This is a genomic window from Streptomyces sp. NPDC048424, from assembly GCF_040651555.1.
Lineage (GTDB): Bacteria > Actinomycetota > Actinomycetes > Streptomycetales > Streptomycetaceae > Streptomyces.
Genome location: NZ_JBEZKE010000038.1, coordinates 1 through 54,565, shown reverse-complemented (window position 1 = coordinate 54,565; position 54,565 = coordinate 1). Strand labels below are relative to the sequence as shown.

Here is a 54,565-nt window from a genome sequence, read left to right as displayed (position 1 = left end):
GCCTAGGCTGCGTTCATGATCCGTCACGCTGAAGTCACCGATGTGCCCGTCATCCACGCGATGATCCGCGAGCTCGCGCAGTACGAGAAGGTGCCGCACGAGGCACGGGCGAGCGAGGAGCAGCTGCGTGAGGCGCTGTTCGGGGACCGCCCGGCGGTGTTCGCGCACATCGCGGAGACGGACGACGGCGAGGCGGTCGGCTTCGCGGTGTGGTTCCTGTCCTTCTCCACCTGGCGCGGGGTGCACGGGATCTACCTGGAGGACCTGTACGTACGGCCGGGCGCACGCGGCGGCGGCCACGGCAAGGCGCTGCTGGCGGAGCTGGCCCGCACGTGCGTGGAGCGAGGCTACGAGCGCCTGGAGTGGTCGGTCCTCGACTGGAACGCGCCTGCCATCGACTTCTACCGATCGGTCGGAGCGGTGTCCATGGACGAGTGGACGGTGAACCGCCTGACGGACGAGGCGCTCCGCAAGCTGGCCGGGGCTGAGTGAGCGCACCGGAGCCCTTGCCGCCGATCGCTACCGCGCTCAAGACGGCTCTCCGCCACCTGCGGAGTGTGCGTGGCCAGCGTCCCGGAGCGCCTTGCACCGACGCCGCATACGCGGCATGGCGGGATGACATTGCCGAGGCTCTGGACAACCTGGCGGTGCACCTGGAGCGGCCTGCGGACCAGGCCATGGCACGTGCCGAGGCGGTGGCCGCCCGCGCGGAGGCGGAACGCTTGCGCGCGTGACTCGGGGCCTCCGTGTTGCCGGAGGCTCGAAGCCACGCGCGGCGTCACGACACGCGTCCGTGGGGCCCTGGCCGTCCGGCTACCCGACGGCCGGGACCGGGTGCTCCGGGGAGTCGAGCCAGGACCAGGTGGTGCCGTCGGGGTGCACGGTGAGTCCGAACCGCTCGAATTCCGGTCGGTCCTGGTCGTCCCACCAGGCGTGGGCGGCGGTCACTTCGCCCCAGAGTTCCCGGGGCCCGGACTGGTAGACCTCGAACTCCTCCGCGCCGGGAACGAAGTCGATCGACGCCCAGGAAGTGACCCGGGTGTCCCGGAGCCAGAGCGTGTAGCGGCCGCCTTCGAGCTTCTCCGGGTAGGGGAACATCCCCTGGGTCTGGAGTCCGACGGCGAACATGGGGAGCCAGTCGGCCACGTCCTCCGGGGACAGGGACGTGGTCGTGCGGCGGCCATCGGCCGGCCACGGCTTCCCGCCCAGGTACGTCTTCACGTGCGTCCGGTAGGCACGTTGCTGCCGGAGACGCATGAAGGCGGAGGACCCGACGAACGGTCCGGACGCGCTCCCGTCCTCCTTGACGGTCAGGCGGACCACGGCCTCCCCGCCGTACTCCGTGGCGTACGGGGAGACGATGATCCCGCCGGGCCGGGTCTGCCGGATGATGTCCGCCGGGATCTCCCGGAGGGACGCCGTGATCACACACGATGGTCGTACGGGGCGCACCCGGGCCAGCCCTGTGAGCCGTCTCCGACGATGGCCACCGGGTTGTAGCCGGTGGCGTCCAGGCGGGCTCGGGCCGTGGATGCGTTCTCCGGGTCGAACTCGATGGTGGTGACGTTCTCCGAGCCGACCCGTTCGGACAGCAGAGCCGCGTTCCAGCCGGTGCCCGTGCCTACTTCCAGGACCTTGGAGCCCGGCTGGACGTCCAAGGCCGCCAGCATGGAGAACACCATGGTGGGCTGGGAGTTGCTGCACGTCGGGATGGCGCCCCGGTCGGGCCCGGTGTGGTTGCCGTCGTCCCACTGGGTGGTCAGGGAGGTGTCCCAGTAGACCGCGCGGAACCATCCCTCCGGGTCGGTCCGGCGGTCGATGGTCGCCACCGGTCCGCCGTCGGCCGGTCCGACGCCGGGCCAGATCACGTCCGGGACGAACGACTCCCGGAGCACGGCCTGGTAGGCGGGGAGCCAGTCGGAGGTCAGGGCCCCGGAGTCCATGAGCCGGGAGGCCAACCCCTGGGGGCCGGCCTCCGTCGTGGCGCGTTCGGTCACTTGGTCCCGCTTCCCTTCGTGTCGCTGTGGCCGGAGTCCTGGCCCTCCGAGCCGCCGCCCCCGTGCCCGGCACCCGACTGGCCGTCGTCCTGCTGGCTTCCGCCCTGGCCCGACCCGCTGCCTCCGCCGTGCTGTCCGCCCATGAACGTGCTCCTTCTCGTGAGGGATGAGTGGTGCTGTGGGCCGCCCCGGCTGAACGGTGTACCGGTCACCGGAGCGGAGTTTGTGAGGGTGAGGGCCGACCCGGCCCACGATGCGGCCTGCATCTGTTGCTCTCCGGCCTCCGCCAGGAACTCCAGGAGGGGGCTCCCAGGGGTCAGGTGGTGCTAAAGCTGGGCGGCCCATTCGCCGCGTTCCCGAAGGTCATGGAGCTGGGCCGCTATGTCGTCCCAGGACTCCGAGGGCGGTTCCGGTGGGGTGCTCACTGCGCGGTCCACCGACTCCGCCGGTTCGCTTCGATCACCCTGGCGTTCAGTCGCAGGGTGCTGCCCGTGGCCGGGCGGTACTCAGGGCAGACCGGCTGTCCGCACTCGCACGGACGCCATTTCAAGGCGTTGCCGGGGCTCAGGTCCGGGCCCTCGAACCGCACCCAGCCGGGTGCCGTACGGCTCTCTTGGCGGTCGCGAGTGGTCATGCGTGCCCCCGCTTCACGACGTGCGCCAGCTTCATGGCGACGTCGGGGCGGACTGTCTCCAATTCGTGCGAGTTGCCCATGGGAGGGACGCTAGGGCTGGTTGCCGGGCCCTGTGGGGGCTGATTCGCCGGGATTCTCGGGCTGGTCCGTGATCTTCCGGGGGATTCTCAGGCGGTGTCGAGCGCCCGTCGGGCGCGGGCGATCACGCGGTGGGCGTCCGCGCCGTAGACCGCGGAATCGGAGAGCGCCTGCCAGACCTTCCGATACACGCCCACGCTGTCCGCGTCGTCCAGCCAGAGTTCCGCGTGCCAGTCCTCCGCGATCACCAAGCGGTCGTCGTAGAGCCAGAAGCCGTTGGCCGGCGGGATCTTCAGGGAGGCGCCGAAGGGGACGATGCCCAGGGAGACGGTGTCCAGCCCGAGGACGCCCGCCAGGCGGTCGAGCTGGCCGGCCAGTACGGGAGGAGGGCACACGAGCGCCCGGAGCGCGGCCTCCCACATCACGATGTGGAACGTGCGCCCCGGCTCGTACAACATCTCCTGGCGCTTCACGCGGGCCCGTACGGCCTCCTCGGTGTCCCGGACGGACTGGTGGAGGTCGGCGTAGCGGGTGAAGACGTGGCGGGCGTACTCGGCGGTCTGGAGCATGCCCACGACCGTGGAGCCCTGCCAGACGTGGAACGTCCTCGTGCGTTCGTACTCGGCCGTGAGCGTGTCCTGGACCGGCTTGTGGCCCGCGGCGAGCTGTCTGCGCCACGCGCGGGACCGGGACTCCAGGCTCCGGAGCCGGGTGATCAGCTCCTCCGCTGCCTCCGGATGGCCGGTGGCGTCCGCCCACGCCAATAGGTCGTCCGTCGTGGCGGTCTGGCGGCCGGTCTCCAGCTTGCTGACCTTGGACTGGGTCCAGCCGAGCAGGACCGCCAACTGGCGGCCCGTGAGCCGCCGATCGGTGCGCAGCTCGCGCAGCCGCGCACCGAGGGCAACTCTTGCTTGTTGGAAGTCGGTACTCACTCGGCGGACGGCACCTGTTCCGCGAAGGTCTCGTACGGGACGGCGTGGTGCCACGCGGCGTCCCGGACCTGGCAGGCGCGGGCCACTTCCACGGGGTCCGTGACCAGCTCGACGCCGGTCATCACGTCGTCGCCATCGAAGAGGAGCCGGGCGATGACCCGGGAGTCGAAGAGCCAGAAGTCCTCGTCGGGGAGTTGCAGCGCTTCGGCCTCGGAGCGCCACAGGTTGCGGATGTCCTCGCCGACCGCGCTGTTGCGGCGGGCGTTGTCGAGCAGGTAGCGCTGACCGGGGGTGGGCGGGTTGTCGGCGATCCGTACCCGCTCGAACCGCTTGCCCAGGGCGGACTGTTCGCGCCGGGACGCGCACCAGGGGTCGTCCAGGTCCCAGCCGGCGTCCTCGCCACGTCCCTGGGAGCGAAGTCGGCCAGGAGCACGCGCGGGACGACCACGAACCCCTCCCCATCCTTGACGTTCCGAAGCTGCGCCACGTCCTGGGGGTCGGTCACCGCGTCTCCCTGGACCAGGACCTCCCCGGTGTCCAAGTCCTCGTACAGGGTCGGGCATCCGTCGTTGCCGGAGTTGGTACCGATGAACCGGAGTCGCCGTGCCATTGCCGTTCCCCTCCCGCCAGCGGACATGTCCCGACCAGGATGGGGCGGGTGCGGGCTCCCTGTCCTGCGTGATTCGCCATGATTCTCGGAACGGGACGCAGGAAGGCCTGACGTGTACCGCCTGACGGACGTGGGTGAGGGTGCGTAGTCGTCGTCGGCGGCCTCTTACGACGTCTCCGATCTTTTGCACATAGTTAGATTGGGCTATCTTCGACTAGTCATAACTGGCCCGGTGTGCAGTTGAGTTGAGGCGTTGCGCAGTAGATCGGCAAGGAACCGTCCCATTGGCTGGTTGACCTCCCCGGAGCGTGCCGTGTCCGAGACCAAGACGCAGAAACCGTTTCTGGAACTCCGTGCGGGAGGTTTTCACCTCGTGATCCAGAAGGCATTCGTGCGGCTGATGAGCACGTTGATCGCTGTCGGATGCTCGGGATTCACCGCGTGGTGGACGACCCGCTGATCGCGCCCCGGCGCAGCGCGTGCCGGTCAGGGTTCCAGGATGACCTTGCCTGTGGTGGCGCGGGTTTCCAGGGCGTGGTGGGCGGTGGCGGCTTCGGCGAGGGGGTAGCGGGTGAGGGCCGGGCGGAGGCGGCCGGTGGCGGCTTCGGTGAGGGCGCGGGTTTCCAGGACGCGCAGGGGGTCGGGGGCGCCGACCTGCTGGAGCATGGCCGGGCCGAGGACGCCGCGGGTGGTGATGGAGCGGGCGGCGAGGTCGGCGCGTTCGGCGTCGGTGAGGTCGAGGGGGCCGTCGGACCAGCCGAAGACGAGGTGGCGGGCGCCGGGGGCGAGCAGGCCGAGGGCGGTGCGGGCGGTTTCGCCGCCGACGGAGTCGAAGAGGACGGTGGCGCCGCCGGGGTGGTGGGCGCGTACGGCGTCGGCCCAGCCGGGGGCGGTGTAGTCGAGGGCGAGGTGGGCGCCGTTGGCGGAGGCCCGGGCGGTCTTGGCGGAGCCGCCCGCGAGGGCGATGACGGTGGCGCCGGCGTTCACCGCGTACTGGACGAGCAGGGTGCCGATGCCGCCCGCGGCGGCGGGTACCAGGGCGACGGAGTCCGGGCCGAGGTCGGCGAACTGCAGGATCCCGAGGGTGGTGCGGCCGGTGCCGATCATGGCGACGGCCTCGGCGGGGTCCAGGCCGGGCGGTACGGGGTGCAGGCGGTCGGCGTCGGCGACGGCGTACTCGGCGTAGCCGCCCGGGGCGAAGCCGAGGTGGACGACGACGGTGCGGCCGAGCCAGGCGGGGTCGGTGCCGGGGCCGAGGGCGTCGACGGTGCCGGCGACCTCGCGGCCGGGGATCGTGGGGAGCTCGGGGAGCGGGGCGGGCGGGCCCTGGAATGCCGCGGCGGAGGCTGGTGTCGAGGAGGTGGACACCGGCGGCGGCGACGGCGATGCGGACCTGGCCGGGAGCGGGGACGGGGATGTCCGTGCGCTCGTAGGAGAGGTTCTCGGCGGGGCCGAAGGCGTGGAGGCGGATGGCTCGCATGGTGGGCATGACGACCACGGTGCGACCTCGAGCGGGGTTGAGGTCAAGGGCGGGCGTTGTCAGTGGGGTGGGTCACGATGGGGGGATGGTGCGCAAAGGGCAGGGGCAGAGGGTGAAGGCGGCGCGGCGGCCGGAGCTGCGGTTGCCGGAGCTGGTGGCGTGGGGAGGGGCTGGGCTGGAGCCGGACGGGGACTACGACGGGCTGGAGTTCGCGGACCTGGATCTGGCGGGGCAGGAGGGGATCGGGGCCCGTTTCATGGACTGCGCGGTGCGGCGCTGCGCGCTGGACGAGGCGGGGCTGGCGAAGGCGCGGTTCCTGGACTCGGTGCTGGAGGGGGTCCGGGGGGTGGGGACGGACCTGTCCGGGGCCTCGTTGCGGGACGTGGAGCTGGTGGACGCCCGGCTGGGCGGGGTGCAGATGCACGGGGCGGTGCTGGAGCGGGTGGTGGTCCGCGGGGGCAAGATCGACTACCTGAACCTGCGGAAGGCGCGGCTCAAGGACGTGGTCTTCGAGGGGTGCGTGCTGGTGGAGCCGGACTTCGCGGGGGCGGTGCTGGAGCGGGTGGAGTTCCGGGACTGCGCGCTGCGCGGGGTGGACTTCAGCGGCGTGCGGCTGCAGGACGTGGACCTGCGGGAGGCCACGGAGCTGGGGATCGCGCGGGGTGTGGACGCCTTGGCCGGGGCCGTGATCAGCCCGGCGCAGCTGTTCGACCTGGCTCCGGCGCTCGCCTCCCAGCTGGGCCTACGGGTGGAGGCGTAGCCGCTCCCGCGCCGCCGCGGCCGCGGCTTCGCGTCGGCGGCGGAAGGGCTGCCAGCGCGGGTCCTCCACGCGGACGGGGCCGGGGAGGCCGAGGAGGTGCACCTCGTCCAGGAGTTCCTCGGAGGCGTCGTGGGCGCGCAGCCGCGCGGGGGCCTGGCGTACGAACCAGGCGGTGAGCTCTTCGTGGACGGCCACCTCCTCCTCCCAGGTGAGGCCTCCGGTGGTCCAGGGCAGGAAGCCCATCAGCAGCTCCCCCGTCCAGGCGTCGAGGGTCCGGGCCAGGTGGTGGTCGGGGACGGCGCCTTCGGTGGCCTCCCACACCGCGAGCCACGGGCCCAGCGTGCCGGAGGCCTGACTGCACAGCGGGAGGAGTGCGTGGGCGGGGACGGCGGGGTCCGGGGTGAGCAGGGTGTGGGCCCACCAGGCGTGCAGGAATTCCCGTACGGCTGCGCTCTGCGGTGCGGGCCACTGCTGCCAGTCGGCGCGGTGGAAGGAGTCACCGACGTTGTCGATGTCGTACGCGTAGGCGCCGAGGCCGCCGGTCAGTTCGCGGGCGAACTGCGGCAGGACGCGCCGCAGCACGGCAGCGTGGTCGCTCCAGTCGGGCGCCCGCCAGGCGCGGTGCAGGAGGTCGGGGTCGAGATCCGTGCCGGGCACCTTCAGCAGGGCGAGCTCTTCCGGGCTGCCCCAGTGACAATCGCACTGCGTCTCGTCGGCCCGGGCGGTCATCCCGCGGAAGGTGACGTCCAGGTGGTCCAGCGCCCGGTCGAGCCGTGTGCGGGCGGCGGCGGCCGCGTCGGCCGCCGAGTCGGCTGCGGGGCGGTGGCCGGGTTCGGTCATGGTGGGCCGTCGCCTCACGGGACTCCGGGCCGATCGGGCCCGAAGAGCGCGACCGCACCCGTACGCGGATCAGGCCGGGACGCGGGGGAACTTGGCCTGCAGGGTCCAGATGACGGGGTTGTCGGCGAGGCCGTCGTGCATGTCGATGAGGTCCGCGACCAGGTCGTGCAGGAAGTCGCGGGCCTCGCGGCGCAGCAGGCGGTGGCTGAAGGTCAGCGGGGCTTCCTCGGCCGGCATCCAGTCGGCCTCGACGTCGACCCAGCCGAAGCGGCGTTCGAAGAGCATCCGGTCCGTGGACTCGGTGAAGTCGAGCTCGGCGTGCTGGCGGTGGGCCGAGCGGTTGCCGCGGGGGTCCTGGTCGAGCTGTTCGACGATGTCGCACAGCGCCCAGGCGAAGTCCAGTACGGGCACCCATCCCCAGGCTGTGGACACTTCCCGGTCCGCGTTGGTGTCCGCGAGGTAGACGTCCCCGCAGAACAGGTCGTGGCGCAGGGAGTGGACGTCCGCCGAGCGGTAGTCGGTCTGCGGGGGGTCGGGGAAGCGCCGGGAGAGGGAGTAGCCGATGTCGAGCACGTACCCGATGGTGTCACGGGTCCCGGGGCGTCCCCACCCCGGACGGACACCGGCCCCCGGACACCGCCCGGTCCGCCGGACGGAGACGCGTCAAGAAGGGAGGAGGCGCTGTTCCTTCGCGACCGAGACCGCGCCCGCGCGGGTGTCGACGCCGAGTTTGTCGTAGATGCGGCCCAGGTGGGTCTTTACCGTGGCTTCGCTGATGAACAGGGCGCGGGCGATGTCGCGGTTGCCGAGGCCGCGGGCCAGCTGGCCGAGGATGTCCAGCTCGCGGTCGGTCAGGGTGGGGCGGGTGCCGCGCATGTGGGCCATCACACGGCTGGCGACGGGCGCGGAGAGGGTGGTGCGGCCCTGGGCGGCCGAGTGGATGGCGGCGAAGAGTTCCTCCGGGCGTTCGGCCTTGAGGAGGTAGCCGGTGGCGCCCGCGCCGATCGCCCGGGTGATGTCCGCGTCCGTGTCGTACGTGGTGAGGACGAGGACGTGCGGGGGGTTGGGGGCGGCGGTGATGCGGCGGGTGGCCTCCACCCCGTCGATGCCCTCACCGAGCTGGAGGTCCATGAGGACCACGTCGGGTCGGAGTTTGGCGGCCAGGGCGACGGCCTCCTCGCCGCTGCCCGCCTCGCCGAGGACCTCGATGTCCGGCTCGCTGCCGAGGAGGGCGAGCAGGCCGGCGCGGACCACCACGTGGTCGTCGCAGAGCAGGATCGTCGTCATGGGGCCGGCTCCAGGGGGATGGCCGCGGAGAGGACGGTGCCCTCGCCCGGCGTGGATTCGATCGTGAGGGTGCCGCCGAGCTGGCGGACGCGGGCCCGCATCGCGGGGAGGCCGTGGCCGCGCTCGGCGGCGTCGGTACGGGGCTCGGCGAATCCGTGGCCGTCGTCGGCGACGTCCAGGACCACCTGGTCCCCGAGGAAGCTGAGGGTGAGTGCGGCCGTGCGGGCGCCGGAGTGCTCGCGGACGTTGGCCAGCGCGCCCTGGGCTATGCGCAGCAGGGCGGACTGGACGCGGTCCGGGAGCGGGGCGGGCGTGCCTTCGAGGTGGAAGCGGACCTCGATGTCCGGGCCGGCGTCCAGGGCGCGCAGCGCTTCGGCGAGGCCGGCGCCGTCGGCGAGCTCGGACGGGGCCAGGTCGTGGACGAGCCGGCGGGCCTCGGCGAGGCCGTGCGCGGCGATGCCGGTGGCGGTACGGACGTGCGCGCGGGCGGTGGCCGGGTCGGTGTCCCAGGTGCGGTCGGCGGCCTGGAGCAGCATCTGCTGGCTGGACAGGTTCTGGGCGAGGGTGTCGTGGATCTCCATGGACAGCCGCTGCCGTTCGGCGAGGGTGCCTTCGCGGCGTTCGGTGGCGGCCAGTTCCCGGCGGGTGCGGATCAGGTCGTCGATCAGCGTCCGCTGGGCCTGGGCCTGGCGTTCCATGTGGACGAAGACGGCGGTGGCGAGGGCGGCGACCGCGGGCGGGGCCAGGAGCAGGTTGGGGTCGAAGGACTTGGACAGCTGGAGCTGGGCCGTCACGACGAACGCGGTGAGGAGGGCCACCAGGACGATGGCGGCGCGGGGCGGGAGGGTGCGCAGGGCGGTGAAGAAGAGCGGTACGGCGCACCAGGCGAAGCTCGGCGCGAGGACGACCAGGACCACCCAGGTGGTGACGACCAGGCCGAGCCAGAGGAGCCGGCGGGCTGTGGGGGCGGCGCCGAGGGCGGGGCCGAGTACGTAGAGCAGGGCCAGGGTGACGCTGAGGGCGATGATCCACGGGGTGCGGGGGTCGCCGGGGTGGCGCAGGAGGAAGCGGAGCAGGGAGGCGCCGAGGAGGAGGAAGAAGGCGGTGTGGGCGACGGTGGCCAGCGTGCGGGTGTCGTCGCGCGGCGGGGCGGGTGTCACTGGGTGCTCCTCGGTCGGGGCATGCGTCCATTGTCGGGTGCGGCGCCGCTGCCGGGGCGCTGCCCCGGACCCCGCTCCTCAAACGCCGGAGGGGCTGAAAGAGCGGGGCGCTGCCCCGGGCCCCGCGCCTCAAACGCCGGCGGGGCTGGAGTGGTGCCGGGTCGGCTGGAGTGGTGCGGCGAGGTGGAAGAGCGGGGCTCCGCCCCGGGCCCCGCGCCTCAAACGCCGGAGGGGCTGGAAAGCGAGGCTCTGACCAGGAAATACCCCGCCGGAGGCGGGCCGCATCGACCGATTGGATGACCCGGGGGTCAACCGGTGCGGTGGGCGGGGGGAGCCGGTACGGGGACGGGGTGGCGGGGGGTTCGGGGACAGGCTTGGAGCAGTGAAGGAGCCGGTCCGACCGGCCCGGACCGAACCCGATGCCGTCACCGTGTCACCGTTCTCAGGAGCAGAGATGAACACCCGCACCCGCGTTCTCACCGGTACCGCCCTCGCCGTCGCCCTGGGCGCCGGTGCCTTCGGTGCCGTGAGCGCCAGCGCCACCCCTGCCGCCGACGCCGCCCCGGCCGCCGCCGCCGTCGCCGGCAAGAAGGACGGCCCGAGCGACAAGAACTTCACCACGACGACGCACCTCACCGTTGACGCCGCCACCCGCGCCGCCCAGGCCGCGCTGCAAGCCGCGCAGGCCGAGAACCAGAAGGTCACGGTCGCGGTGGTGGACCGCAACGGCAACACCATCGTCACCCTGCGCGGCGACGGCGCCGGCCCGCAGTCCTACGAGTCGGCGCAGCGCAAGGCCTTCACCGCCGTGTCCTGGAACGCCCCGACCTCGGTGCTCGTGGGCCGCCTCGCCCAGACCCCGAACCTGAAGGACATCCCCGGCACCCTCTTCCTCGGCGGCGGCACCCCGGTCCAGGCGAACGGCGCGCCCGTCGCGGGCATCGGCGTGGCCGGCGCCCCGAGCGGTGACCTGGACGAGAAGTTCGCCAAGGCCGGTGTCGACGCCCTCGGCAAGTAACCCGCACGGGCAGCCCGCCTAGGATCGAGTGCGTGGAACACCGCTCACTCCTCCGTCTCGCCGTCCCTGCCGTCGCCTCCCTCCTCGCCCTCACCACGGCGTGTACGGGAGGCACGGTGCAGGGGCGGCCGGGCGCGTCGGGCCTGCGCGATCCGTACTTCCCCAAGGCCGGCAACGGCGGCTACCAGGTCGACCACTACGCGCTGGACCTGGACTACGACCCCGCCGACGGGGAGCTGCACGGTACGGCCGTCATCACCGCCCGCGCCGAGCAGGGGCTCAGCTCCTTCAACCTCGACCTCAGCGGTCTGAAGGTCGAGGGCGTGACCGTGCAGGGCGTCGGCGCCCGGTTCAACCGGACCGGCAACGAGCTGACCGTGCGCCCGGCCGAGGACCTGAAGAAGGGCGAGGTCTTCCGTACGGAGGTCGAGTACGGCGGCAAGCCGAAGACCCTCACCGACGCGGACGGCTCCAAGGAGGGGTGGATCACCACCGAGGACGGTGGGGCCGGTGCGGACGGACGGGGCAGCGCGCGGGCGCGGGCCGGTGCGGTCGGCGTCGGCGAGCCGGTCGGGTCGATGACCTGGTTCCCGGGCAACCACCACCCCAGTGACAAGGCCACCTACGACATCACGCTCACCGTCCCGCGCGGCTACGAGGCCGTGTCCAACGGGGAGCTGCGCTCCCGCACCGAAGGCGCGGACGGGCGGACCGAGTTCGCGTGGCACAGCCCGGAGCCGATGGCGAGCTATCTGGCCACCGCCGTCGTCGGCCCGTACAAGGTGACGACGGGGCGGACGCCGTCGGGGACCGGCCTCTACAACGCCGTGGCGCCCGGCGAGGCGGCCGCGAGCGCCGGTGCGCTCGCGCGGCTGCCGGAGATGGTGGAGTGGGGCAGCGGCCGGTTCGGCCCGTACCCCTTCGGCACGGCGGGCGCGGTCGTGCTCCCGGCCGGCACCCTCGGGTACGCGCTGGAGACGCAGACGAAGCCCGTCTTCCCCGGTGCCCCCGAGAGCGAGGAGCTCGTCCTGCACGAGCTCGCCCACCAGTGGTTCGGCAACTCGGTGTCGCCGAAGTCCTGGAAGGACATGTGGCTCAACGAGGGCTTCGCGACCTACGCCGAGTGGTTGTGGGCCGAGGACCACGGCGGGCCCACCGCCCAGCAGCACTTCGAGGCGTTCCTGGCCGGTGACACGGCCGTCGACGAGGCGGCCGACTCCGCCTGGGACGCCTTCCCGCCGGCCTCCCCGCCCGGGCCCGATCACATCTCGGACGAGCCGGTCTACTACCGCGGCGCGATGGTCCTGCACCGGATCCGCCAGGAGGTGGGCGACGAGAAGTTCTTCGCCCTGGTGCGCGGCTGGGCCGCGGACCACCGGCACGGGAACGCGAGCACGGCCGACTTCACCGCCTACGCGCAGGAGAAGACGGGGCGCGACCTGAAGAAGGTCTGGGACGTCTGGCTGTACGGCGAGGACCGCCCCAAGTAGCCGAAGGGGCCGTTACGGGGCTTCGAGCGGCTTGCGCAGCACCGTGCAGTCGCGGCCGAGCTCGCGGTCCTTGGCCCGGCGCAGTTCCGCGTACCCCTGGGACCGCCAGAAGGCGAGGGCCTTGGTGTTGTCGTCCAGTACGGCGATCTGCACGCCGGTGCGTCCGGCGGCGCGGAAGCGGTCCTCGACCAGGGTGGCGACGGCGCGGCCGTATCCCTCGCGGTGCGCGGTGGCATCGATGAGCAGCAGGCCGATCCACGGGTCCGTGCCGGCGGTGGCCGGGTCCGGGTGGTGGGCCAGGGTGGCGGCCAGGCCGACGAGGCGGCCGGCGGAACGGGCGAGGAGGATCTCGGCGCCGTCATGGGCGAGTTCGTCGGCGAGGGCGGCCGCGACCTGTTCGACGGTGATGCGGTCCGGGTCGGGGAAGTCGCCGCTGAGTTCGAAGAACGCGTGGTTCGTCGAGTAGAGGGCGGCGATCTCGGTGAGGACCGGGCCGGGGAGGGCGCCGTCGACGGGGACGAGCGGTTGGAGGATCACCCGTCGAACGGTAGCGAAGCCCCCTCCCCGGACGGCCGGGAGGGGGCTTCACCAGCGCTGGAGCGGCTACTCGGCCGTACTCAGACGTTGACGCCGAAGTCCTGCGCGATGCCGGTGAGGCCGGAGGCGTAGCCCTGGCCGACCGCGCGGAACTTCCACTCCGCGCCGTTGCGGTAGAGCTCGCCGAAGACCATGGCGGTCTCGGTCGCCGCGTCCTCGGAGAGGTCGTAGCGGGCGATCTCGGCGCCGCCGGCCTGGTTCACGACGCGGATGTACGCGTTGCGGACCTGGCCGAAGTTCTGGCTGCGGGCCTCGGCGTCGTAGATGGAGACCGGGAAGACGATCTTGTCCACGTCGGCCGGCAGGCCGGCGAGGTTGACGTTGATGGCCTCGTCGTCGCCCGCGCCCTCGCCGGTCCGGTTGTCACCGGTGTGGACGATGGTCTGGTCCGGGGTGGACTTGTTGTTGAAGAAGACGAAGTGGCCGTCCGAGACGACCTTGCCGGTCGGGTTGACCGCGATCGCCGAGGCGTCGAGGTCGAAGTCGACACCGGTCGTCGTACGGACGTCCCAGCCGAGGCCGACCGTGACGGCAGCGAGGCCGGGGGCCTCCTTCGTGAGCGAGACGTTGCCGCCCTTGGACAGGCTGACAGCCATGGGAATGTCCCTTTCCTCATCCAACATGCACGTACAGGCGGTCAAACTACCGCTGCCCCCTATAACGCGACGAGAGGCCTGTCGGGTTCCCGCCGTGAAATCTGAGTGACGCGGGCGGGTGCGGGCACGGATCATAGGGGGCATGCCTGGTCCTTATGTCATCCGCGGTTCGGTCGTGCTCCCCGAGGGCGAGCTCGCCTGGCGCTTCTCGCGGTCCTCCGGGCCCGGCGGGCAGCACGTGAACACCTCCGACTCGCGGGTGGAGCTGATGTTCGACCTGGCGGCGACGAACGCGCTGCCGGACGTGTGGAAGGAACGGGCGCTGGAGCGGCTGGCGTCCCGCCTGGTGGGCGGGGTGGTGACCGTACGGGCCTCCGAGCACCGCTCGCAGTTCCGCAACCGGGAGATGGCGCTGGTGCGCATGGCTTCGCTGCTGGCGGAGGCGACGGCTCCGCCGCCGAGGCAGCGGCGGGCGACGAAGATCCCGCGGGGGATCAACGAGCGGCGGCTGCGGGAGAAGAAGGCGCGGGCCGAGACCAAGCGGGGGCGGACCGGGCGGGACTGGTAGCCGGCGGCCGGCCCGCCTGCGGCTCGGCCTGAGAGGGCCTGAGAGGGCCTGAGAGGGCCTGATAGGGCCTGGGAGAACGGGGCTACTGGCCGTTCAGGTGCCGGTAGCGGCCGCGGAAGTACGTCAGGGGCTGCTGGTCCGGGGACGGGAGGGCGGCCGTCAGGACGCGGCCGATGACCAGGGTGTGGTCGCCCGCCTCGACGCGGTTCTCGGTGCGGCACTCCAGGGTGGCCAGGGCGCCGGTCAGCAGCGGGGCGCCGGAGGCCTCGCCGCGTACGTACGGCAGTTCCGCGAAGAGCAGGCGGTCGCTGATGCGGCCCTTCATCGCGAAGCGGCCCGCGACCTGGAGCTGGTGGTCGGCGAGGACCGAGACGGCCCAGAGGGGCTGTTCCGCGAGCAGGTCGTCCATCCGGGAGCCCTCGCGCACGCTCACCAGGACCAGCGGCGGCTCCAGGGACACCGACATGAAGGCGGTCGCCGTCATGCCGACGTCCTCGCCGCGCGGGCCGTCCGCCGTCAGGGGGGTCTCGTGTGCGGTGATCAGGCACACGCCCGCCGCCAGCCGGGACATCGCGGCTCGGAACTCGTCATTGCTCACTCCCTCAGCATGCGGGTTTCCGTGGGACGGGCGGGGCAGGGGGGTCGTCTTCAGCACGCTGAAACGCTAATCTCGCCCTCCCGCGCCACACATCGGGCCCTGGTCCGAGTCGCGCCCCCGCCCCTTGGCCTAGGCCCCGGCGTATCGTTTGCTCTCGGGAATGTGGGGGAGCGCTCCCAGTCGGCACGAGCCTCTCCACGCACCGTTATTCATCTCATGTGACTTGAGTCACAGAGGGCAAGATTTGTTGACCCTGTGTACCTGCCGCACAGCTCACTGTGATTCAGTGGACGGGACACCGCAACGAAACGCCGATGACAAACCTGGAGTTGCTGTCGAGGTCTCGGGGAGAGCGAGCAATGGAGACCGAGTCGGAGCCGTACGTCCGTCTTGCGACCCTGCGGCAGCTGCACCGGGTGGTGGCCGATCTCAACACGGCCAGGAGCCTGGCGGACACTCTGCAGACCGTCGTGGACGGCATCGTCGTGGGCCTCGGTTACGAACTCGCCTGTGTCAACCTCGTACGCCCTGACGGCGATCTGGTCGTCGCAGCCTTCGCCGGAGACCCCGCCGCCGAGGCGCTCATCACCGGCCGCGTCGGCTCCCGCGCCTCCTGGGAACGCCGCCTGACGATGGGTGAGAACTGGGACGGGCTCCGGTTCATCCCGCACACCGAGGGCTGGATCCTCATGGAGGACGACGTCCCCCAGTGGCACACCGACGGCCCCGATCCGCGCTTCGAGGACGAGTGGCACCCCGAAGACCGGCTCTATGCCCCCATGTACGCGTCCGGCGGGGAACTTCTGGGTGTCATTTCGGTGGACAGACCGCGCAACGGGCGCCGCCCCGGCGCGTGGGGGCGCGAAGCGCTCCAGATGTACGCCTTCCAGGCCGCGATTGCGATCAGCAATGCGAGGCTCCGGGCGAACATGCAGCGGGCCCTGGTCCGGCTGGAACGTGAACAGCAGGCGCTGCGCGCCAGCGAGGAGTCCTTCCGGCAGGCCTTCGAGTACGCGCCCAGCGGCATGGCCATCGCCGAGATGGGCGGCGACCAGCACGGCCGGCTGCTGCGGACCAACGACGCGCTGTGCCGGCTGCTCGGCCGGCCGGCCTCCGTACTGCGCCGCTACTCCTTCTCCGACCTGGTCCACCCCGAGGACATCGGCACCCTGCTGCGGACCTCCGCCGAGGGCGGGCGCGCCGAGCTGCGCCTGGGCCGGCGCGACGGCACGTATGTATGGGTCTCGCTGCGCAACTCCGTCGTCGCCGACGCCGCCGACGGGCCGCGGTTCCTGCTGACGCACGTCGAGGACATCGAGGAGCGCAAGCGGCACGAGCTCCAGCTCGCCCACCGCGCCAGCCACGACTCGCTGACCGGCCTGCCCAACAGCGCCGAGCTGCGGTCCCGGCTCGGCGCCCGGCTGTGCCGCAGGCCACAGTCCGTGCGCGCCACCGCGGTCGAGGCCCTGGACGCGGCCTTCGAGGGACGTGACGGACACGACGGGCGCCCGGTGCACGACGGCTACGAGGTGCGCACGGAGGCGGGTGGTGCCGGTGAGCACGGCTTTCAGGCCGACGGACCCGACCGGTACACCGGGTCCGACCCTTTCGACTTCCCCGGGGCGCCGGCCGCGACGCCGCCGGACGGTCCGTACGACCACCACGTGCACACGGTGGCGCCCGCGACCGACATCGACGACGGGACGAAGGGGCTCGCGGTGCTCTTCTGCGACCTCGACGGCTTCAAGTCCATCAACGACAGGTTCGGGCACCACACGGGCGACGCGGTCCTGATCGAGGTCGCCCGGCGGCTCACGACGGGCGTCAGGGACGGTGACACCGTCGCTCGGCTGGGTGGTGACGAATTCGTCGTCCTTGCCGACGGCCTGGGTGCGGCGGACGCCGCCGATCTCGCCGTCCGGCTGCGCAACGCGATCATCCCGCCGATCCGGGTCGACGGCCGTGCGGTCCGTGTGGGAGCCAGTTTCGGCATCGGCTGGGCGAGCTGCGGGATGTCCGCGGACGAGGTGCTGCGCTCCGCCGACCAGCGGATGTACATCGAGAAGCGGTCGCGTTCCAAGGCGCACCGCAGGGCCGGCTGAGGCGGTCTGTCGCCCGTGGGTGCACGTGTTCGGGGTAGGCTCCCGGGGGTCGAAAGGAGTGACCTGCGATGACGACGCCCGCGAACAACGGCCCGCACGGTGGGGCGAACAAGCCCGAGGACGACGATCCGTTCGGCTACCTCTACGAGGACGGCCAGGCGGCCGGAGCCACACCGCCAGGTCAGGGCGGCGCATACGGCTACCCGGGGCCCGCGGCAGGCGGTCATTCCGGCGCGCAGCCCGGCGTTCCCCGCACCTCCCACCACCAGGTGCGGACGGTCGGCGAGCGCCGCAACGGCGGCCAGCGCGGTCAGGTCCCCGCGCAGCAGCCGCCCTACCAGGCCCAGTACCAGGCTCCGGAGGCGCTCCAGGCGGGCGGCTACGGGGTTCCGCAGCAGCCGCAGGCCCCGCAGCACCAGACCCAGGCGATCTCGCACTCCGGCGGTCACGGCGGCGCCGGCGGCGGCTCCAGCCGTCGCGGTCTGCTGATCGCCGCCGTCGCGGTGGTCGGCGCGGTCGTGATCGGCATCGGCGCGGCCCTGGCCTTCGGTGACAAGGACAAGGACAAGAAGGACCAGGACCAGGCGAACGGCGGCCAGCAGTCGGCGGCCCCGCAGAACCCCTCGGCCGCGCCCCCGAGCGGCTCTCCCGCGCCCTCCCAGGCCCCGCTGCCCAAGGGCGAGGCGGCCGGCGCGGGCATGTCCATCACGGGCGGTGCGGCCCTGGAAACCACGATTCCGGGGGCGAAGAGCTCGGGCGGCCAGTACGTCGGCGGGTTCAACCGGCCCGGCGCGGCCGTGACGTGGACCCTGGACGTCCCCAAGGCCGGGAAGTACAGGTTCTACGTGCGCTTCGGCATCCCGGGTGAGGACGCCAACGGCACCCTCACCGTCAACGGCAAGGCGAACGAGTCGCCGATCAGCATGCGCAACTTCGCCAAGTCGCCCAAGGGCGACTGGGAGAAGGGCTGGCAGACGACCTGGGGCCAGGTGAACCTCGACAAGGGCACCAACACGATCAAGCTGTCGTGCGAGACCGGCAACAGCTGCAACGTCAACATCGACCAGCTGTGGCTGGAGAACTTCTAGGACACCCCGGGCCTCAGCCGGCCGTCGTGACCTTCACCGACCCCCGTACCTCCTCGTAGGTGCGGGGGTCGAACTCTCCCGCCACCGGGGCGAGGACGGTGGCCGCCGAGAGGGCGACCGCGCGGGTGAGCCGCTCCTGCCAGTCTGCCCCCTCCACCAGGGCCGACAGCAGGCCGGCGACCGCGGAGTCGCCCGCTCCGGTGGGGTTGCCGGCCAGGGCGCGCGGCGGGGCGGCCCGCCAGCTGCCTTCGGCGGTGGCGGCCAGCAGGCCGTCCGGGCCCAGCGAGGTGACCACGGCGTGGGCGCCCCGGCGGCGGGCGTCGCGGGTGGCGGGCAGCGGGTCGCGGGACCCGGTGAGCTCGGCCAGCTCGGCGGCGTTCGGCTTGATGATCTCGGGCCGGGCGGCGACCCCGCGGCGCAGGGCCTCGCCGCTGGTGTCGAGGAGGACGGGGACCCCGGCCGCGCGGGCCGCCCGTACGAGGACCGCGTACGCGCCGACGGGCACCCCCGGCGGGAGGCTGCCGCACAGGGCCACGGCGCTCGCTCCGCGGACCAGGTCCCCGTACTGCGCGAGGAACCGGGACCATTCGGCGGACGTGATCAGCGGCCCCGGTTCGTTGAACTGGGTGGTGTCGCCGGAGGCTTCGTCGACCACGGCCAGGGTGCGGCGGCTGCCGTCCGCGCAGGGCACGAGGGCGTCCACCACCTGCGGGGTGTGCGCGAGCAGTTCGTGGACGACGGAGCCGACGGGGCCGCCCGTAAAGCCGGTCGCCGTCACCTCGTGGCCGAGTGCGGCCAGGACGCGGGCGACGTTGATTCCCTTGCCGCCGGGGCGTTCGGTGACGGCGGCGACCCGGTGCGAGGCGTGCGGGAGCAGCCTCGGCACGCGGTACGTGACGTCGAGTGCGGTGTTGAGCGTCACGGTCAGGATCATGGGCACCCCCGGGTCTGTTGCTGCCGGGATCATGCCAAACCCGAGGCGGTCGGCCCAGTCCTCGGGCCGACCGCCTTGGTCCTTACAGCCGCTTGGCCGTCAGATCGCCGCCGCCGCGAGGGGGCTGACGACCCATTCGCCGCGCCGCATGACGCCCTTGACGTCGAAGGCGGCGTCCAGGACGACGAGGTCCGCGTACTTGCCGGGCTCCAGCGAACCGATCTCGTCGTACAGGCCGAGGAGCTTGGCCGGGTTGGCGGAGATCGCCTGGACCACGGACTCCACCGGCAGCTTGTCGAGGGTCACCGAGCGCTTGAAGGCGGTGTCCAGGGTCAGGGTGGAGCCGGCGATGGAGCCGCCCTCCACGAGCCGGGCCACGCCCTTCTTGACCTCGACCTCCAGCGGGCCGAGGTGGTAGGTCCCGTCGCCGAAGCCGGCGGCGTCCATCGCGTCGGTGATCAGCGCCACGCGGTGCGCGCCCGCGTGGTGGAAGGCCAGTTCCAGGGCCGCCGGGTGCAGGTGGGTGCCGTCGTTGATGAGCTCGACGGTGATCCGCTCGTCCTCCAGCAGCGCGGCGATCGGGCCGGGCTCGCGGTGCGCGAGGGGCGGCATCGCGTTGAAGAGGTGGGTGGCCACGGTCGCGCCCGCGTCGATGGCGGCGCGCGTCTGCTCGTACGTGGCGTCCGTGTGCCCGATCGCGGCGATCACCCCGTGCTCGGCGAGCAGCCGTACGGAGTCCAGGCCGCCCGGGAGTTCGGTGGCGAGGGTGAACATGCGGGCCGTGCCGTGCGCGGCGTCGATCAGCTTGCGGATCTCGGCCGGGTCGGGGTCGCGGAGCAGGTCCTCCTTGTGCGCGCCCTTGCGGCAGGGGTTGATGAACGGCCCCTCGAAGTGGATGCCGGCGATCTCCCCCTGCCGGGTGAGCTCGGCGAGCAGTCCGGCGCGGCGGGCCAGTTCGTCCAGGTCGCCGGTGACGGTGGAGGCGATCAGCGTGGTGGTGCCGTGCTCGCGGTGGGTGCGGACGCCCTTCAGGACGTCCTCGGCGGTGCCGGAGGTGAAGGAGGCGCCGCCGCCGCCGTGGTTGTGCATGTCGACGAAGCCGGGGACGATCCAGTGCCCGGACAGGTCGACGGTCCGCGAGCCCTCGTGGGCGCTGCCGGCGATGCGGTCGCCGTCGACGATGACCCGGCCGTTGGCCACGGTTCCGGTGGGCAGCACCACCCTGGCGCCGGAGAGAACAGTGCTGCGCGCGCTTCCGGACATCAGGCAGGTACCTCCGTGGCGAGTAGGTCCCAGGCGAGCAGCCCTGCGCCCAGGCATCCGGCGGTGTCCCCGAGGGCCGCCGGGACGATGTGGGGGAGCCGCTGGAACGTCACGCGCTCCTCCACGGCCGTCCGTAGTGGTGTGAACAAGGTTTCCCCCGCCTCGGCGAGCCCGCCACCGATGATCAGCGTGCGCGGGTCCAGCAGGGTGATCGCGGTGACCAGCCCGTCGGCGAGGGCGCCGACGGCGGCCAGCCAGACCTCCCGGGCGCGCGCGTCGCCGGCTTCGACGGCCTTGGCGCAGTCCGCGGCGTCGGCCCCGGGGTCGCCGCAGGCGGTCGCCCAGGCGCGGCTGACGGCGGCGGCCGAGGCGAGGGTCTCCAGGCAGCCGTGCTGGCCGCAGCCGCAGGCGGGGCCGCCGGGGCGCACCACGATGTGCCCGATCTCGCCCGCGTAGCCGTGGGCGCCGGCCTCGATGCGGCCGGCGATGCCGATGGCTCCGGCGATGCCGGTGCCGAGGGGGACGAAGAGGAAGCGGTCCGCGCCGCGGCCGGCGCCGATGCGGCCCTCGGCGAGTCCGCCCGTGCGCACGTCGTGGCCGAGGGCCACCGGGATGCCGCCGAGTCTGGCGCTGAGCAGGGCGCGCATCGGTACGTCGCGCCAGCCCAGGTTCGCCGCGTAGACGGCGATCCCGTGCTCGGCGTCGACGATGCCGGGGACGGCGACCCCGGCGGCGGAGGCGGTCCGTCCGAAGCGTTCGCGGCCGGTGTCGAGCAGCTCGGCGGCGAAGTCCTGGATCGTCTCGACGACGGCGTCGGGGCCCCGCTCGCGGCCGGTGGCGCGGCGCGCTTCGTGGAGCAGGGTGCCGTCGTCGGCGACGAGGGCGGCCTTCATCCCGGTGCCGCCCACATCGAGGGCGATGACGTGTTTCACGGGTTTCACAGAGACAGTCTCGCGTGCTCGGCGTGGAAAGGTCTAGTCCATTGAGGGGGATTGTTGAGTGGCCATACAAAATCCGGGGCCCGGCCGGGATCCCGATGTGGACGAGCCGCCAAAGTGGTGTAGACCTTACGTGGATCGTACGTACAACAAGGGGTGGATCGAGAACTGTGAAGGGCCGTTACCTGAGCCTGGCCGCGTCCGGCGCCGCGCTGTGCCTGACTGCCGTGACGCTGACGGGCTGCGGAGCCCTCGGCGGGCTCACCGGAGACAACGAGGTGACCCTGCGGGTCGTGGCGGCCGACTACGGGGACAATCCGCAGAACTCCTCCGCCGGGTACTGGAAGGGCCTCGCCGACGGCTTCGAGAAGGCCAACCCGGGGACCAAGGTCGAGGTCTCCGTCTACTCGTGGTCCGAGGTCGACGCCAAGGTCGCCGACATGGTCAAGGCCGGCAAGGCCCCCGACATCGCCCAGATCGGCGCCTACGCCGACTACGCGGCCGCCGGCAAGCTGTACTCGGCGGCGGAACTGCTCTCCGTGAAGACCGAGGCCGACTTCCTCGGCCCCCTCGCGGAGGCGGGCAAGGTCAAGCAGGTCCAGTACGGCCTGCCCTTCGTCTCCAGCACCCGACTGCTCTTCTACAACGAGAAGCTGCTGGCCGACGCGGGCGTGATCGGCAAGGACGCCAAGGCCGGCTGGCAGCCGAAGAGCTGGACGGACCTGGAGGCGGCGGCCAAGAAGCTCAAGGGCGCGGGCGTGCCCACCCCCTTCGCGCTGCCGCTGGGCCGCGAGGAGGCGCAGGCCGAGACGATGATGTGGATGCTCTCGGGCGGCGGCGGCTACACCGACAACGAGGAGTCCTACTCGATCGACTCCCCCGACAACGTCAAGGCGCTGGAGTTCCTGCGGGACAAGATGGTCGGCCAGGGGCTGACCGGTCCCGTCGAGCCGGGCAAGCTGGACCGGCAGGCCGCCTTCGACGCCTTCACCAAGGGCGAGGTCGGCATGCTCAACGGGCACCCGTCGCTGATGAAGCAGGCCGAGGCCAAGGGCGTGAAGTTCGGCATGGTCCCGCTGCCGACGGCCACCGGGTCCGCGGAGCCGGCCATGGGCGTCGCCGACTGGGTCATGGCCTTCAAGAACGGCCACCGCGCGCAGTCCGGGAAGTTCCTGGACTACCTGTACGAGCCGAAGAACGTGACGACCTTCACGGACATGTACGACCTGCTCCCGGCCACCACCAGCGGCTACCTGGCCAAGCAGGGCGCCACGGGCGGCTCGGCGCCGCAGCTGAAGCCCTTCCTGACGGCACTGCCCGGCTCGCGGCTGTACCCGGTCGGCAAGAAGTCCTGGGCGGGCGTCAGCGAGGACATCAAGCAGAACATCGGCAAGACCGTCCAGCCCGGCGGGCAGCCGGCGAAGGTGCTGGAGGAGATCGCCACGGCGGCGCGGGCGTCGGACCCGCGCTGATCGGTGGCGGCACGCCGGGTGTCAGACGGCGGCGTTAATCTGGCGGTATGACGGACGAGGGGCAGCTGACGGCCACGGAGGCCGCGGTGCTCGCGTACGAGGGACGCACCTGGCCCGGGCCCGGAGCCAAGGAACGGGCCATACGGGAAGGGCTGGGGATGACCCCCGTCCGCTACTACCAGCTGCTCAACGCGCTGATGGACGACCCGCGGGCACTGGCCCACGCACCGGGCACGGTCAACCGGCTCCGCCGGATCCGCGAGGCCCAGCGAGCCCGGCGCTAGGCCCCGGGCTCCGCCGGATCAGCGAGGCCCCAGCGGGCCCGGCGCTAGGTCCCGCGGCGGGCCGGGCTCCAGGCTCCGCGGCGGGCCGGGCTCCAGGCTCCGCGGCGGGCCGGGCGACGGCACCCGCGACAGGCCCGTCGCCAGGCCTGGTGACGGCCCCGCGACCGGCCCGCCGCCAGGCCGGGCGCCAGGCCCGGTGACGAGCCCCGCCCGTGCCGTAGCCGTCGCCGCGCTGGGCCGTTAGGGTCGTGCGTATGGGGAGCCATCCGCACGACCTGCCGATGCCCGTCACCGCAGCCGGACGCGAGGGACTCGAAGCCCTGCTCCGCGCACCCCGCCGGTCCGTGGTCGCCCTGGACTTCGACGGCACCCTCGCCGACATCGTCCCGGACCCGGACCAGGCCAGAGCCCACCCCGGAGCCGTCCCGGCCCTCTCCGCGCTCGCCCCCGAGGTCGCCTCGGTGGCCGTGATCACCGGCCGGCCGGCGGGCGTAGCCGTCCGCTACGGGGGCTTCGCGGGGGTCCCCGGACTGGAACACCTCGTCGTCCTCGGCCACTACGGGGCGGAGCGCTGGGACGCCGTCACCGGCATCGTGCACGCCCCGGCCGAGCACCCCGGGGTGGCGGCGGTACGGGCCGAGCTGCCGGGGTTCCTGGACTCGATCGGGGCCTGGCAGGGCACCTGGATCGAGGAGAAGGGCCGGGCGCTGGCCGTGCACACCCGGCGGGCCGCGGACCCGGCGGCGGCCTTCGCGGCCCTGCGCGAACCCCTGGCCGAGCTGGCGGCGCGGCACGGGCTGATGGTGGAGCCGGGCCGCGCGGTCCTGGAGCTCCGCCCCCCGGGCATGGACAAGGGCGTCGCCCTGACGGAGTTCCTCGCGGAGCGGGACGCGGAGGCGGTGCTCTACGCGGGCGACGACCTGGGTGACCTGGCCGCGTACTCGGCCGTCGAAAAACGCCGCGCCGACGGGCTCCCGGGCCTTCTGCTGTGCAGCGGCTCGGCCGAGGTCCCCGAGCTGGCCGCCCGGGCCGACATCGTCCTGGCCGGCCCGGGCGAGGTCGTCACCTTCCTGGCCACCCTGGCCAAGGCCGTCCGAGCCTGACGCGCGCTGTCGCCCGCCCCGCCGTTGCCGGGGGCGGAGCCCCAGCAGCGGCGCGGAGCCGAGTCTCACGGCAACAAGTCGGCCAGTTGGGCGGAGAACCAGGCGGCCGGCGGCAGAGCAGTGGCGGCGGCGGCCAGACGCTTCGTGCGCTCCGCACGCTCGGCGTCCGGCATGGTCAGCGCCGCGTGCAACGCCTCCGCCGTCGCCGACACGTCGTACGGGTTCACCGTCAGCGCGTCCGCCCGGAGCTCCTCGTACGCCCCCGCCCCGGTGGACAGCACCAGCGCGCACCCCGCCTCCGACACCACCGGGATCTCCTTCGCCACCAGGTTCATGCCGTCCCGCACAGGGTTCACCAGCGCCACGTCCGCCATCCGGTACACCGCCAGCGACCGCGCGAAGTCGTCCTGGACCGACACCAGCACCGGCTGCCAGTCCGCCGTGCCGAACTCCTCGTTGATCTCCGCCGCCAGCTCCCGCACCGACTCCGTGTACGCCCGGTACACCGCAAGGTCCTGCCGCGACGGGTACGCCGAGGCCAGGTGGACGACCCGGCCCCGCCACTCGGGGTGGACCGTCAGCAGCTCCCGGTACGCCAGCAGCCCCCGCAGGATGTTCTTCGACAGCTCGGTCCGGTCCACCCGGGCGATCGTCTTGAGGCCGCCGACCTCCGCCCGCAGCTGCGCCAGCTTCTCGTCCACCTCCGGCCGGTGCGCCAGCGCCCGCAGTTCGTCCGCGTCCACCCCGAGCGGGTACGCGGTCACCTCGGTGAACTGCCGCTTCGCGTAGCCGCGCCCGTCCGGGTTCGCCCGGCGGTGCCACACCCCGCGCTCCGGGGTCCCGGCCGGGAAGTAGGCCTCCGCGATGCCGTCCAGGTCGTCCCTGCTCGCCCCGCTGGCGAAGTTGGCCGCCCACCTCGCCGTGTGGAAGCCCAGCCGGTCCGCCCCGAGCATCCCCCACACCAGCCGGCTGCGGATGTCGTCCGGGAGCATGTCCATGAACTCGTGCGAGGCCCACGGCGTGTGCGTGAAGTGCCCGATCCGCAGGTCCGGCCGCAGCTCCCGCAACTGCCCGGGGACCAGCGCCAGGTGGTAGTCCTGCACGAGGACGCGGGCCCCTTCCGCCGCCTCCTGGGCGAGGGCGCGCGCGAAGGCCTCGTTGTACGCGACGTACGCCTCCCACCGCCGCCGGAACTCCGCGTCGAAGACCGGCTCGCGCGGCACGTCGTACAGGTGGTGGTGCGTGAACCACAGCACGGAGTTGGCGATGCCGTTGTAGGCCGCGTCGTACACCGTGGGATCGATGTCCAGCATCCGGACGCCCGGCTCGGCCACCCCCCGGCGGACCGCCTCCCGGTCCGCCTCCGACAGTGCCGCGCAGATCCACAGCGCCCCCGGCTGCTCCGCGAGGGCGGCGGACAGCCCGGAGACGAGTCCACCCCCGCCGCGCCGGGCGCTGAGGTCGCCTTCGGCATCGATCGCGTACGAGAGGGGGCCGCGGTTGGCGGCTACGAGTACCTGAGAAGCCATGCGGCGAACCTAGCCCGGCCCGCACTCGCTCAAACTTTCCAGGCCGACGTCACGCCACGCGGCGCAGCGCGTACTCCTTGATGTCGAGCATCGGCGGCCGCTCCTCGGTGTCCACCGCGTACGTCCGCGGTACGAAGCCCTCCGGCCCCCGCTCGAACTGCGTGAGCTCCGGCCGTACGAGGTGCCCGCGCGACAGCCGCAGCAGGGCGGTGCGGTAGATCGCGGCGGCCATCCGGCCCAGCGCCTGCCCGTCCTGGTGGCGGTGGACGCGTACGCCCACGTCGACCTGGGCGAGCGCGTTCAGCCCGACCGTGTGCAGCGCGTCGACCAGCAGGCCCAGCTCGACGCCGTACCCGACGGGGAACGGCAGCCGTTCCAGCAGGGAGCGGCGTACGGCGTACTCGCCGCCCAGCGGCTGGACGAAGCCGGCCAGCTGGGGCCAGTGCAGGTTGAGGAGGGGGCGGGCCACCAGTTCCGTGACCCGGCCGCCCTGGCCGGGGGCGTCACCGAGCGGGCGGTCGTACATGGCCTTGACGAACTGCACGTCCGGTTCGGTCAGCAGCGGTCCCACGATCCCCGAGACGAAGGCGGAGGAGAAGTCCCGCAGGTCGGCGTCGACGAAGCAGACGATGTCCCCGCTGGTGGCCAGCAGCGAGCGCCACAGCACCTCGCCCTTGCCGGGCAGCGCCGGGAGCCTCGGCAGGATCTCGTCGCGGTGCACCACCCGGGCGCCGGCCTTCGCCGCGACCTCCGCCGTACGATCGGTCGAGCCCGAGTCGATGACGATCAGCTCGTCCACCAGGGGGAACGGCAGTCCCTCGATCAGCTCGCGCCGGATGACCTCGACGATCGCGCCGACCGTCGCCTCCTCGTCCAGCGCGGGCAGCACCACGCTGACCGTGGTCCCGGCCGCCCGTTTCCGGTCGAGCAGCTGGTCGAGCGGTCGGTCGGCGGCTGACCAGGAGCGGTCTGCCAGCCAGCGCTCCACCTCTTCCAGCACCCTCAGCACTCCCTGCGTGTCGGCGTTATCGGCCGTTATGTGATCCATCTCGCGGTTCGGACGGCTGTCTCAACCGCCCGGCCCTTCGGTTACAGTCTTGAACAACGCGAAGGACCACCGCATGCCGGGGGTCCCCGCGTACAAACGCACCGGCGCGCCACAGAGCGCGTGTGCCGGTGCCATACCGCTCATCCAGAGGGGCAGAGGGACACGGCCCGTTGAAGCCCCGGCAACCCTCCAGTCGGTTCTCGCGATCGCATGTCAGCGACGTCAGTGAGGTCCCCGGCTAGGGAAGGTGCCAATTCCGTCTCATGGCGAAGTGCGCCATGGGGAAGATGAGGAGAAAGGGCCTCGCCATCATGGCTGCACAGACTGTCGCCACCTCTGTCGATCTCGGACCTGCCAACGGTCTTTCCTGTCGCGAGTGCGGTACCCGCTTCGAGCTCGGCCCCATCTTCGCGTGCGCCGAGTGCTTCGGACCTCTGGAAGTCGCCTACGACCTCCCGACCGGTGACCCCGCGGCGCTGCGCGCCGCGATCGAGGCCGGCCCGAACAACATCTGGCGTTACGCGCCGCTGCTGCCCGTCCCCGCGGACGTGGCCTCCAAGCCGAGCCTGAACCCGGGCTTCACCAAGCTCGTGGACGCCGCCAACCTGGCCAAGGAGCTGGGCGTCACCGGCAAGCTCTACGTCAAGGACGACTCCGGCAACCCGACGCACTCCTTCAAGGACCGCGTCGTGGCCATCGCCGTCGAGGCCGCCCGCGCCTTCGGCTTCACCACGCTCTCCTGCTCCTCCACCGGCAACCTGGCCGGCGCCGTCGGCGCCGCGGCCGCCCGGGCGGGCTTCCGCTCCTGCGTGTTCATCCCGCACGACCTGGAGCAGGGCAAGGTCGTCATGGCCGGTGTGTACGGCGGCGACCTGGTCGGCATCGAGGGCAACTACGACGACGTCAACCGCTTCTGCTCCGAGCTCATCGGCGACCCGCTGGGCGAGGGCTGGGGCTTCGTCAACGTCAACCTGCGCCCGTACTACGGAGAGGGTTCCAAGACCCTCGCCTACGAGATCTGCGAGCAGCTCGGCTGGCAGCTGCCGGACCAGCTCGTGATCCCGATCGCTTCCGGCTCGCAGCTGACGAAGATCGACAAGGGTCTGCAGGAGCTGATCAAGCTCGGCCTCGTCGAGGACAAGCCGTACAAGATCTTCGGCGCCCAGGCCGAGGGCTGCTCCCCGGTGTCGACCGCCTTCAAGGCCGGTCACGACGTGGTCCGCCCGCAGAAGCCGAACACCATCGCCAAGTCGCTGGCGATCGGCAACCCGGCGGACGGCCCGTACGTCCTGGACATCGCGCGGCGCACCGGCGGTTACGTCGAGGACGTGAACGACGAGCAGGTCGTCGAGGCCATCAGGATCCTCGCGCAGACCGAGGGCATCTTCGCCGAGACCGCGGGCGGCGTGACCGTCGGCGTGACGAAGAAGCTGATCGAGAACGGGCAGCTCGACCCGACGCTGACCACCGTCGTCCTCAACACCGGCGACGGCCTGAAGACCCTGGAGGCGGTGGCCGCGGAGAGCGGGCAGACCGCCACCATCCGCCCGAGCCTGGACGCGTTCCGCGCCGCCGGCCTGGCCTGATCCCTCCTCGTACCCGGAAAGGCAGTAGCGCCATGAGCGTCAACGTCCGCATCCCCACCATCCTGCGCACCTACACCGGCGGTCAGGCCGAGGTGCCCGCCGAGGGCGCGACCCTCGCCGAGGTCATCCAGTCCCTGGAGGCGAGCCACCCGGGCATCGCCGCGCGCGTCCTGGACGACCAGGGCAAGCTGCGCCGCTTCGTGAACGTCTACGTCAATGACGACGACGTGCGTTTCGAGGGCGGGCTGGAGGCGAAGACGCCGGACGGCGCCGGCGTCTCGATCATTCCGGCCGTCGCGGGCGGTTGCTGATCCTCTCGGCCCCTTTGTCGCCGGGTAGGTGACACGCGCAAACCGAAATTGCCCCCTCCGCTAAAAGCGGAGGGGGCAATTCTGCTTGATTGGGCGCGGTAGAGTTGGGGAAGTCCCCTCCGCCGGACTTGCCCGCTGCATATGAACGGGTCGCGTGAGGGTCGACATCGGGTCAATGTGCAAGCGCGGTATGGGGCATTGGCGAGATATGTCAGGCCCGAGTTGCCCTGGAGTATGGCAAATTTTCACTCTATTTCAATGTTTCCCGGTGTCCAGAATTCTCGTCGGATTGACCTGTTGCAGACAGCACTCGCGCAGATACATTCAGCCTCGGTCGACGCGTTCCGACGCAAGTTCTGACCCGGGAACGCGAAGTGCGTTCCCGCGCAAGGGCCAGTAATAGGGGAGTTAGGCATGGCTCAGGGCACCGTCAAGTGGTTCAACGCGGAGAAGGGCTACGGCTTCATCGCGGTCGACGGTGGTGCGGATGTGTTCGTCCACTACAGCGCCATCCAGATGGACGGGTACCGCACCCTTGAAGAGGGTCAGCGGGTCGAGTTCGAGATCTCGCAGGGCCAGAAGGGTCCGCAGGCGGACATGGTCAAGCTCGCGCTCGGCTGAGTCCCGGAGCGATCGACCACCGACGCACGGTGTTCAACGAAGACCTGCACGACCTTACGAGGGGCCCACATCCCGGACACGGGATGCGGGCCCCTCGTACGTGCGCCCGCCCCGGGCCCGGCCCGTGCCCGGTACTCGCCCGGCGTTGGCCCAAGCCGCTTGCACTCGAGGGGGTCGAGTGCTAATCATTGGCGTTAGCACTCTCCACGTGAGAGTGCTACTGAAACGAGGACCGGGTCGGTGAGGCCCGCAGGGTCCGGTGGGAAGGAACCGCCGGGCACGCAGGCCGTCCGTCGCGGGCGCGGGCGCGGTCCTGGGAGCAATCCACCGCTGTCCGGGAGGACCACTTCAGATGGCCAAGATCATTGCGTTCGACGAGGAGGCCCGCCGCGGCCTCGAGCGTGGGATGAACCAGCTCGCCGACGCCGTCAAGGTCACCCTTGGCCCCAAGGGTCGCAACGTCGTCCTTGAGAAGAAGTGGGGCGCCCCCACGATCACCAACGATGGTGTCTCCATCGCCAAGGAGATCGAGCTCGAGGACCCGTACGAGAAGATCGGCGCCGAGCTGGTCAAGGAAGTCGCCAAGAAGACGGACGACGTCGCGGGCGACGGTACGACCACCGCCACCGTGCTGGCCCAGGCGCTCGTCCGCGAGGGCCTGCGCAACGTTGCCGCCGGCGCCAACCCGATGGCCCTCAAGCGTGGTATCGAGAAGGCCGTCGAGGCCGTCTCCGCCGCCCTGCTCGCCCAGGCGAAGGATGTCGAGACCAAGGAGCAGATCGCTTCCACGGCCTCCATCTCCGCCGCCGACACCCAGATCGGCGAGCTCATCGCCGAGGCCATGGACAAGGTCGGCAAGGAAGGCGTCATCACCGTCGAGGAGTCGCAGACCTTCGGTCTGGAGCTCGAGCTCACCGAGGGCATGCGCTTCGACAAGGGCTACATCTCGGCGTACTTCGCCACCGACATGGAGCGCATGGAGTCGTCCCTCGACGACCCGTACATCCTGATCGTCAACTCCAAGATCGGCTCGGTCAAGGACCTGCTGCCGCTCCTGGAGAAGGTCATGCAGTCCGGCAAGCCGCTGCTGATCATCGCCGAGGACGTCGAGGGCGAGGCGCTCTCCACCCTCGTCGTCAACAAGATCCGCGGCACCTTCAAGTCCGTCGCCGTCAAGGCCCCGGGCTTCGGCGACCGCCGCAAGGCCATGCTCGGTGACATCGCCATCCTCACGGGCGGCACGGTCATCTCCGAGGAGGTCGGCCTCAAGCTGGAGAACGCCGGTCTCGACCTGCTCGGCCGCGCCCGCAAGGTCGTCATCACCAAGGACGAGACCACCATCGTCGACGGCTCCGGTGACAGCGACCAGGTCGCCGGTCGCGTGAACCAGATCCGCGCCGAGATCGAGAACTCCGACTCGGACTACGACCGCGAGAAGCTCCAGGAGCGCCTCGCGAAGCTGGCCGGCGGCGTGGCCGTCATCAAGGCCGGTGCCGCGACCGAGGTTGAGCTCAAGGAGCGCAAGCACCGCATCGAGGACGCCGTTCGCAACGCGAAGGCGGCCGTCGAGGAGGGCATCGTCGCCGGTGGTGGCGTGGCCCTGCTCCAGGCCTCCGCGGTCTTCGAGAAGCTGGAGCTCGAGGGTGACGAGGCGACCGGCGCCAACGCCGTGAAGCTCGCCCTGGAGGCCCCGCTGAAGCAGATCGCCGTCAACGGTGGTCTCGAGGGTGGCGTCGTCGTCGAGAAGGTGCGCAACCTCCCGATCGGTCACGGCCTGAACGCCGCGACCGGCGAGTACGTCGACATGATCGCCGAGGGCATCATCGACCCGGCGAAGGTCACGCGCTCTGCCCTGCAGAACGCCGCGTCCATCGCCGCGCTGTTCCTCACCACCGAGGCCGTCATCGCCGACAAGCCCGAGAAGGCCGGCGCCGGCGCCCCGGGCGGCATGCCGGGCGGTGACATGGACTTCTGATCGACCCCTGGCTCCGGCCACTGGTTGATCGGCTGTTCTTCGACCGAGGGCGGCACTCCCCGTACAGGGGGGTGCCGCCCTCGGGCGTTCCCGGCAGGCGGCGCCGATCGGGGGTAAAACCGCTGGCCGGGGTGGGTGGGGGCGTGTGAGCGTACGGCCATGGGGAATTCCGTCGCGTATCCGGTCCACCGCACCACCGATCCCGCCGAGGCGTACGCCAAGGCGCGACTGCTGTGCGGGCTGCCGGCCCGCCGGTACGAAGGGGTGCGGGTGGGGGCGGAGCTGAGCACGGTCGCGGGCGTGCCCGAGGTGCGCTCGTACGCCTCGCCGAAGTACGACGGCGTGCAGCTGGTCCTCAACGGTGACCACTGCGACTGGTCCCGGCAGGTCGGCGGGGTCCACACCCTCTACGTCCACGTCACCAAGTTCGGCGACCCGGGCCGCGCCGAGCGGCTCGCCGCCGCGGTCGGCGGCAGCGTGCTGGGCGAGCCGGAGCAGGGCTGAGCGGCGATGGGAAGTTCGAGGGCCTACCCCGTGTTCCGGACCGACGACCTCGCGGAGGCCCACCGGCGGGCCCGCCTGCTGTGCGCGCGGATGCGGCCGCTCGACCCGGAGCTGTGGCTGGTCGCGCAGGCGCTCACCGTCGAGGAGGCCCGGCGGCTGGCGGCGCTCCTTCCGACGGGCCTGTTCGAGCCGTCGTACGACTGGGACCGGGACGTCTGGTTCACGGGCGCCGAACTGCCCCGCGACGAGCGGGAGCTGGCGGCCGAACTGCCGCTGACCGTGGACGCGGACGTGGCTCCGGGCCCCGTCGAACAGGCCTTCCTGAGCGCGCTGGGTGACGGGGCGGCCAAGATGCGCTGGCGCGGGGAATGGCCGCCCGAGGTCCCGTCCTGGTCGCAGGACTCGACGAACCAGCGGGTGGAACTCGACATCAACGAGGAGCATCCCGACGGCCGGCACACCGTCTACGTGCACTTCCGGTACGCCGACGAGGTGGGCGCGGCCCAGCTCGCGGCCGCGATCGGCGGGGCGGTGCTGGGCCCCGTGCAGGTGGGCCGCTGAAGCCGTCGTCCCGGTCCGCATAGGCTGGGAACATGGCTGATCTCTTCGTCAAGATCTGCGGTCTGAAGACCGCGCGGGACGTCGACGCCGCCGTGGCGGCCGGGGCCGATGCCGTGGGGTTCGTCTTCGCGCCCGGCAGCCCGCGCACGGTCGATGCCGCCACCGCGCGGGAGCTCGCCGCGCGGGTGCCGGACGGCGTGCTCACCGTCGGCGTGTTCCGGGGGCAGGCGGTCGCGGAGGTGCGCCGGTTCGCCGAGGAGAGCGGCGTACGCGGGGTGCAGCTGCACGGCGAGGAGGGCCCCGAGGACTTCGCGGCGCTGCGCGCCGAGGGCCGGACGCTGCTGCGGGCCACCGCCGAGCACGCGAAGCGCTGCGGCGAGTACGGCGAGGACCTGCTGCTGCTCGACGCCCCCGACCCGGGCTCCGGCAAGCCGTGGAACTGGGGCTCGGCGGACTTCACCGCGCCCGAGGGGCACTGGCTGCTGGCCGGCGGGCTGAACCCGGGCAACGTGCGGGAGGCGGTCGAGGTGACCGGCGCGTGGGGCGTGGACGTGTCCAGCGGGGTGGAGCGCGAACGCGGCGTGAAGTCGCCGGAGTTGATCCGCGGCTTCATCGAGGCGGCCCGGTCGGCCCGGTTCTCCCGGGGCTGACGGCGGCCGGGCGGACGCGCTCCACGCGATGGGCGGGGACGCACCGTCAGGTGGCGGGCATCGCCTGCCGCCAGAGGGTCATGTCCGCGGTGATCCACTTGGCCAATCCCGGCACTTCCACGGTCGACTTGATCTGGATCACGAGCAGCGCGACGTCTCCGGCCTTGTTCACGATGCAGAACTCGCTGCCGGCCGCGGCCCCGGACAGCGTCCAGCTCTGCGTGGTCGTGTGCTCCAGCATGATCCGGCACGCGTCGAGGGAGCCCTGCGGTTCGCCGTACAGCATGATGATCCTGCTGGTGTCGCTCTCCAGCTTGCAGGTGACCTCGGTACAGCTCAGGCGGATGTCGCCGTTGCGGTCCTTGCGGGTGCCCCGGTCCCCCAGGGTGATCGAGCTCTGTTCGTCGTCCAGGCGCATCATGGGGAACGGGACGGCCTTGGGCGGCTGGGACGGGCTCGGCGAGGGCGCGGCCGCCTTGCCGCCGGTGCCGGAGGCCGATGCGGCCGGGCCGGGGGATTTGGACGCGGCGGCCGCGGCCGCCTCCTCCCGGCGGACCTTCTGCGCCGCGTCCACCAGGAGCCAGACCAGGCTGCCGACCATCAGCGTCCCGATCACCGTCAGCGTGGTGATGATCACCGCTGCGCGGCGGCCGCGCTTGCGCCGTTCCTCCGGGGTGACCGGCTTCGGCCCCCAGACGATCGGCGTCACGTGCGCCGACGTGGGGTACGGGGCCGGGTACGGGCCCGGGGCGGAGGCCGGGGTCGGGGCCGGATCGGGGACCACCACCTCCGGGCCCAGCACCTCCCGCCAGATCGCCGGGCCGCCGCCGCTCGTGTCGTCGGCGTCCTCGCCCAGCTGCTTGCGGCACCACTCCACGATCTCCGTCGGGGTGGCCCGGTCCTGCGGGTCGGCGGCCAGGCACCGGGCGAGCAGCGGCTGCAGCTCTTCCGGAAGCCGCGACAGGTCGGGGGTGGAGTGCACGATCCGGAACAGCACGGTCATGGAGGGACCGGTGCCGTACAGGGGCTCGCCCAGCGCCGCGAACGCCGCCGTCTGCCCCAGCGCGAAGACGTCGGTGGCGGCGGTGGTCTCGCCCGCCAACGCCTGTTCGGGGGCCATGTACTGGGGCGTGCCGATGGTGCTGCCCGTGGCCGTGGGCGCGGTGGTGTCGGACGCCGTCGATATGCCGAAGTCGATGACGCGGGGCCCGTCGGAGGCCAGCAGTACGTTCGACGGCTTGAGGTCCCGGTGCACGATGCCCTCGGCGTGGATGGCCTGCAGGGCCTCGGCCACGCCCGCCATCAGCCACAGCACGGCGGGCACCGGCAGCGGTCCGCGCTGGGCGACGGCCTCCGAGAGCGAGGGCCCGGGTACGTAGAGGGTCGCCAGCCACGGCGGTACCGCGTCGGCGTCGGCGTCGATCACCTCGGCGGTGTACGCCCCCCGGACGCGTCGGGCCGCCACCACCTCACGGCGGAACCGCCGCCGGAACGCCGGGTCTTCGGCCAGCTCCGGCCGGACCACCTTGATCGCCACCGGGCGGCCGCCCGGGGTGTGCGAAAGGTAGACCCGGCCCATGCCGCCCGCGCCGAGCCGGGCCGCGAGGCGGTACCCGGCCACGGTCTGCGGATCCTCCGCGTGCAGCGGCTCGAACACCCCGGTCGCGCTGTTCATCGGCCTCCCCGATCCCCCCGACCCCCCGATCAACCGATGAGTTGATCCGCCTTACTTTAAGCGGGGCGTAAAGGCGGGGGGTTGTCGGGGGAGCCCGCCGAGGTCAGATGCCGGGGCCGAACGAGGTCGCGCCGGCGTCCTTCTCGACCGACTCCACGACCGCGGTCGCCCGCAGGTCCTCGACCTGCTGGGGGGAGAGGCGGGCGGCGAAGCCGTTCAGCGTCTTGCGGTAGACGTGCAGCGGGGTGATCCCGTAGGCGTCCGCGACGGCGGCCGGGTCGAGGCCGGGGTGCACGGTGACGATGTATGTGGAGTGGTCGGCGGGAGCCGCGTGGGATACGGGTACGGACTCGGCGGCGGTGGCTGCGGACACGGGCAGGGCGACGGTGACGGCGGCCAGGACGGCGACGGCCACGGGCAGGGCTCGGCTCAGTCGGTTGCGCATGGCCCGAGGGCATCACGGGCTGCGGTGCAGGTCAACGAGGTGCGTGGGTGAGGCGGGGGCACGGGGAGCGCACCGGTCGTGCGCTCCCTGGTGTGGGGGCGGGCCGTACGGGTGATCTTGCTGGAGCGGTGTGGGGCGCGAGGTCCGGGGCGCGGCCTTGGCGGCACAGGGGACAACCCTTTCTGCAGCTTGTGCGACAGCGCGCGTTGACGCGCGCGCCGGACGATCGGCCGGGTGGGGGCGGTGGTTCAAGTCGCGTGTAGGTGGCACCGATGGAAAGGAGGCCGCACCCGCCGAAGCACTCGATGCCGCGGGGGCGGCTCACCCATGCCGACCTTTCGCCCCGTCAGGGAGTTCCTTCCATGCGCCTGCTCGCACGCCTGGCCACCGCCACGCTCCTCACCATCACCCCGGTAGCGGCCGGCACGGCATCGGCCGCGGCCCCGGAGCCGAACCCGGCCCCGCTGGTCAAGGCCGCCAATCCGGTGCCCGGCAAGTACATCGTGACCCTGGAGAAGGGCCAGGACGCGGTGAAGATCGCGAAGAGGCTGGGCCTGAAGCCGTCGTTCGTCTACGACACGGCGATGACCGGGTTCGCGGTCCCGCTGAACTCACTGGAGCTGACGCTCGTCCGCAACGCCCTGGGGGTGAAGTCGGTCGAGGAGGACGCGGCGGTGCAGTCCGTACCGATGCAGACCCCCGGGATGATGCGCGCCCCGTCGAACTCGTGGGGTCTGGACCGCATCGACCAGGAGAAGCTGCCGCTGGACAACAACTTCACCGTGGAGGGCAACGGCGCGGGGGTTAACGCGTACATCCTCGACAGCGGCATCGACTACGAACACACCGAGTTCGGCGGCCGCGCCACCTTCGGCTTCGACGCGATCGGGGACGGCCGCAACGGCCAGGACTGCCAGGGCCACGGCACGCACGTCGCGGGCACGGTCGCCGGCAAGACGTACGGGGTCGCGCGCAAGGCGAACCTGATCAGCGTCCGCGTCCTCGGCTGCGACGGCAAGGGCACCTGGTCGGGGATCATCGCGGGCATGGACTGGGTGGCGAAGAACGCCAAGCAGCCGGCCGTGCTGAACGGCTCACTCGGCGGGGACAAGTCGACTGCGGTGAACGACGCGGCGACCGCGCTCTCCGACGCGGGCGTGCTGCCGGTCATCGCGGCGGGCAACAGCTCGAAGGACGCCTGCTACATCTCGCCCGCGTCCGCCCCGCGCGTGCTGACGGTGGCAGCGAGCAACCAGTACGACGAGGAGACCGACTTCTCCAACTATGGGTCGTGCGTCAGCCTCTACGCGCCCGGGGCGGCCATCGTCTCCGCGAAGCTCGGCGGCGGCAGTGTGGCCCAGGACGGTACGTCGATGGCCGCCCCGCACGTCGCCGGTGTGGCCGTGCTCTACAAGCAGGAACACCCGAACGCGGACCCGGGGGAGCTCAACGAGTTCCTCGACGAGAAGTCCACCAAGGACGCGCTGAGCAGCATCAGCAAGTCCTCCCCGAACGTGCTGCTGAACACCGGCGGTCTCTGACCGTCGCCGGGTCCTGACGGACCGTCCCGGCCCGTGCGCGGAGGCTCGCGCACGGGCTGCGGCACGCCCAGCCCCGTCGGCGGCTAGGCTGCGGGCCGGGGGGATCATGGACACGCCACCGCCGCTCGTGAAGCGGCTCCTGGACCACGTACGGCTCGCCGCGGCCTGCGCCTTCAGTACCGTCGCGGTGCTGTGGGCCGTCCTGTGCGTGAAGTTGACCGCCGCGGACATGGCCCCCGCCCTCGTGTGCGGCGACGGGGGCTGTCCGCGCGGGCTCGGCCCGCTGGTGCTGTGGGCCGTGGCCGCGGGGCTCGTCGCGGGCGGCCTGTGGTGGTCGGCCGTGAAGGGCCGCGGATACCGCTCCGCCCTCGGATGGGCCGTGGCCGTCGTCATCGCGCTCGTCTCCCTGTGGCCCGGCTGGCTCGGCTTCTCCTGGCTGCGCGGTCCGCACATGGACCTCTTCTCGTACCAGGTCCCGGAGGGCGCGGCCGCCGGGAAGCCGCTCGGGTCCTGGGCGGGGGACCCGGCCACGGGGTTCGTGATCCGGGCCCGCGCGGACGGCGTGACCGGCTACAACGGGGAGGGCCGCCGCGGCTGGGCCCTGCCCGCCCCGGCCGGAGGCGCGGTGTGCGCGATGAGCGCGGACACCCCCTCCGGCACCGGCCTGCTCACCTTGAGCACCACGCAGGGCGCGTGCGGCGACCGCCTGGTGGCGGTGGACGTCACGTCCGGCGAGCAGCGCTGGACCAAGGACATCCCGAAACTCGTGGGCCGGCCGTCCGCGGGCGGCTCCCTGGCCGCGACCGCGACAGCGGACGCCGTGGTCACGTATGACCTGGCCACCGGTGCCGAGTCGTGGCGCTCCGGGCTGCCCGCGGGCGCCGCCGCCATGGAGGTGGCCGCCGGCCCCGACCGGGTCCTGCTCCTGGCCCGGACCGGCCAGGGAGTCGAGTTGTCCGCGCTGGACGCCCGCACCGGTGCCGTGGCCTGGCGGTTCCCGATGCCCGTCGGGTACGAGTCCCCGCGCATCGTGTCGGCCTCCCCGGCCGCCGCCGTCGGTGACGGGCGCCTGCTGGTCTTCGACGACGCGGGCCGCCCGCGCGCGGAATCGCAGGCGCCGTACGTCCCGACCACGGGCGAGGCGGACTGGCTGGTCGCCGGTGACGTGCTGTACGCGTCGGTCCCGGAACGGGAGAAGCGGGAGGTCCTGGCGGCGTTCTCCCTGAAGGACGGCCGTCACCTGTGGACCCGCGCCTTCGACCACGACTGGCGGATCCGCGCCCTGGCCGTCGGCCGGACCGGCCGGATCGCGGTGATCACGGAGGGCGGGTACACCCACCTCTGGCACCTCGACCCGCACACCGGGAAGCCGGGCGGCGAATCGACGGTCCTGCGGCGCCTTCGGCTGGGCGAGTCGTTCGACCTCCACGGCACGACGTTCGTCAACCTCGACGACGACCGCGGCCGCCTCCCGCCGATCTTCGACGTGGCCCCGACGATCGGCTGGTGAGCGCGCCAGGCACACACCACAACAAGGGGGTTGTTGGATGTGCCGGCGGCTCGGCGCGGTCCGGCGGGATCGAGGTTCCTACCTGCCATGACAACTCCCCGGCCAACAGGTGGGGTTGTTCTCGGAGCTCCCTTGAAGGCCCGCGAGCCCGTCGCCACTCTGTGTGTCGTAAGCGAACACGCAGCGTAGAAAGGTGACATGTCATGGTGCTCACTCCACAGGAGCGCATGCAGGCGGCCGAGGAGGCGGTGCGGCAGCTCAAGGAGTCCCTGGCCGGGGTGGGGGTGCTGTTCCCCTCGCTCGACGTGGAGCGGGTCTCGGCCGCCGGCTCGTACGGGTTGCCCCTGGTCGACCTGGGCCGCTGCAACCTGGACACCGCCCTGCGGCTGGCCGCCGTACTGCACGAGCGGGCGGCGGGCGCGTGAGCGAGGCGGTGGACGCGGCGCAGTTCGCCTTCGAACTGGGCTGGAAGCTGCGCGGCCTGGAGACGGCGCTGGCGCCGCGCGGGGCCCGCGCGGCATCGGACGGACCTCCGCAGCCACCCCCGCCGGCCGGATGGCAGCGGTTCACGCTGGTCCACTGTCCGGTGGAGGGCTATCCCGGGTTCGACGATCCGCGCTACGCGGGGCTCCGGGCGGGCCCGCCGCAGGGCTGTGTGGTCGAGGACTTCGGCGGGTGCCTGGGGCTGCGGTGCGAGCGGCCCGGCGGGCGGCTGCTGGACGCGGTCGCGGAGCTGTGCGCGGAGATCCGTACGGGGCACGGGCTGCTGATGACCGGGCTCGGCATCGAGAAACTGTGGGAGTGGTCCGAGGACGGTACGGACGGCTGGGGAGCCGAGATCGTGGGGCAGCTGCTGCTGATGGCGGCCGAGCGCGGTCCGAGGCTCGGCTACGCCGTGGACGACCTGGCGGGCTTCCTGCGGACCGCCGCGATGCCCGTTCCGTCGTAGAGGGGGTCAGGTGATCGGCTGCGTGGTCCCGTCAGGCAACGTGCAGCTGGAGCCCCTGTAGGGGAACGACGTGACCTGTCCGCCGGCGGCCGTGCACTCTTCACCGGTGATGGTCGGAGACGCGGCGGCCTGAGCGCTGACGGCACCGACGGCGCTCGCGCCGACCAGGGTGGCTGCGGCCAAGGCGAGGCCCAGCATTCTTCGCATACGCATGACGTGCTCCTCTCGGGCGCCCGTTCGGCCCCTCCGAGGACAGGCCTCGATCCGACGGCGCCCTACTACCCAGCATGGGCGCTGCACAGGAGGCCCGCGAGGCGAGCCGCGCGACGACACGGCCGGTCGGCCCGTGGGGCGGCGGCTACCTCGGGTCGGTGCGCAGGCGGGCGTGCAGGTGCTCGTCGTGCCAGCCGTCCGCGTGCAGGAGGGCGCCGCGCATGGTGCCTTCCAGCGGGAATCCGGCCTTCGTCGCGACGGCGCACGAGGCCGGGTTGGCCACGGAGTGGGTGATGCGGACTCGGTGCAGGCCGAGGTCGTCGAAGGCCCAGCGGGTGACGTGTGTCGTGGCCGGGACCATGAGGCCGTTGCCGCGGCCGGCGGGCAGCAGCCAGTAGAGGATCTCGCCGCTGCCGCCGGGGAGGTCGAGGTCGGCCAGTCCGATCAGGCCGACGGCCGGGCCGCCGGTGGCGGGGGCGACGGCCCAGATCGCGGCCTCTTCGGCCTGCCAGCGGTCGTGGAAGCGGGTGATCCGTTCTTCGGCCCCGGGGAGGTCGAGCCGGCTCGGGCGGTTCCAGTGCCGGATGTCGGGGTCGAGGAAGCAGTCCACGAGTGCGGGGGCGTCTTGGGCCGCCCAGGGGCGCAGGAGCCATTCGCCGGGGAGCGGCAGCTCGGGCTGGGGGAGTTCGCGCATCCGGCCGGCCGGGACCACGGGGGGTATCGAGTCGATCATGCATGCATCATGGCGCAGCCGGGCTGAGCCACAAGATCGGGGCTCCGCCCCGGACCCCGCGCCTCAAACTCCCCCAGCTACCGCTGGGAGGTGCCCCCAGGCGGGGCTGGATGGGCTGATGGTGTGGCGCAGGATCGGAGGCGGGTCAGGAGGGTTCGGGCCTGAGGGGAGTTCGGGTCGAAGAACTGGCGGGACAGGGCGGGCGGGGCGTCCGGGCCGTGGAGGCGGACCTCGTGGCAGCTGAAGCAGAACTGCGCCTCGAACAGGGCGAAGGTGAGCGTGGCCTCGTACGCGCGCAGCGCCCAGCCGGGGTGGAAGCCGCAGCGGTGCTGCCCGCTCCCGGGCAGGGACTCGATCAGGGAGAGGGCGGACTGCGCCTCCGTCTCCGCCCAGTGGCCCACCGGGTCACCGGTGAAGGGGCGGCCGGGGCGCGCGGGCGGGGCGGTGAGGCGTACGACCTCGATCAGCGCGGTGGCGGCCACGGCTTCGGCGGGGAGCAGCATGGGGACAGTTTCCCCGCCACGGTTCACGTCTGACGCAGGCTGCGGAGCGGCTTCAGGGCGAGGCCCGTGAGGCCCGCGGCGCAGGTGCCCGCCGCGCAGAGCGCCGCGGCGGCCGTGGCTCCGCGGGCATCGGCGAGGGCGCCGAGGGCGTTGTTGCCCACCACCAGCGCCAGGCTCTGAACGAGCGTCAGTGACGCCTGCAACCTGGCCAGGTGCGTGCCCGGGGCGCCGGTCAGCACCAGCGGACCGATGTGGCACGCGAACATCCCGGAACCCGCACCGGTGACGATTCCCCCGGCCACGGCAAAGGCCACGCCGGCCTCCCCGGCCAGCGCCACCGCGGCGATTCCCGGCGCCGCGACGCACAGCCCGAGCGCCGCACCCCGGCCGATCCGGCGCAGGGTGCCCCGCCGCGAGACCACCAGCGCCACGGCGATCACCCCCAGGCTCTGACCACCGGCGATCAGACCGGCCGCCCCGGCACTCCAGCCGTGCTCCCGGGCCAGGAGCGGGTTCAGCAGGGACACCACCGGCAGGAGGAAGCACGCGGCAGCGGCCGTCAGCAGCAGCGCGGACCGCAGGGCCGGATCCGCCACGGCGACCCGCACCCCGTCCGCCGCCCCGGCCAGCAGGCCCTCCCCGCGAGGCGACCGTTCGACGTCGAAGGCCGGCCGGACGAGGACGAGTACGACGAGGACGATCGCGAAGGTGCCCGCGTCGGCGAGCGCCGCGCCGGTCAGGCCGGCGGCCGCGACGAGTACGGCGCCCAGTGGGGCCCCGAGCAACGAGGCGACCTGTCCGGCCGCCTGCTGCACGGCCAACGCCCTCGGGAGCTGCGCCTCGCCCACCAGACTGCGGGGCATGGACCCGGCGGCCGGCAGGTAGAACGCGTCGACCGTGCCGACCACGGCCGCGACCGTGACGAGGAGCCAGGGAGAGGGGTCCGTGCGCGAACCGGCGAGAGCCAGCGCGAGCGTGGCCGTGAGCATCACGGCGTCCCCGACGACCATCACCCTGCGCGCGCCGAACCGGTCGCCGACGGCGCCGCCCAGCAACAGCAGCAGGGTCCGCGGAAGGGTGATGGCGGTCAGGACCAGCGCACCCGTCCCGCCACCGTGTGCACTCGCCGCCCAGCTGAGGGCGAAGTACAGGACGGCATCACCGAGCAGCGAGGCGCGGGTGCCGGCGAGCCAGACGAGGTACGTGCGGGGAAGGGCCGGGCGCGTCGTGCTGTCTTGGGCGGTGTCGAGGGATGCCATGGCCGGTGACGCTAGGGCCCTCGACCAACTGGAGGGCAAGCTCCCTCGGTGCGGTCACGGCGAGCGCGGCCGTCAGGTCAGCGCCGGTTCCTTGGCGGGTTCGGTGGCCGCGGCGGTCGTGTCCGGATCGGTGTTGAGGTCGGCCAGCATCTGGCGGGTGAAGCCGAAGAAGTAGGTGGCGGCGAAGCCGACCAGGTAGCCGACGGCGAGGCCGCCCGCGTAGATGGCGAGGGTGACGCCGACGCTCGACTTGCCGTCCAGCAGGGGGAACAGGGCCCAGCCCGAGGGTCCGATGGCGGTGGAGCCGAAGGCAACACCGAGCTGGTTGAACAGGCCGACGAAGGCGCCGCCGGCCGCGCCGCCGACGCAGGCGGTGACGAAGGGGCGGCCGAGGGGGAGGGAGACGCCGTAGATGAGCGGCTCGCCCACGCCCAGGAAGCCGGCCGGGAGGGCGGACTTGATGGTGGTGCGCAGCGAACCGTTGCGCGGGAGCCGGTAGTAGACGGCGATGGCCGCGCCGACCTGGCCCGCGCCCGCCATGGCGAGGATGGGCAGCAGGACGGTGTAACCGGACTGTTCGATGAGCGTGGTGTGGATGGGGATCAGGGCCTGGTGCAGGCCCAGCATCACGAGGGGCAGGAAGAGGCCGCCGAGGACCAGGCCCGCGAAGGCGCCGCCGGTCGCGAGCAGCCGGTCGGCGAAGGTGCCGATGGCCGCCGAGGCCTCACCGGCGAGGAACATCAGGCCGAACAGGGTGACCAGGCCCGAGAGCAGGACCGTGAGGGTCGGGGTGACCAGGACGTCCAGTGCCTCGGGGACCCAGGTGCGGCACCACTTCTCGACGTACACGGCGAGCAGGGCCGCGGCGAGCGCGCCGAGGACGCCGCCCTGGCCGGGGGAGAGTTGCTGGCCGAAGGCGTCGATCTTGGCGACGCCCGGGAAGACGATGATCGCGGCGACCGCGCCGCCGAGGATGGGCGTACCGCCGAACTCCTTGGCGGTGTTGTAGCCGACGAACACGGCGATCAGCGACATGAAGCCGGACGCGATGGCGGCGAGCGCCGGGACGACGGCGGGCAGCCAGCCCAGGTTCGTCAGCAGGCCGTTCAGGCCCGCGATGATGCCGCAGCCGATCAGCGCCGGGATCAGCGGGACGAAGATGTTCGCGATCCGGCGCAGGAGGAGCTTGAACGGGGTGGCGTTGCGCGCCTTCTGGGCCTCCTTCAGCGCCGCGCCCTGGGCCTGCAGGTCCGCCGCGGTGACGGTGTGCGGGGCGGGTGCGGCGGGGGTGACCGGGGCCGCCGCGCGGGCCTCCTCGAGCAGTGCCTCGAACTCCGGGGTGACGCGGGCGACGGTGCCCGGGCCCAGCACGATCTGGTACGTCTCGTCCTCGACCACGCCGAGGACGGCGGGGAGGGCCCGCAGGGCCTCGTCCTGGACCAGGGAACGGTCGCGCAGCGTGATGCGCAGCCGCGTCATGCAGTGCGCGACGGAGGTGACGTTGTCCGGGCCGCCGACCAGAGGAAGGATCGCGGCGGCTGTGGCGCGGTTCTTGTCAGTGGACATGTGGTGGTCGCCTTGCCGTAGGGGGTGGGGTCGGGTCAGCGGGCTTCGGTGAGGGCCGCGCGCAGGTGGCCGTGCGAGGCGGAGAGCAGTTCGGCGGCCTTCGGGCCGTCGACGCCGCCGAGGATCACGAGGACGGCGTTCTTGACCTCGCCGCCGGTGGCGGTGAGCGCGGCCTCGATCTCGGCGTCGGGCGCGCCGGTGGCCAGGGCCACGATGCGGCGGGCGCGGGCGCGCAGCTTCTCGTTGGAGGAGCGCATGTCGACCATCAGGTTCCCGTAGGTCTTGCCCAGGCGGATCATGGTGATCGTCGAGATGAGGTTGAGGACCAGCTTCTGGGCCGTACCCGCCTTCAGGCGGGTGGAGCCGGTGAGGAGTTCGGGTCCGACGACGACCTCGATGCCGTGCTCGGCGGCCGCGGCGAGGGCGGAGCCGGCGTTGCAGGAGAGCCCGACGGTGAGCGCGCCGCGCGTACGGGCGAAGGTGACGGCGCCGATCGCGTACGGGGTGCGGCCGGAGGCGGAGATGCCGATGACCGTGTCGTCCGGGCCGATGTGCAGGGCGGTGAGGTCCGCGGCGGCCAGCTCCGGCGAGTCCTCGGCGCCCTCGACGGACTTGACCATGGCGGAGGGACCGCCGGCGATGAGCCCTACGACGTCGGCGGGGCCGGTGTTGAAGGTGGGCGGGCACTCGCTGGCGTCCAGGACGCCCATCCGGCCGGCCGTGCCGGCGCCCGCGTAGACGAGGCGGCCGCCGCGGGCCATCCGTACGGCGATCGCGTCGATGGCGGCGGCGATGTGCGGCAGCTGTGCGGCGACGGCGGCCGGGACGGTGGCGTCCTCGGCGTTCATGGTGCGGGCGATGTCGAGGGTGGACAGCCGGTCGATCTCGGCGAGGTCCTGGCGGAAGGCCTCGGTGGTGAGGGTGTCCAGCTGGGCGCGGAGGTCTGCGCGTGCGGTCATGGGTGCTCCTTCAAGATCGGGGCTCCGCCCCGGACCCCGCTCCTTTTGGCGGGGCCGGATGGGTCAGTGGCGGTGGGCCAGGGCTTCGTAGGAGGCGGCCAGGGCGGGGGCGGCGGTTTCGTACGTGCGCTGCGCCACGCCGACGAAGAGGCAGTCGACGACGAGCAGCTGGCTGGTCCGGCTGGACATGGCGGCCGGGCGCAGCTGGGTCTCGCGGGCGGCGGAGGTGGCCAGTACGTGGTCGGCGTAGTGGGCGACGGGGGCGTTCGGGCGGCCCGTGAGGGCGAGGGTGGTGGCGCCGCGCTCGAAGGCGACGCGGAGCGGTTCGATCACGTCGCCGGTGGAGCCGGAGTGGGTGATCGCGACGGCGACGTCGCCGGGCCCCAGCTGGACGGCGCCCGTGACGGCCAGGTGGGGGTCGCCGTGGGCGTGCGCGACGAGCCCGATGCGCAGCAGCTTCTGGGCGAGGTCCTGGCCGACGAGGGCGGAGGCGCCGACGCCGTAGACGTCGATGCGGCGGGCGGTGGCGAGGGCGGTGACGGCGGCGGCCAGCTGGGTCAGGTCGAGTCCGGCGGCGGTGTCGGTGAGGGTCTGCGCCTCCTCGTGGGCCAGCTTGGCGACGACGTCGGCGAGCGGGTCGTCGACGGCTATGTCGACGGTGACGGCGGGGGCGGCGCCGGACTCCTGCTGGGCGGCGAGGGCGGCGAGCGCGAGGCGCAGGTCGCGGTAGCCGGGGTAGCCGAGGAGGCGGGCGGCGCGGACGACGGTGGCCTCGCTGGTGCCGGTGTGCGCGGCGAGGCCGGAGACGGTGAGCCGTGCGCATCCGGCCGGATCGGAGGCGACGGCCTCGGCGACGGCGCGCACGGAACGCGTCATCGCCGGAGCGAGGCTCCGGACCCGGGCCCGGAGGGCGGAGGGCACCGGGGCGGGCGGCGCGGTCTGCGCCTGCGTCGGGGGGCTGAAAGTTTCTTTCGTGTTCTCGCTCACACCTGAAACCTATTTTCGGGGGTGGTGGGCGTCAATACGCCATACGGCCCCCGGAAAGAGGGCCTTCGTCACCGGGCCCGCTCAGGTCCACAATGGGCCCATGGACCACGCGACCCCCTTGGAACAGGCGCTGCACGTCGCCCGTGCACTTGTTCTCGCCGATCTCGCCGCCGGCGAGGTCGCCGATGCCGATGTCGTCTCCCTCGTCGAGGACTCGGTCACGCACCGCCGGTGGTGGGTGGAGCAGTGGCCGGAGGGCGTCGACTACCTCCCCGGACTCGTCGCCCAGGACGTGCAGGACGCGCTGCTGGAGAAGTACGGCCGCTGGCCGCTGTGCCCGGTCTGTACGCACGGCGATCCGCACGCGCTGGACGTGGAACCGGAACTGGGACCCGACCCGCACTGGGTGTGCTCGGAGGCGGGCGTGAAAGTGGCCGCGGTCGGAGGCCTGGGCCCCGTCTTCGGTCTCCGGTGAGCCGCCCGTGACCGTCTACATCGACCCGCCGACCTGGCCGGGCCACGGCCGCATGTGGTCCCACCTCGTCAGCGACGTCTCGTACGAGGAGCTGCACGCCTTCGCGGCCGGCATCGGCTGCCCGCCGCGGGCCTTCGAGCGGGACCACTACGACGTGCCCTCGTACCGGTACGCGGACGCGGTCGGCGCGGGCGCCGTGGAGATCGGCAGCAAGGAACTCGTCCGCCGGCTCACCGAGGCCGGCCTGCGCCGCCCGAAGGGCCGCCCGGCGCAGCCGTAGCCGTAGCGGCCGCCGTCTTCCCGGGGCTGTCGGTGGGGAGCGTTAGCCTGCGGGAATGTTCAGCACGACCGGCGACGACGATCGCCGCTTCCCGCCTGCCCTGACCGAGGTGTCCGGGATCGGGTTCGACTACGGCGACGAGGGCGAGGGCGAGGACGAGGGCGTCGACTTCGCCCCGTACGAGGCCTTCCTGTCCGCCGAGGAGACCACCGACTGGCTGCGCCACTGGACCGGGAACCACGAGCTCGACGGCGCCGGCCTGCGGATCTTCGGCCAGGACGGCGCCGGCGGCCTCGCCGCGATCTGGTACGCGCGCCAGGGGCGGCCGCTCGCCGAGCAGCCCGTGGTGTTCATGGACTCGGAGGGCGAGGTCGGCCTGGCCGCCGGGAACCTGTCCGACCTGCTGTGGGTGCTGGCCGACGGCTTCGGGCCGCGCGAAGCGGCCCTGCACGGGGAGCGCGGGGCGCGCCCCGACGCGACCCTGGCCGCGATCGCCGAGCGGCACGCGACCACCCCGCGCCGGCCCGCCCGGGAGATCATCACCGAGGCGCAGGCGGAGTTCGACACCTTCGAGGACGACCTCTTCGAACTCTGCCGCTGAGCCCCACCCCCCGGGCGCGCCCCGGCCTAGACCTTCTGGGGCTCGCCCGTCAGGGCCGGGGTCGAGGAGGCGATGACGCGGGTCGGGGCGCTGCGGCGGCGGTCCAGGCGGAGGGCGGCCACGGCCAGGGCGATCGCGGTGACCGTCATCGCGCCGCCGGCCCAGGCGGTGGCGGCGAAGCCGAGGCCCGCGTCGATGACGGTGCCGCCGAGCCAGGGGCCGCCGGTGTTGCCGAGGTTGAACGCGGCCGTCGTGGTGGCGCCGGCCAGGGTCGGGGCGGCACCGGCCACGTTGAACATGCGGGCGTTGAGCGCCGGCGCGGTGAAGAAGGCCGAGAAGCCGATCAGGAAGGCGAGGGCGACCACCGCGACCTGGAACGAGGCCAGCAGGGCGAGCGCGCCCAGGAAGACGGTCGAGGCGGTGATGCCCCAGATCATCACGCCGAACAGGTGCGCGTCGGCGACCCGCCCGCCGACGGTGGTCCCGGCCAGCGCGCCGATGCCGAAGAGCGCGAGGATCCACGGGACCCACCGCGAGTCCAGTCCGGCCACGTCCGTGAGCAGCGGTGACAGGTAGCTGAAGGCGCAGAAGACGCCACCCGCGGCCAGCGCCGTGACGGCGATGGAGAGCCACACCTGGCGGTCGCGGTAGATGCGCAGCTCGCGCCCGAGCGAGGGCTTCTCGGCGGGCAGCGGGATCTTCGGGATCAGCGCCAGGATGCCGGCGAGGGCGATCGCGGAGGCCGCGCCGACCGACCAGAACGCGGAGCGCCAGCCCAGGTGCTCGCCGAGGAAGGCGCCGGCGGGGACGCCGAGGACGTTGGCGATCGACAGCCCGCCGATCATGACGGCCATCGCGCGGGCCCGCTGGTCGCGGTCGACCATGGCGATGGCGACGGCCGCGCCCACGGCCCAGAAGCCGGCGCAGGCGAACGCCGAGACCACGCGGGAGGCGAAGAGGAGCTCGTACGTGGGGGCCAGCGCGCCCGCGACCTGCCCGAGGCCGAAGAGGCTGATGAGGGCGATCAGGGTGGTGCGGCGCGGCAGCCGCAGGGTGGCCACGGCCAGCAGTGGCGCGCCGACGACCATGCCGATCGCGAAGGCGGATATGAGCAGGCCGGCCTGCGGGATGGTGACGCCCATGTCCTGCGCGATGGGCGGCAGCAGCCCGGAGAGCATGAATTCGCTGGTGCCGAGCGCGAAGACGGACAGTCCGAGGATGTAGACGGCGACGGGCATGCGGGGGCGTACGGCATCTGCGGGCATGACTGTCACCAACCGGCGTGAACGCGATCAAATTCCCCCGGAGGGTTCGGGGGCCTCCAGCGCGGCGAGCTCGGCGGCGAGGTTGGCGCGGGCCGGGGCCTCCCAGTGCGTGGCGCCGTAGGGAGTGCGGAAGAGGCGGGGCAGGTCGAGCAGCTGGCGCAGCACGGCCGCGCGGCCGGTGCGGAAGGCCTCGTCCGGGACGAACCCGTACTCGGCGCGCACGGCGGCCACGTAGGCGGCGTAGGCCTCCGGGGCGCCGGCCAGGACGGCGAGGTCGGCGTCGCAGAGCGCCTCGCCGTCGGTGTCGCCGGGGGCGGGGTCGTGGGTGACGGTGAGCCGGACCAGCCGGGCCACCTCGGCGGTGCGGGCCGCGCCTATGCCGAGCTCGGGGAGGGCGCGCTCGGCCAGGGCGGCGCTGCGCTCCTCGTTCTCGGAGCGGTCGGGCCGGTAGACGGCGTCGTGGAACCAGGCGGCGAGCTGCACGGCCGCGAGGTCGGCGGCGTGCGGAGCCAGTACGTCGATCCGTGCGAGTACGTCGGCCAGGTGCGCGGTGGTGTGGTAGCGGCGCTGCGGCTCCGCCCAGGCGGCGAGCAGGCGCTCGGCGTAGGGGGCGGGATCGCGGTCGGCGGTGGCGCCGGCGGCGGCGACGGTGGCCCGCCAACGGGCCTGGAGGGCCGCGGTGTCGGGACCGGTGTCGGGGTGCTGGGTGCCTGTGTCCATGCGCACATTGTGGGGGTGGCGTGATGGTGCTGGTGGAGCGCGGGGGGAGGCCCGTACCCTGGATATTGGACTAGACCTATTTTTCATACCGGACGAAGGACGGCAACGAATGAGCAACCGTGCGCTCCTGGAGGTGATCGCCCTCGACGCGGAGGACGCGATCGCGGCCCAGGCCGGTGGGGCGGACCGACTCGAACTGGTCACCGACATGGCCGCCGACGGGCTCACCCCGGCGCGCGAGACCTTCGCGGCGATCAGAGCGGCGGTCGACATCCCGCTGCGCGTGATGCTCCGCAAGACGGACGGCTTCGCGGCCGGGGACGTCTCCGACCTGGTCCGCGCGGCGCGGGAGCTGCGGGCGGAGGGCGCGCAGGAGTTCGTCCTCGGCTTCCTGAACCCGGACGGCACCCCCGACCTGGCGGCGGTCGAGGCGGTCGTCGCGGAGCTGGACGGCTGCCGCTGGACCTTCCACCGGGCGATCGACCGCGCGGCGGACCGCGACCAGCTGCGCAAGGCGCTGGCCGACCTTCCCGGGCTGGACACGTACCTGACGGCCGGCTCCGCGGCCGGGGTCGACGAGGGGCTGCCGGTGCTGGTCGCCGAGGCGGCGCGGCGGGGGGAGCCGGGGTACGGGGCGCGGATGCTGGTGGGGGGCGGGCTGACCCTCGCGCACCTGCCGGTGCTGCGCTCCGCCGGCGTCGACGCGTTCCACATCGGCGGCGCGGCCCGTCCCTCCGGGTGGGGCCGCCCCGTCTCGGCCGAGGCCGTCGCCGCCTGGCGCGCGGCCCTGGCCTGACCCGCCGGGGCTCCGCCCCGGACCCCCTACGGCGCTCCGCGCCCGCGCCTCAAGCGCCGGCGGGGCTGAAGGATCGCCGGCGGGGCTGGAGCGGGGCGGAGCCCCGGGAGGGCGGCCGCGGGTTAGGACAGGGCGGCGGGGAGGGGGGTTGCGTGGAGGGCCGTGAGGCCTGAGACGGCGCGGGTGAGGCAGACGTACAGGCGGCGCAGGCCCGTGCGTTCGTCCGGCTCGCCGTCGACGATCGCGGCGGGCTCGTCCAGCACCACGTAGTCGTACTCCAGGCCCTTCGCCAGCGAGGCGGGGACGAGGGTCAGGCGGGACTCGGCCGTGGTCTCCTCGCCCGGCGACAGGTACGGCAGGCCCGCCGCCAGCAGGGCCTCCGCCAGGGCGGGGATCCGCGCGTCCGCCGCGATCAGGCCGATCGACCCCTCGTGGGCGAGCGACGTGCGGCAGGCCGCCACCACGTCCGCCGTCAGGTCCGAGCTCTCCGAGATCAGCAGCGATCCCGGGGTCTCGCGGACCGAGGAGACCGGGGCCAGGCCCGGGGAGATCGACGGCAGCAGCCGGGACGCGTACGCGATCACCTCGCGCGGCACGCGGAAGCCCGCCGTCAGCTCCTCCAGCACCGCCTGCGGCTTGCCCATGTGCGTCAGGGCCTCGTCCCAGCTGCGCGTGGCCCACGGGGTGGTGCCCTGCGCGAGGTCGCCGAGGACCGTCGCCGAGCCCGTCGTGCAGCGCCGGCCCACCGCCCGGTACTGCATCGGCGACAGGTCCTGGGCCTCGTCGACCACGACGTGGCCCAGCGAGTGCGTGCGTTCCACCAGGTCCGCGGCCTCGTCGATCAGGACCAGGTCAGCCGCCGACCACTTCGCCGACTTCACGCTCCGGAACGGCTTCGGCCACAGGAGCAGCTTCTGCTCGTCCGCCGTGAGGACGTCCTGCGCGTGCAGCGCGAGGAAATCGGGGTCCGACAGGAGGCGCAGCACCAGCTTCGCCGGCTCGACGGGCGGCCAGACCGCCTTCACCGCGGCCTTCACCGCCGCGTTGCGGGCCACCGCGTCCTGCACGCGGTCGTCCGGCGCCTCGCCCGCCTGCTCCATCCGTACGAGCACCGCGTGCGCGATGCGCTGCGGCAGCGCGTCCCGGGCCGCGCCGTAGCGGATGTCGCGCTTCTGCAGCTCCTCGACCATCTCGGCGATCTCGTACGCGGGCACCCGCCAGCGGCGCGAACCGCGCACCACCATCAGCGGCTCGGTCGGCGCGGTGACGTGCGAGCCGAGCGCGCGGCGCAGCACCTCCGCCATCCGGGCGTCGCCCTTGACCACGGCGGTTTCGGCGGCGTCCGTGCCGCGTACCTCCAGGCCCTCGCGGGCGACCAGGTCGTCGACGGTGGCCTGCTTGACCTCCAGCTCGCCCAGCGCGGGGAGGACCTGCTCGATGTAGTGCAGGAAGGAACGGTTCGGCCCGATGACGAGGGTGCCCGTGCGGGCGAGGCGGTCGCGGTGCGCGTAGAGGAGGTACGCGACGCGGTGCAGGCCGACGGCGGTCTTCCCGGTGCCGGGGCCGCCCTGCACGCAGACGGAACCGGACAGGCCGGAGCGGACGATCTCGTCCTGCTCGGGCTGGATCGTGGCCACGATGTCCCGCATGGGGCCGACGCGCGGCCGCTCGATCTCCTGCTGGAGCAGCTTGCTGACGGCGGCGGCCTCGGCCGGGTCGGACAGGTGCTCGTCCTCGTACGCGGTCAGCTCGCCGCCGGTGTAGCCGAAGCGGCGGCGCAGCGCGATGTCCTGCGGGTCCTTCTTGGAGGCCCGGTAGAACGGCTGGGAGACGGGCGCGCGCCAGTCGATGACCATCGGATCGCCGTCGGCGTCGTGGACGTGACGGCGGCCGATGTAGAACTGCTCGCCCTCCGCGCCCTCGGCGAGTTCGGCCCCGGGGGCGTGCAGGTAGTTGAGGCGGCCGAAGAAGAGCGGGGTGTGCGAGAGGTCGGCGAGGGCCTTGATGCGGTCGTCGATCTGGGCCTGGAGGACGATCGCGTTGACCCAGTTCGCGGTGACGTCGCGGATGTCGAGGGCCTCGACGTCCTCGCGCATCGCGCGCAGGGCGGAGCGCGAGCGGGAGAGGTGGGCCCGTTCGCGGGCGAGCGGGTCGGACTCGGACTCGGGGGCGTGCGCGGGCACGGGACTGCCTCCAGCTGCTGGTGCGGAACAGAAGCCCGCCGGTTTCCAACCGGGGGGCGGCTCTCCCCGATGAGGCGGTGGGAGGCGGCAAGAGCGGAGATTCTAGCCACCGGGGCGGGGCGGCGCGAACGAATTCCGTCCGTCCCGCACGGGACCGCCGTACGGGTGTCATACGGGGGAGTGTCATACCTCAGGGAGGGCCCCAGGGGTCGGCATGGGCCGCGAGGAGGATGCCGCGGGGCCCGAGGTTCAGCCCGCAGGGCGATGTGACGCGCGGGGCCGGAAAAGCACCATGGACACATGAGCACCGCAACCTTCACCCCGGTCCAGGGTGGCCGCCCGCGCGGCGCCACACCCCTCTCCGACGCCCGTCCGACCCACCGCCTCGGCCGTGCGCTGCACGCCGCCAGGATCTTCGCCGCGGCGGCCGTGAGCGTCGTCGTCCTGGGCGAATACGCCGAGGACGCCGGCGTCATACGCCGCTGAGCGCACGCCCTGCCCGTCGAAGTCGAGCCGTCGGGCGGCAGGGCGGTCGGCGGTGGAAAGGGCGCGCGGTGTGGTGCGTTGGGTGATCCACTAGGGTCACGCGCGTGACCCGGAGCCCTGCCCACAGCCGCTTACCGTTGCCCTTCGCCGGCGTGCTGGTGACCGGGCCGCTGCTCGTGCTGGGCGTGCTCGGCGTCGCGCTGCGGGTTCCGGTGGCCGATGCCCTCGTCGACGGGTTCTGCGCCGCCGAGTGGCGTCCGTCCGAGGCGTATCCGCCGTTCGCGGCGATCCTGTTCACACCGGCCGCCGGGCTGCCCGCCGGCGTACTGAAGGCCGTCCTCGTCCTGGGCGATGCCGGGCTGCTCGCCCTGCTGATCACCCTGTCCTGGCGCCTCGCGGGACTGGCGGCCAGGCCCGGGCCCGTCCTGGCCGCCACCGTCGCCGGACTGTGGCTGGGGCCGCTGTTCCAGGCCCCGCTCCCCGGCCAGGTCAACCTGGCCCTCGCCTGCCTGGTCCTGTGGGACCTCGGCCGACCCGGCGCCGCGCTCGGCAAGGGCTTCGCGCTGGGCATCGCCGCCGGGATCACCCTCACCCCGGCGGCGTTCGTCCCGTACCTGCTGGCGACCCGCCGCGTCCGGGCCGGACTGACCGCGCTGGCCGCCCTCGCCGCCACCGTGCTGCTCGGGCTGCTGGTCCTCCCGCAGGACTCGGCCGCCTTCTGGACCCGGCACCTGCCCGCGGCCGTCCCGGACTGGCCGACCCTGTGGGTCTGGTCGGTCCCCCTGCTGGCCCTGCTGATCGCCGCAGCCCGCACACCGGCCGCACCGGGCCCCGGGGACGGTCACCCCGCGTCCGTCAGTCGCTCGCCAGCAGCTCGTCGGCGTCCATGATCCGGTAGGCGTAGCCCTGTTCGGCCAGGAAGCGCTGGCGGTGCGCCGCGAAGTCCTGGTCGATGGTGTCGCGCGCGACGACCGAGTAGAAGCGGGCCTCGTGGCCGTCCGCCTTCGGGCGCAGGACGCGGCCCAGGCGCTGCGCCTCCTCCTGGCGGGAGCCGAAGGTGCCCGACACCTGGATGGCGACCGTGGCCTCCGGCAGGTCGATGGAGAAGTTCGCGACCTTCGACACGACCAGCACGCTGATCTCGCCCTCGCGGAAGGCGTTGAAGAGCTTCTCGCGCTGCGCGTTGGAGGTCTCGCCCTTGATGACGGGGGCGTCCAGGTGCTCGCCGAGCTCGTCGAGCTGGTCGATGTACTGCCCGATGACGAGGGTCTGTTCGCCCTGGTGCTTGCGCACCAGCGCCTCCGTGACCTTCCGCTTCGTCGCGGTCGTCGCGCAGAAGCGGTACTTCTCCTCCGTCTCGGCGGTCGCGTACGCGAGCCGCTCCGACTCCGTCAGGTTGACGCGGACCTCGACGCAGTCCGCCGGCGCGATGTAGCCCTGCGCCTCGATCTCCTTCCACGGCGCGTCGAACCGCTTCGGCCCGATCAGCGAGAAGACGTCCGACTCGCGCCCGTCCTCGCGCACGAGGGTGGCCGTCAGGCCGAGGCGGCGGCGGGCCTGGAGGTCGGCGGTGAACTTGAAGACCGGCGCGGGCAGCAGGTGCACCTCGTCGTAGACGATCAGGCCCCAGTCCCGGGAGTCGAAGAGCTCCAGGTGCGGGTAGACACCCTTCCGCTTCGTCGTCAGGACCTGGTACGTGGCGATCGTGACGGGCCGGATCTCCTTGCGGGTGCCGGAGTACTCGCCGATCTCCTCCTCCGTCAGCGAGGTCCGCTTGACCAGCTCGTGCTTCCACTGGCGGGCCGAGACGGTGTTCGTGACGAGGATCAGCGTGGTCGCCTTGGCCATCGCCATGGCCCCGGCGCCCACCAGCGTCTTGCCGGCGCCGCAGGGCAGCACGACCACGCCGGAGCCGCCGTGCCAGAAGCCCTCGACGGCCTGCTGCTGGTACGGGCGCAGCGCCCAGCCGTCCTCGGCCAGGTCGATCGCGTGCGCCTCGCCGTCGACGTAACCGGCGAGGTCCTCGGCCGGCCAGCCCAGCTTGAGCAGCGTCTGCTTGATCTGCCCGCGCTCGGAGGGGTGCACGGCCACGGTGTCGGCGTCGAGCCGCGCGCCGACGAGCGGGGTGATCCGCTTGGACCGCAGGATCTCCTCCAGCACGGGCCGGTCGGTGCTGGTCAGGACCAGGCCGTGCACGGGGTGCTTGGAGAGGGTGAGGCGGCCGTAGCGCGCCATCGTCTCGGCCACGTCGACGAGCAGCGCGTGCGGGACGGGGTAGCGGGAGAACTCGACGAGCGCGTCGACGACCTGCTCGGCGTCGTGCCCGGCGGCGCGGGCGTTCCACAGGCCGAGGGGGGTGATCCGGTAGGTGTGGATGTGCTCGGGGGCCCGCTCCAGCTCGGCGAACGGAGCGATGGCGCGGCGCGCGGCTCCGGCGAGCTCGTGGTCGACCTCGAGCAGGAGGGTCTTGTCGCTCTGGACGATGAGCGGTCCGTTCACGCGCGTCCCTTTCCAGCGGTGAGACGGCTGCCCGGGCGCGGGCGGCCAAACCTCCAGTCTGCCGTATCCCCGTACGGTTTGGCTCCCGCCCGGGAATGCCGCCCTCTCCCGGCGCGGCCGAAGCCCGGGGCTCCGCCCCGCACCCCGCGCCTCAAACGCCGGCGAGGCTGGATTGTGGTGCGGCGAGGCTGGATTTATGCAGCGGGTCGGGCCGGGCCGGTTGGGGCGGGGTCGGGTGTGTGTCGGGGTGATCCCCGCAGGGCGTCGAACGCAAGGTGCCCAGACGCTCCGACCCCCCGACACGTT

Annotated in this window: 57 protein-coding genes, 2 pseudogenes and 1 riboswitch; of the genes and pseudogenes, 28 read left to right on the top strand and 31 right to left on the bottom strand. The window is 72.7% G+C overall.

The genetic code is table 11. The annotated features are described in order from the left end of the window. Positions 1–15 precede the first annotated feature (15 nt). Positions 16–492: a GNAT family N-acetyltransferase gene (locus tag AB0D29_RS34170; RefSeq protein WP_362859601.1), complete on the top strand. Its 477-nt coding sequence runs from the start codon at positions 16–18 to the stop codon at positions 490–492. A 321-nt stretch (positions 493–813) separates the two neighbouring features. On the opposite strand, the gene AB0D29_RS34165 is transcribed toward AB0D29_RS34170, so the two are convergent. The 5 genes and pseudogenes from AB0D29_RS34165 to AB0D29_RS34145 all read right to left on the bottom strand — a co-directional run bounded on the left by AB0D29_RS34165 (position 814) and on the right by AB0D29_RS34145 (position 4,251). Then, positions 814–1,428, bottom strand: a complete 615-nt coding sequence (locus AB0D29_RS34165; RefSeq protein WP_362859600.1) for a hypothetical protein — start codon at positions 1,426–1,428, stop codon at positions 814–816. Then, complete coding sequence (locus tag AB0D29_RS34160; protein ID WP_362859598.1) at positions 1,425–1,997, bottom strand: methyltransferase domain-containing protein; 573 nt, start codon at positions 1,995–1,997, stop codon at positions 1,425–1,427. The genes AB0D29_RS34165 and AB0D29_RS34160 overlap by 4 nt, the downstream gene beginning before the upstream one ends. After that, entirely contained in the window at positions 1,994–2,140 is a 147-nt protein-coding gene (locus tag AB0D29_RS34155; RefSeq protein WP_266817403.1) for a hypothetical protein, read from the bottom strand. Before AB0D29_RS34155 ends, AB0D29_RS34160 begins: the two co-directional genes overlap by 4 nt. 658 nt (positions 2,141–2,798) lie before the next feature. Continuing rightward, positions 2,799–3,641 carry a helix-turn-helix transcriptional regulator gene (locus AB0D29_RS34150; protein WP_362859597.1) on the bottom strand — a complete coding sequence of 281 codons (843 nt, stop codon included), beginning with the start codon at positions 3,639–3,641 and terminating at the stop codon, positions 2,799–2,801. Next, a pseudogene (locus AB0D29_RS34145) lies at positions 3,638–4,251 on the bottom strand (DUF6879 family protein). Before AB0D29_RS34145 ends, AB0D29_RS34150 begins: the two are co-directional and overlap by 4 nt. A gap of 313 nt (positions 4,252–4,564) precedes the next feature. On the opposite strand from AB0D29_RS34145, the gene AB0D29_RS34140 reads away from it, so the two are divergent. Further along, entirely contained in the window at positions 4,565–4,711 is a 147-nt protein-coding gene (locus AB0D29_RS34140) for a hypothetical protein (RefSeq protein ID WP_362859595.1), read from the top strand. Between the two features lie 26 nt (positions 4,712–4,737). Here AB0D29_RS34140 and AB0D29_RS34135 read toward each other — a convergent pair. Beyond that, positions 4,738–5,731, bottom strand: a pseudogene (locus AB0D29_RS34135) (zinc-binding dehydrogenase). 85 nt (positions 5,732–5,816) lie between these two features. Between AB0D29_RS34135 and AB0D29_RS34130 the strand changes: the two are divergent. Next, positions 5,817–6,491 (top strand): pentapeptide repeat-containing protein, encoded by a 675-nt coding sequence (locus AB0D29_RS34130; RefSeq protein ID WP_362859593.1) that lies wholly within the window; start codon positions 5,817–5,819, stop codon positions 6,489–6,491. Here the strand turns inward: AB0D29_RS34130 and AB0D29_RS34125 are convergent. From AB0D29_RS34125 to AB0D29_RS34110, 4 genes are all read right to left on the bottom strand, one after another. Next, positions 6,474–7,331, bottom strand: a complete 858-nt coding sequence (locus AB0D29_RS34125; protein ID WP_362859591.1) for a hypothetical protein — start codon at positions 7,329–7,331, stop codon at positions 6,474–6,476. The genes AB0D29_RS34130 and AB0D29_RS34125 overlap by 18 nt on opposite strands. Positions 7,332–7,400: 69 nt before the next feature. Then, positions 7,401–7,904: a hypothetical protein gene (locus tag AB0D29_RS34120; RefSeq protein ID WP_362807527.1), complete on the bottom strand. Its 504-nt coding sequence runs from the start codon at positions 7,902–7,904 to the stop codon at positions 7,401–7,403. A 90-nt stretch (positions 7,905–7,994) separates the two neighbouring features. Further along, positions 7,995–8,618 (bottom strand): response regulator transcription factor, encoded by a 624-nt coding sequence (locus tag AB0D29_RS34115; RefSeq protein ID WP_361759020.1) that lies wholly within the window; start codon positions 8,616–8,618, stop codon positions 7,995–7,997. Beyond that, the gene (locus AB0D29_RS34110; RefSeq protein ID WP_362859589.1) at positions 8,615–9,778 is read right to left on the bottom strand and encodes a sensor histidine kinase; all 1,164 of its coding nucleotides are present in this window, start codon (positions 9,776–9,778) and stop codon (positions 8,615–8,617) included. The genes AB0D29_RS34115 and AB0D29_RS34110 overlap by 4 nt, the downstream gene beginning before the upstream one ends. Before the next feature lie 454 nt (positions 9,779–10,232). Between AB0D29_RS34110 and AB0D29_RS34105 the strand changes: the two genes are divergently transcribed. Continuing rightward, positions 10,233–10,796: a heme-binding protein gene (locus tag AB0D29_RS34105; RefSeq protein WP_362859588.1), complete on the top strand. Its 564-nt coding sequence runs from the start codon at positions 10,233–10,235 to the stop codon at positions 10,794–10,796. A gap of 32 nt (positions 10,797–10,828) precedes the next feature. Beyond that, complete coding sequence (locus AB0D29_RS34100; RefSeq protein WP_362859586.1) at positions 10,829–12,286, top strand: M1 family metallopeptidase; 1,458 nt, start codon at positions 10,829–10,831, stop codon at positions 12,284–12,286. Between the two features lie 12 nt (positions 12,287–12,298). Here AB0D29_RS34100 and AB0D29_RS34095 read toward each other — a convergent pair whose 3' ends face one another. Continuing rightward, positions 12,299–12,823 (bottom strand): GNAT family N-acetyltransferase, encoded by a 525-nt coding sequence (locus AB0D29_RS34095; protein WP_362859584.1) that lies wholly within the window; start codon positions 12,821–12,823, stop codon positions 12,299–12,301. A gap of 80 nt (positions 12,824–12,903) precedes the next feature. Next, positions 12,904–13,479, bottom strand: a complete 576-nt coding sequence (locus AB0D29_RS34090) for a TerD family protein (protein WP_030718836.1) — start codon at positions 13,477–13,479, stop codon at positions 12,904–12,906. Between the two features lie 142 nt (positions 13,480–13,621). Between AB0D29_RS34090 and arfB the strand changes: the two genes are divergently transcribed. Beyond that, positions 13,622–14,047, top strand: coding sequence for an alternative ribosome rescue aminoacyl-tRNA hydrolase ArfB (gene arfB, locus AB0D29_RS34085; protein ID WP_362859582.1), 426 nt, complete (start codon positions 13,622–13,624; stop codon positions 14,045–14,047). 82 nt (positions 14,048–14,129) lie between these two features. Here arfB and AB0D29_RS34080 read toward each other — a convergent pair whose 3' ends face one another. Beyond that, the gene (locus AB0D29_RS34080) at positions 14,130–14,702 is read right to left on the bottom strand and encodes a flavin reductase family protein (RefSeq protein WP_362859581.1); all 573 of its coding nucleotides are present in this window, start codon (positions 14,700–14,702) and stop codon (positions 14,130–14,132) included. Between the two features lie 302 nt (positions 14,703–15,004). On the opposite strand from AB0D29_RS34080, the gene cdgB reads away from it, so the two are divergent. Continuing rightward, on the top strand, positions 15,005–16,747 hold the full coding sequence (gene cdgB / locus AB0D29_RS34075) for a diguanylate cyclase CdgB (protein WP_362859579.1): 1,743 nt from the start codon (positions 15,005–15,007) through the stop codon (positions 16,745–16,747). Positions 16,748–16,815: 68 nt separating this feature from the next. Beyond that, complete coding sequence (locus tag AB0D29_RS34070) at positions 16,816–17,835, top strand: CBM35 domain-containing protein (RefSeq protein ID WP_362859578.1); 1,020 nt, start codon at positions 16,816–16,818, stop codon at positions 17,833–17,835. 13 nt (positions 17,836–17,848) lie between these two features. On the opposite strand, the gene AB0D29_RS34065 is transcribed toward AB0D29_RS34070, so the two are convergent. From AB0D29_RS34065 to AB0D29_RS34055, 3 genes are all read right to left on the bottom strand, one after another. Next, positions 17,849–18,769 (bottom strand): 1-phosphofructokinase family hexose kinase, encoded by a 921-nt coding sequence (locus tag AB0D29_RS34065; protein ID WP_362859576.1) that lies wholly within the window; start codon positions 18,767–18,769, stop codon positions 17,849–17,851. Positions 18,770–18,868: 99 nt separating this feature from the next. Then, a complete protein-coding gene (gene nagA / locus AB0D29_RS34060; RefSeq protein ID WP_362859574.1) occupies positions 18,869–20,032 on the bottom strand; it encodes an N-acetylglucosamine-6-phosphate deacetylase in 1,164 nt (387 codons plus the stop codon). Further along, a complete protein-coding gene (locus tag AB0D29_RS34055) occupies positions 20,032–20,964 on the bottom strand; it encodes an ROK family protein (RefSeq protein WP_362859610.1) in 933 nt (310 codons plus the stop codon). Before AB0D29_RS34055 ends, nagA begins: the two co-directional genes overlap by 1 nt. Before the next feature lie 176 nt (positions 20,965–21,140). On the opposite strand from AB0D29_RS34055, the gene AB0D29_RS34050 reads away from it, so the two are divergent. The 3 genes from AB0D29_RS34050 to otsB all read left to right on the top strand — a co-directional run bounded on the left by AB0D29_RS34050 (position 21,141) and on the right by otsB (position 23,829). Then, the gene (locus tag AB0D29_RS34050) at positions 21,141–22,442 is read left to right on the top strand and encodes an extracellular solute-binding protein (RefSeq protein ID WP_362859573.1); all 1,302 of its coding nucleotides are present in this window, start codon (positions 21,141–21,143) and stop codon (positions 22,440–22,442) included. A 47-nt stretch (positions 22,443–22,489) separates the two neighbouring features. Further along, positions 22,490–22,726, top strand: coding sequence for a DUF3263 domain-containing protein (locus AB0D29_RS34045; RefSeq protein WP_030031449.1), 237 nt, complete (start codon positions 22,490–22,492; stop codon positions 22,724–22,726). A gap of 254 nt (positions 22,727–22,980) precedes the next feature. Beyond that, positions 22,981–23,829: a trehalose-phosphatase gene (gene otsB, locus AB0D29_RS34040; protein ID WP_362859571.1), complete on the top strand. Its 849-nt coding sequence runs from the start codon at positions 22,981–22,983 to the stop codon at positions 23,827–23,829. A 65-nt stretch (positions 23,830–23,894) separates the two neighbouring features. Here otsB and AB0D29_RS34035 read toward each other — a convergent pair whose 3' ends face one another. Together AB0D29_RS34035 and AB0D29_RS34030 are read right to left on the bottom strand one after the other, a co-directional pair. Beyond that, positions 23,895–25,358: a trehalose-6-phosphate synthase gene (locus tag AB0D29_RS34035; RefSeq protein WP_362859570.1), complete on the bottom strand. Its 1,464-nt coding sequence runs from the start codon at positions 25,356–25,358 to the stop codon at positions 23,895–23,897. Between the two features lie 49 nt (positions 25,359–25,407). Beyond that, positions 25,408–26,358, bottom strand: coding sequence for a glucosyl-3-phosphoglycerate synthase (locus AB0D29_RS34030; RefSeq protein WP_362859569.1), 951 nt, complete (start codon positions 26,356–26,358; stop codon positions 25,408–25,410). A 185-nt stretch (positions 26,359–26,543) separates the two neighbouring features. Then, a riboswitch (SAM riboswitch) is annotated at positions 26,544–26,700 on the top strand. 17 nt (positions 26,701–26,717) lie between these two features. Here AB0D29_RS34030 and thrC point away from each other — a divergent pair. From thrC to AB0D29_RS33995, 7 genes are all read left to right on the top strand, one after another. After that, on the top strand, positions 26,718–27,992 hold the full coding sequence (thrC, locus tag AB0D29_RS34025; protein WP_362859567.1) for a threonine synthase: 1,275 nt from the start codon (positions 26,718–26,720) through the stop codon (positions 27,990–27,992). A gap of 32 nt (positions 27,993–28,024) precedes the next feature. Continuing rightward, entirely contained in the window at positions 28,025–28,303 is a 279-nt protein-coding gene (locus AB0D29_RS34020; RefSeq protein WP_030718872.1) for a MoaD/ThiS family protein, read from the top strand. Between the two features lie 414 nt (positions 28,304–28,717). Beyond that, positions 28,718–28,924 carry a cold-shock protein gene (locus AB0D29_RS34015; protein ID WP_030009783.1) on the top strand — a complete coding sequence of 69 codons (207 nt, stop codon included), beginning with the start codon at positions 28,718–28,720 and terminating at the stop codon, positions 28,922–28,924. Positions 28,925–29,276: 352 nt separating this feature from the next. Then, positions 29,277–30,899 carry a chaperonin GroEL gene (gene groL / locus AB0D29_RS34010; protein WP_362859565.1) on the top strand — a complete coding sequence of 541 codons (1,623 nt, stop codon included), beginning with the start codon at positions 29,277–29,279 and terminating at the stop codon, positions 30,897–30,899. A 159-nt stretch (positions 30,900–31,058) separates the two neighbouring features. Further along, positions 31,059–31,403 carry a hypothetical protein gene (locus AB0D29_RS34005; protein WP_362859563.1) on the top strand — a complete coding sequence of 115 codons (345 nt, stop codon included), beginning with the start codon at positions 31,059–31,061 and terminating at the stop codon, positions 31,401–31,403. 6 nt (positions 31,404–31,409) lie between these two features. Then, positions 31,410–31,964, top strand: coding sequence for a hypothetical protein (locus AB0D29_RS34000; RefSeq protein ID WP_362859562.1), 555 nt, complete (start codon positions 31,410–31,412; stop codon positions 31,962–31,964). Positions 31,965–31,996: 32 nt separating this feature from the next. After that, positions 31,997–32,614, top strand: coding sequence for a phosphoribosylanthranilate isomerase (locus AB0D29_RS33995; protein ID WP_362859560.1), 618 nt, complete (start codon positions 31,997–31,999; stop codon positions 32,612–32,614). Positions 32,615–32,660: 46 nt separating this feature from the next. Here AB0D29_RS33995 and AB0D29_RS33990 read toward each other — a convergent pair whose 3' ends face one another. Then, a complete protein-coding gene (locus AB0D29_RS33990; RefSeq protein WP_362859558.1) occupies positions 32,661–34,289 on the bottom strand; it encodes a serine/threonine-protein kinase in 1,629 nt (542 codons plus the stop codon). A gap of 103 nt (positions 34,290–34,392) precedes the next feature. Beyond that, on the bottom strand, positions 34,393–34,734 hold the full coding sequence (locus AB0D29_RS33985) for a protease inhibitor I9 family protein (protein WP_362859556.1): 342 nt from the start codon (positions 34,732–34,734) through the stop codon (positions 34,393–34,395). Between the two features lie 362 nt (positions 34,735–35,096). Between AB0D29_RS33985 and AB0D29_RS33980 the strand changes: the two genes are divergently transcribed. From AB0D29_RS33980 to AB0D29_RS33965, 4 genes are all read left to right on the top strand, one after another. Continuing rightward, positions 35,097–36,275: a S8 family serine peptidase gene (locus AB0D29_RS33980; protein WP_362859554.1), complete on the top strand. Its 1,179-nt coding sequence runs from the start codon at positions 35,097–35,099 to the stop codon at positions 36,273–36,275. 106 nt (positions 36,276–36,381) lie between these two features. Continuing rightward, entirely contained in the window at positions 36,382–37,785 is a 1,404-nt protein-coding gene (locus AB0D29_RS33975) for a PQQ-binding-like beta-propeller repeat protein (RefSeq protein ID WP_362859552.1), read from the top strand. A 203-nt stretch (positions 37,786–37,988) separates the two neighbouring features. Continuing rightward, the gene (locus AB0D29_RS33970) at positions 37,989–38,210 is read left to right on the top strand and encodes a hypothetical protein (protein WP_327414702.1); all 222 of its coding nucleotides are present in this window, start codon (positions 37,989–37,991) and stop codon (positions 38,208–38,210) included. Beyond that, positions 38,207–38,734 (top strand): amidase, encoded by a 528-nt coding sequence (locus AB0D29_RS33965; RefSeq protein WP_362859550.1) that lies wholly within the window; start codon positions 38,207–38,209, stop codon positions 38,732–38,734. The genes AB0D29_RS33970 and AB0D29_RS33965 overlap by 4 nt, the downstream gene beginning before the upstream one ends. Positions 38,735–38,740: 6 nt before the next feature. Here the strand turns inward: AB0D29_RS33965 and AB0D29_RS33960 are convergent, their stop codons facing one another. The 7 genes from AB0D29_RS33960 to AB0D29_RS33930 all read right to left on the bottom strand — a co-directional run bounded on the left by AB0D29_RS33960 (position 38,741) and on the right by AB0D29_RS33930 (position 44,954). Next, positions 38,741–38,947, bottom strand: coding sequence for a hypothetical protein (locus AB0D29_RS33960; RefSeq protein WP_362859548.1), 207 nt, complete (start codon positions 38,945–38,947; stop codon positions 38,741–38,743). A 145-nt stretch (positions 38,948–39,092) separates the two neighbouring features. After that, positions 39,093–39,680: a GNAT family N-acetyltransferase gene (locus AB0D29_RS33955; RefSeq protein ID WP_362859547.1), complete on the bottom strand. Its 588-nt coding sequence runs from the start codon at positions 39,678–39,680 to the stop codon at positions 39,093–39,095. Between the two features lie 77 nt (positions 39,681–39,757). Then, the gene (locus AB0D29_RS33950; RefSeq protein WP_362859546.1) at positions 39,758–40,183 is read right to left on the bottom strand and encodes a hypothetical protein; all 426 of its coding nucleotides are present in this window, start codon (positions 40,181–40,183) and stop codon (positions 39,758–39,760) included. A gap of 23 nt (positions 40,184–40,206) precedes the next feature. Continuing rightward, positions 40,207–41,442: an MFS transporter gene (locus AB0D29_RS33945; RefSeq protein WP_362859545.1), complete on the bottom strand. Its 1,236-nt coding sequence runs from the start codon at positions 41,440–41,442 to the stop codon at positions 40,207–40,209. Positions 41,443–41,514: 72 nt separating this feature from the next. Then, the gene (locus AB0D29_RS33940; RefSeq protein ID WP_362859543.1) at positions 41,515–43,008 is read right to left on the bottom strand and encodes a PTS transporter subunit EIIC; all 1,494 of its coding nucleotides are present in this window, start codon (positions 43,006–43,008) and stop codon (positions 41,515–41,517) included. Positions 43,009–43,043: 35 nt separating this feature from the next. Continuing rightward, positions 43,044–43,967, bottom strand: coding sequence for an N-acetylmuramic acid 6-phosphate etherase (gene murQ / locus AB0D29_RS33935; RefSeq protein ID WP_362859542.1), 924 nt, complete (start codon positions 43,965–43,967; stop codon positions 43,044–43,046). A gap of 63 nt (positions 43,968–44,030) precedes the next feature. Beyond that, the gene (locus AB0D29_RS33930) at positions 44,031–44,954 is read right to left on the bottom strand and encodes a MurR/RpiR family transcriptional regulator (protein WP_362859541.1); all 924 of its coding nucleotides are present in this window, start codon (positions 44,952–44,954) and stop codon (positions 44,031–44,033) included. Between the two features lie 100 nt (positions 44,955–45,054). On the opposite strand from AB0D29_RS33930, the gene AB0D29_RS33925 reads away from it, so the two are divergent. From AB0D29_RS33925 to AB0D29_RS33915, 3 genes are read left to right on the top strand one after another with little or no spacing between them, the layout of a single operon-like run. Continuing rightward, entirely contained in the window at positions 45,055–45,429 is a 375-nt protein-coding gene (locus AB0D29_RS33925) for a hypothetical protein (protein WP_030718971.1), read from the top strand. A gap of 7 nt (positions 45,430–45,436) precedes the next feature. Continuing rightward, positions 45,437–45,709 carry a DUF4031 domain-containing protein gene (locus AB0D29_RS33920; RefSeq protein ID WP_362859540.1) on the top strand — a complete coding sequence of 91 codons (273 nt, stop codon included), beginning with the start codon at positions 45,437–45,439 and terminating at the stop codon, positions 45,707–45,709. Positions 45,710–45,764: 55 nt separating this feature from the next. Then, complete coding sequence (locus AB0D29_RS33915; RefSeq protein ID WP_362859539.1) at positions 45,765–46,310, top strand: SMI1/KNR4 family protein; 546 nt, start codon at positions 45,765–45,767, stop codon at positions 46,308–46,310. A gap of 26 nt (positions 46,311–46,336) precedes the next feature. On the opposite strand, the gene AB0D29_RS33910 is transcribed toward AB0D29_RS33915, so the two are convergent. Further along, a complete protein-coding gene (locus AB0D29_RS33910) occupies positions 46,337–47,548 on the bottom strand; it encodes a Cmx/CmrA family chloramphenicol efflux MFS transporter (protein ID WP_362859609.1) in 1,212 nt (403 codons plus the stop codon). A 54-nt stretch (positions 47,549–47,602) separates the two neighbouring features. Next, positions 47,603–48,295, bottom strand: coding sequence for a hypothetical protein (locus AB0D29_RS33905; protein ID WP_362859538.1), 693 nt, complete (start codon positions 48,293–48,295; stop codon positions 47,603–47,605). 109 nt (positions 48,296–48,404) lie between these two features. Here AB0D29_RS33905 and AB0D29_RS33900 point away from each other — a divergent pair, with 109 nt between their 5' ends. Next, positions 48,405–49,091 (top strand): copper homeostasis protein CutC, encoded by a 687-nt coding sequence (locus AB0D29_RS33900; RefSeq protein WP_362859536.1) that lies wholly within the window; start codon positions 48,405–48,407, stop codon positions 49,089–49,091. 122 nt (positions 49,092–49,213) lie between these two features. On the opposite strand, the gene AB0D29_RS33895 is transcribed toward AB0D29_RS33900, so the two are convergent. Beyond that, a complete protein-coding gene (locus AB0D29_RS33895) occupies positions 49,214–51,274 on the bottom strand; it encodes an AAA family ATPase (RefSeq protein ID WP_362859535.1) in 2,061 nt (686 codons plus the stop codon). Positions 51,275–51,574: 300 nt separating this feature from the next. Here AB0D29_RS33895 and AB0D29_RS33890 point away from each other — a divergent pair, with 300 nt between their 5' ends. After that, positions 51,575–51,760: a hypothetical protein gene (locus AB0D29_RS33890; protein ID WP_362859533.1), complete on the top strand. Its 186-nt coding sequence runs from the start codon at positions 51,575–51,577 to the stop codon at positions 51,758–51,760. 104 nt (positions 51,761–51,864) lie between these two features. Further along, a complete protein-coding gene (locus AB0D29_RS33885; RefSeq protein WP_362859531.1) occupies positions 51,865–52,650 on the top strand; it encodes a glycosyltransferase family 87 protein in 786 nt (261 codons plus the stop codon). On the opposite strand, the gene AB0D29_RS33880 is transcribed toward AB0D29_RS33885, so the two are convergent. Then, positions 52,616–54,259 (bottom strand): DNA repair helicase XPB, encoded by a 1,644-nt coding sequence (locus AB0D29_RS33880; RefSeq protein WP_362859529.1) that lies wholly within the window; start codon positions 54,257–54,259, stop codon positions 52,616–52,618. The two genes, AB0D29_RS33885 and AB0D29_RS33880, sit on opposite strands and share 35 nt — an antisense overlap. Positions 54,260–54,565 lie beyond the last annotated feature (306 nt).

Coding starts and splice junctions, on each gene's coding strand:
- AB0D29_RS33980 (WP_362859554.1), top strand. CDS start 35,097: ATGCGCCTGCTCGCACGCCTGGCCACCGCCACGCTCCTCACCATCACC.
- AB0D29_RS34070 (WP_362859578.1), top strand. CDS start 16,816: ATGACGACGCCCGCGAACAACGGCCCGCACGGTGGGGCGAACAAGCCC.
- AB0D29_RS33925 (WP_030718971.1), top strand. CDS start 45,055: ATGGACCACGCGACCCCCTTGGAACAGGCGCTGCACGTCGCCCGTGCA.
- groL (WP_362859565.1), top strand. CDS start 29,277: ATGGCCAAGATCATTGCGTTCGACGAGGAGGCCCGCCGCGGCCTCGAG.
- AB0D29_RS34105 (WP_362859588.1), top strand. CDS start 10,233: ATGAACACCCGCACCCGCGTTCTCACCGGTACCGCCCTCGCCGTCGCC.
- AB0D29_RS33945 (WP_362859545.1), bottom strand. CDS start 41,442: ATGGCATCCCTCGACACCGCCCAAGACAGCACGACGCGCCCGGCCCTT.
- nagA (WP_362859574.1), bottom strand. CDS start 20,032: ATGTCCGGAAGCGCGCGCAGCACTGTTCTCTCCGGCGCCAGGGTGGTG.
- AB0D29_RS34065 (WP_362859576.1), bottom strand. CDS start 18,769: ATGATCCTGACCGTGACGCTCAACACCGCACTCGACGTCACGTACCGC.
- arfB (WP_362859582.1), top strand. CDS start 13,622: ATGCCTGGTCCTTATGTCATCCGCGGTTCGGTCGTGCTCCCCGAGGGC.
- thrC (WP_362859567.1), top strand. CDS start 26,718: ATGGCTGCACAGACTGTCGCCACCTCTGTCGATCTCGGACCTGCCAAC.
- AB0D29_RS33900 (WP_362859536.1), top strand. CDS start 48,405: ATGAGCAACCGTGCGCTCCTGGAGGTGATCGCCCTCGACGCGGAGGAC.
- AB0D29_RS33960 (WP_362859548.1), bottom strand. CDS start 38,947: ATGCGTATGCGAAGAATGCTGGGCCTCGCCTTGGCCGCAGCCACCCTG.
- AB0D29_RS33940 (WP_362859543.1), bottom strand. CDS start 43,008: ATGTCCACTGACAAGAACCGCGCCACAGCCGCCGCGATCCTTCCTCTG.
- AB0D29_RS33995 (WP_362859560.1), top strand. CDS start 31,997: ATGGCTGATCTCTTCGTCAAGATCTGCGGTCTGAAGACCGCGCGGGAC.
- AB0D29_RS34020 (WP_030718872.1), top strand. CDS start 28,025: ATGAGCGTCAACGTCCGCATCCCCACCATCCTGCGCACCTACACCGGC.
- AB0D29_RS34035 (WP_362859570.1), bottom strand. CDS start 25,358: ATGGCTTCTCAGGTACTCGTAGCCGCCAACCGCGGCCCCCTCTCGTAC.
- AB0D29_RS33905 (WP_362859538.1), bottom strand. CDS start 48,295: ATGGACACAGGCACCCAGCACCCCGACACCGGTCCCGACACCGCGGCC.
- AB0D29_RS34005 (WP_362859563.1), top strand. CDS start 31,059: ATGGGGAATTCCGTCGCGTATCCGGTCCACCGCACCACCGATCCCGCC.
- AB0D29_RS33955 (WP_362859547.1), bottom strand. CDS start 39,680: ATGATCGACTCGATACCCCCCGTGGTCCCGGCCGGCCGGATGCGCGAA.
- AB0D29_RS34045 (WP_030031449.1), top strand. CDS start 22,490: ATGACGGACGAGGGGCAGCTGACGGCCACGGAGGCCGCGGTGCTCGCG.
- AB0D29_RS33985 (WP_362859556.1), bottom strand. CDS start 34,734: ATGCGCAACCGACTGAGCCGAGCCCTGCCCGTGGCCGTCGCCGTCCTG.
- cdgB (WP_362859579.1), top strand. CDS start 15,005: ATGGAGACCGAGTCGGAGCCGTACGTCCGTCTTGCGACCCTGCGGCAG.
- AB0D29_RS33975 (WP_362859552.1), top strand. CDS start 36,382: ATGGACACGCCACCGCCGCTCGTGAAGCGGCTCCTGGACCACGTACGG.
- AB0D29_RS33990 (WP_362859558.1), bottom strand. CDS start 34,289: ATGAACAGCGCGACCGGGGTGTTCGAGCCGCTGCACGCGGAGGATCCG.
- AB0D29_RS34125 (WP_362859591.1), bottom strand. CDS start 7,331: ATGACCGAACCCGGCCACCGCCCCGCAGCCGACTCGGCGGCCGACGCG.
- AB0D29_RS33950 (WP_362859546.1), bottom strand. CDS start 40,183: ATGCTGCTCCCCGCCGAAGCCGTGGCCGCCACCGCGCTGATCGAGGTC.
- AB0D29_RS33910 (WP_362859609.1), bottom strand. CDS start 47,548: ATGCCCGTCGCCGTCTACATCCTCGGACTGTCCGTCTTCGCGCTCGGC.
- AB0D29_RS34130 (WP_362859593.1), top strand. CDS start 5,817: ATGGTGCGCAAAGGGCAGGGGCAGAGGGTGAAGGCGGCGCGGCGGCCG.
- otsB (WP_362859571.1), top strand. CDS start 22,981: ATGGGGAGCCATCCGCACGACCTGCCGATGCCCGTCACCGCAGCCGGA.
- AB0D29_RS33890 (WP_362859533.1), top strand. CDS start 51,575: ATGAGCACCGCAACCTTCACCCCGGTCCAGGGTGGCCGCCCGCGCGGC.
- AB0D29_RS34115 (WP_361759020.1), bottom strand. CDS start 8,618: ATGACGACGATCCTGCTCTGCGACGACCACGTGGTGGTCCGCGCCGGC.
- AB0D29_RS34000 (WP_362859562.1), top strand. CDS start 31,410: ATGGGAAGTTCGAGGGCCTACCCCGTGTTCCGGACCGACGACCTCGCG.
- AB0D29_RS34015 (WP_030009783.1), top strand. CDS start 28,718: ATGGCTCAGGGCACCGTCAAGTGGTTCAACGCGGAGAAGGGCTACGGC.
- AB0D29_RS34090 (WP_030718836.1), bottom strand. CDS start 13,479: ATGGCTGTCAGCCTGTCCAAGGGCGGCAACGTCTCGCTCACGAAGGAG.
- AB0D29_RS34170 (WP_362859601.1), top strand. CDS start 16: ATGATCCGTCACGCTGAAGTCACCGATGTGCCCGTCATCCACGCGATG.
- AB0D29_RS33915 (WP_362859539.1), top strand. CDS start 45,765: ATGTTCAGCACGACCGGCGACGACGATCGCCGCTTCCCGCCTGCCCTG.
- AB0D29_RS33970 (WP_327414702.1), top strand. CDS start 37,989: ATGGTGCTCACTCCACAGGAGCGCATGCAGGCGGCCGAGGAGGCGGTG.
- AB0D29_RS34155 (WP_266817403.1), bottom strand. CDS start 2,140: ATGGGCGGACAGCACGGCGGAGGCAGCGGGTCGGGCCAGGGCGGAAGC.
- murQ (WP_362859542.1), bottom strand. CDS start 43,967: ATGACCGCACGCGCAGACCTCCGCGCCCAGCTGGACACCCTCACCACC.